Here is a 57,671-nt window from a genome sequence, read left to right as displayed (position 1 = left end):
GCTGAAACTTGTTTTTAACGAGTCTGGCTATTCTATTAAATAGACCAGTATAGAATATTAAAGGCCACGGTAAAAATACCCATAAGATGGTATGGAAAAAGAAAAAGTAATCTGGGCTGTCAGGTACATAGCCATGAGCAGTCATTCTATTAAAACTCTGATCCCACAAGATAAATTTAATTCCCGAAATATTGTTAACACCATTAATGGCTAATTCAGGATGTAAATCATATTGTACGTAAAAGGCATATAGAACTGGAGTAATAGTAGCTAAAAATACCATCACACCTATTAATAGTTTTGGGGTAAGTAAGGCTTTCCAAGTTCTTGTATATGCTAAATGCGATAGTAAACTTAAACCAATAACCACTAAGCCCAATAAACCTTTGCAGGAAAAAGCAATACCCATAGCAAAGGCACCAATAACAATCTCACTAGTCTTGTGAAAAGTTAAGAAACGGTATAATTGCCATAAAGATAATATTACAGTCCCTGTTAACACAGCATCTGTTCTTACATCATGGTTTGCTAAGAAAATTGCCTGAACCGTTAAGAATACTAATGACGCCCAATGCGCTTTTTCTTTATCCTTATACAAATCTTGGAATAATTTAAAACATGAAAAGGCTCCTATAGCAGTGAAGATTAAAGCAGGAATTCTATAAGCAAATTGATTTAAGCCGAAAATTTTATAGGATAGTGCTGCTAACCAAAAATGCATGTGTGGTTTATCTAAATATGGGTCAATGCCTCTATACAAATTCAAATAGTCGTTATATAAATGCATACGCATAGCCATGACCGCGTGTTGTGCAGAATCATTTTCTATAAGAGGGATAAAAGTACCTAAGGCGTAAACAAAAATTATGAGAATGTATAGTATGATATAGCTTTTGCTAAAAATGATATTTTTCATTCTGAGAAAGAAAGGATTAATATAAAGTTTGGTTTTTAAATAGGATGTAAAATTAGCTAAATTTTATGGGATGGTTTTATTAAAAGCTTCAAATGATTGGCTTAACAATTAGTTTTAATTCCTAAGCTATTTTTAAGATTCTTATAATCTAGTGTTTACTTTATTTTTTAGTGTCTAAGGTACCTTCGTAAAAACTCTTTTCTATGAAAGTATTTGTGTATAAAAAAATGATTCCGTTTTATGCTACTCTGCTTTTTTTAGCGCCATTTTTAGTCTTTCCAAAAGGTGCTGTTTTACTCTTTATCAATAGCCTGCATACTCCGTTTTGGGATTGGTTTTTTGCTAATTATACCAATTTAGGAGATGGTGCTTTTATACCATTAGTATTACTTATTCTGTTATTTACAAGTAAGTTTAAGTATACCTATCAGTTTGTTATTTCTGCACTTTTGCAAATAGGTGTTGTGTTGTTATTAAAAGAAGTTTTCTTTACACATTTATTTAGACCTTATTTTTATTTTAATGATGCTGTTAAGGCGTCTATTAACTTTGTTCCCGGAGTTAAGATTAGGTATACAGATACATTTCCATCTGGGCATACGGCAACCATCTTTTTTATTACTACTTATTTTTGTTTAATTACAAAACGGAAAAAAGGAAAGTTTTTGCCCTATGTATTGTGTTTTTTAGCTGTATTGGTAGCTATATCTAGAGTATACCTAGTACAACACTTTTTTATAGATGTTTATTTTGGAATGTTGTTTGGTATTGCATCTGCTATAACTGCACGTTATATAGTTAAAAAGTATCCTAAGAAATGGTATACTAGTAAGCTAGCAATAGTTTGGCCAGCTCAGGTTTCTTTATCTATACGGAAGGTATTAACTACCTTGAATTTGTTGTAGTTTTAAAGTTGGTTTTTTGAAATGATAATAGATTCCGAAAATAGAGATAAGTGCTGTTATTAATGTAAATAACGTACCAATGGTTACAGCTGTGTTTTCGTCTAAGCTAAAATGTACTGACATTTCAAAAAATAGAAATTCTCTAATGCCAATTCCTGCAAAAGATATTACTGAGAATACAGAGGATAACAAGAATACAAAAATATACAAGTAATACAGTTCTGTTGAAATGCCTAAAGCTAACGTAATAAATATTACAGATACAATTTGCATTAACTGGATAACAATTGAATATGCTAAGGTTGCATAAAATTGTTTTATAGCAACTTGAAAAATCTTTTTAGTAAGTATTTGTCCTACTACTAAAACTATAGGAAATAGAATTATAAACCAGTTATTATAGTTTTCAAAATTATTGATCAAGCTGCCTAAAATAGCCGGGTAAAAAGCTATGATTAAATATATAATACACGCTATGGCAGTAAGCCCTATAAGACGATCTATAAAAACTAATTTTAATACTTGCTTAGACTTCCAATTAAAATTTTTATTGAGTAGGTATACTTTAAAAGCGTCACCGCCAACACCACCAGGTACAAAGAAATTATAAAACATACCTAACAGATACAGTTTTAAATTACTTATTTGAGACAGCTTAAATGAATGACTGTGAAATAAGTAATTTAATCTGTACGAAGATATTATTTGAGAGATAACAAAAAATAATATTGCTAAAGATAAATACCCTAGGTTTGTACCTAATACAATATTAATAACACTATCTACATCTATTTTTTTATAAACCAGATAAAATAAAGAAAGACTAATACCTATTTTAAGTATTAGGAGTAGCGTCTTTTTTGTTTTCGGATTCATTTTGTAAACTGTTAAATACTCTTTTTACTCTGTATGGCTTTTTATCTTGAGATTCATAATAAGTTCTCATTAATAAATCGGCAAGAATACCCATAGTTAAAAACTGAATGCCAACCAATACCAATAATACACCTAATAATAATAAAGGTCTATCTCCAATTTCTTCTCCTAAGATAAACTTCACTACAATTAAGTATAGGTTAATAAGCATTCCTATAGAGAAAAAGGTAAGCCCTATATTACCAAAAAAGTACATTGGTTTTTGTAAATGCTTTCTTTTAAAAATAATAAGGAATAAATCGTTTATAACCTTAAAGGTACGCTCTAAACCATATTTAGATTTTCCGAATTTTCTAGGAAAGTGGTTTACACTAACTTCTTTAATAGCTGCTCCGTTTAAATATGCCATTAGGTTAATAAAACGGTGCATTTCTCCGTATAGGTTAATTTCTTTTGCTGTTTCGTTAGTAAACACCTTTAGCGCACAACCTTGGTCTCTAAGGTTAAGATTGGTAGCTTTTCTAATAATAAAGTTGGCAATTTTAGAAGGAATAGTTTTTAAGAAACTGTCTTTTCTTTTTTCTCTAAACCCGGTAACAACATCCCAATCTCCTTCTTCTGCTGTTTTTACCATTTTCATGATATCATGTGGGTCATTTTGCATATCACCATCCATGGTAACAATAAATTTACCCGTAGCAAATTCAATACCCGCTGCTAAAGCTAAACTTTGCCCGTAGTTTTTCTTTAGTTCTACTAAATACAAATGCGGGTGGTTCATTGCTTTAATTACCTTCTTCGTATTATCTGTAGAGAAATCATCAATATAAATAATTTGATATGATTCTCCCTGTAAAGCATCATCAATGGTTTTTGTAAGCAATTCTACATTTTCTTCCTCATTATAAACCGGTATGATAATAGAAAGATAATATTCTCTTTTAATCATGGTAAAGTGTTTAATCTATTTTTAGATAAAATTTAAATAGGAGGCAAATTTATGAATTTGAAGTCATTCTTAGGTTTCTTAATTACTAATAAATTAATTATTGTAATTACAGTAGTGAGTATAGTGCTATGTCTTTTTAATATTTATGGGTATCCTATTTATATTTTAGACGAGGCACGAAATGCAGAAGCAGCACGAGAAATGCTAGCTAAAGGAGATTTTATTGTACCTACTTTTAACAATGCATTGAGAACAGATAAGCCGCCTTTGCATTACTTTTTTATGATGTTGGGCTATAAAATTTTTGGTGTAAATGCCATGGGAGCACGTTTTTTTTCTGCCATATTTGGTGTTTTAACACTTATAAGTACATATTTGTTTGTTAGAAAACTAAAGGGAGAGCATATAGCTATTGTTACCTTATGTATTCTTTTTTCTGCCGTTTTCTTTATTCAAGAGTTTCATTTGTCTGTGCCAGACCCTTATTTAATCTTTTTCATTAATACGGCATTGTTTTCTTTTTTACTCTATTATAAAAAACAGCAGAGTTGGTTATTAGTAGTTGGTTATTTTGCCATGGCTATGGGGTTTTTAACAAAAGGACCTATTGCAATAGCTATTGTAGGAGCTTCTATATTTTTGTTTTTACTCTTAAGAAAAGATCTTTCATTTAAAACTGTCATTAGATTTCAACCGTTTTTGGGACTTCTTTTTGTAGTGGTATTAGTACTCCCTTGGTTTTATTGGGTTCATGAAGCTACAAACGGAGTATGGACAGAAGGTTTTTTTATCAATCATAATTTAAACCGGTTTGAAAATAAAATGGAAGGTCACGGAGGGCCCTTTATAGTTACTTGGGCATTTGTATTACTAGGCTTATTACCGTTTTCTGTATTTATTATTCAGGCCTTTGTTTTTGCTTTTAGAAAATATAAAACAGATACTTTTTTAGCCTTTGGTTTAAGTGTGTGTTTGGTGGTGATAGGTGTGTTTACAATATCTAATACCAAGTTACCTAATTACACCATGCCCTGTTATCCGTTTTTAGCAGCCATATTAGCAAGTTATTTAATAGATTTTAGAACTAAATTATCTAAGCGCAGAAAGTTGTATGCTCATATAAGTTTTGTTGTACTATTACTTATAGGTGTAATATTGCCTGTAGGAGGTTATATAGCTTTGTCTTTAGAACCAGAGCTTAACCATATTAAAGAATTGAGTTTTATATTAATTATAGCACCCATTGGTTTATTTATAGCTTATATGTTTTTTAGAGGAAATGCTTTTAGAAGAAGTTTTGCCATTGTTACTGCAACATGGGTGGTAATGGGAGTGTATTTATTTGGTATTATTTATCCTAAATTAATAGAGCAAAACCCTGTTTATGCTTCTAAAGAATTTTTACAGAACAATATACCAGTAGTGGTTTTTAAACGTATGGATAGTGCTTTTCCTTTTAATTATAACCGTACTTATGAAGTATTACATTCGGTAGATGAATTAAAAGAGTATTTAAGTAAACACCCTAAAGTATATGTTTTGAGTAATGATAGAAAGGTAAAAGATGATTTATTAGCTGTACAAGGATTGTCTTTACTGATGGAGCATAAGGCTTTGTTTGAAAACCATAAGACAGTGATTTATCAAACAGCTAATGAATTGGTGATTAATAAATAATGCAATATTTTCTTGTTATATACTTAAAAAAATAAAGCAAGGTTATTGATTTGATATAATTACAATGTAAAGTGTAAGCTTTTTGTTACAATGTTTAAATAATTTCTATTTTTGAAATTAACCAACTATTTATTACTTATGAAAAAGCTTAATTACTTGTTTGTATACATTATATGTATATCACTTGGGCTGTCTATTACTTCTTGTTCTAATGATGATGATGGGGCAGGAGAGGAACAACAGGAAGAAGAACCAACTACTCTAAATTATTTTCCGTTAACGTTAGATAATGAATGGAACTATGATTATACCGATGGAGAGGATACTCAGATTTTGTTTTATACCACATTAGATTATGAAGGGAATACTTTTTTAGTGACTGATTTTGTGAATCCTTTTGATGGAGGAGATATGACACAAGGTTTTAGATTATCGGGAAGTACGTACTATGGATATAATGGTGAAACGGTTATAGAATATAATTCTGGTATTGCTGCAATGGCAACTATAGACCCTGTTGAATATGTATTTTTTAAAGATGATATGGAAGTAGGAGAAACGTATACTACAGAGGTTGCCGCACCTACTGTTATTGAAAGTATTATAGATATTGAAACCACTACCGATTTTACTTTTGTAACTACCATTTTATCTAAAGAAGAGGAAATGATAGTGAATGGGGTAACTTATACTGATGTTATAGGTGTACAATTAGATGTAAACACCAGCCTTATGGATGTTGAGTTTGATGAAACCCTTATTTATTACTTTGCTAATGAGGTTGGACCTATTAAATTAGAAAGCTCTTTAGGAGATTATACAATATTAAATTATTCTTTAAACTAAGATTTCATACATAAACTTAATACGTATACTAAGTTTTAAATAAAATTAAATGCTATCTTGAGGCTGTTCTTTTTAGAACAGCTTTTTTTTTAAACCAATAATTATATGAGCAAACAACTACCAAAAGGAAGTAAGAAACTTTTGAATGCCTGGGCATTTTATGATTGGGCAAATTCGGTATATAGCTTGGTAATAGCATCTGCTGTATTTCCTATTTTTTACGGAGCACTATTTTCTAAATTAGGAGTTAATTATATTTCTTTTTTAGGTTTTTCAGTTAAAAATACGGCATTGATAAGTTTTGTAACAGCTTTAGCTTTTTTGGTGGTAGCTATTATTTCTCCTTTATTATCGGGTATAGCGGATTATCTAGGTAATAAGAAATTCTTTATGAAGTTCTTTTGCTATATGGGGGCTTTATCTTGTATAGGATTGTATTGGTTTAGCCTAGAGGAAATATATGTAAGTGTTGCTTTTTACTTTTTTGGCTTAGTAGGTTTTTGGGGTAGCTTAGTGTTTTATAATAGCTACTTACCAGATATAGCTTTTGTAGACCAACAAGACAAAATAAGTGCTAAGGGATATTCATTAGGGTATATAGGTAGTGTAATTTTATTGTTGTTTAATTTGGCAATGGTAATGTTTCCAGATGTTTTTGGTATCACAGATACGCCAGAAGAACCTGCAGCTGTGAAGGCTATGAGGTACTCTTTTATTAGTGTTGGTATTTGGTGGATTGTCTTTAGTCAGGTTACCTATTATTACTTACCTCAAGGAAACCATGAAAAACCTAAAATAACCAAGGATATAATTTTTAATGGTTACAAAGAGTTACGAAATGTTTGGAAACGATTGGGTGAAAATAAAAGGTTAAAAGCCTATTTGGGAGGCTTTTTTGTATATAGCATGGCAGTACAAACGGTAATGTTGGTAGCCACTTATTTTGGAGAGCAAGAAATTAATTGGGGAGGAGATGACCAAAAAACAATGGGGCTTATAGTAAGCATCTTGCTAATTCAAATTATTGCAGTATTAGGAGCAGTACTTACTTCTAGAGCATCTAAAAAGTTTGGTAACATACCTACTTTAATAGGTATTAATAGTGTTTGGGTGTTGCTTTGTATTACTGCGTATTTTGTAACCTTACCAATTCATTTTTATATTACTGCTGGTTTTGTTGGTTTGGTAATGGGGGGAATTCAGTCGTTATCTAGATCTACCTACTCAAAGTTTTTACCAGAAACAAAAGATACCACCTCTTTTTTTAGTTTTTATGATGTAGCAGAAAAAGTAGGTATTGTAATAGGAATGGCGCTATATGGTATTATAGACCAAATAACGGGTTCTATGAGAAACTCTATATTGTTTTTGGTGCTATTCTTTGTAATTGGGATTTTACTTTTGTTTAGAGTACCTAAGGTAGAAAAATAGGAATTAAAACAAAATTAAAGTGTTAATTTCTTACTTATAAAGGCTTTTTGTACGAAAATAAGTAAATTTAAGCTTCGCTACTTTCCTAAAATATTAAATCTAATTTTAGATAAAGTTTAAGTGATTTAAGAGGTTTTTCTTTTTTTAATAAAAATTTAACTTAGCTTTAAAAATACTTTCAGGTTTTAATAAATGCGCTATATTTGTGTTTTCGCAAAAAAAACAAACTAAATATGCTAATTAAAAATTTAATAAAAGGAACTATTGCTTTTGCTTTAGTCTTTTGTGTATTCTCATGTAGTGAAGATATTACTATAGATGAATGGTCAGACGTAACTCCAGCAACATTTAGTGCGGTAATAGATGGTACTGCTTTTGACGTTAGTGTTGTAGAAGAGTCAGATGATGATTCGGGTGACTCGGTTGACTTTGGAGGTTTGGGTGACTTAGGAGATTTTGACGAATTCGGAGATATGTTTGAGGATATGCTAGATGATTATGAAGATTTAGTTACTTCGGGTGGTGGAGTAATGGCTTACACTACTACTATTGAATATGATTTTAACGATGCTAATAACAATGTAACCGAAGAAGGAACTTATGATGCTATTAGAATTTTAGGTTCTGATACAACTACAAGTTTAGCATTAGTTTTTCCTAGTGATATTGTAGAAGGTACTTATAACTTTTCTAACACTCAAGGTTTTTATTTAGCAAACTATCTTCAAATAGGTGGTGAAGGTGGAACACAAACCAACCGTGGTAAAACCGGAACATTAACTATTACATTACATAATCAGGATTCAAATTATATTGAGGGTTATTTTGCTTTTGAAACCCTTGAAAATTCAATTACTGAAGGAGTTTTTAAAACTTTCTACACTGTAAATAATTAATGTACCCCCTGAATTTAAAGCTTATTCCAACAAAAATATTATTAATGAAAATTACCTATAAATCTTTATTATACATTTCAATTGTAGCTTCTACCGTATTGTATTCTTGTGATAACGAAACTGTAGATTTAGGACAAACAATGGAAGATGTTGAAACTGGTACTCCAGATACTACCGATTCTGATGGCGATGGTCTTAGTGATGTTGCTGAAAATGCAAGTATAGGGCAAGATACAGATGGAGATGGTATACCAGATTATTTAGATGATGATGATGATAATGATGGTGTACTTACCATAGATGAAAATCCTGATCCTAACGGAACTCATACTCCGATTGATGCTTGGGATTTAGATGGTGATGGTATACCTAATTATTTAGATCCAGACGACGATGGAGATGGTATTCCAACAGCAAATGAAGGGCCTTTATCTTTACTAGATTCAGATGAAGATGGGGTGTTAGATTATTTAGACCTGGATGATGATGATGATGGTGTTCCTACTTTAGAAGAGAATGGTGCTTCACTTCAGAATTCTGACAATGATGGAATTCCTGATTATTTAGATACTGACGATGATAATGATGGTATCTTAACTATGTATGAAGGATATGAAGAAGGTTTAGATACCGATGGTGATGGTATTCCTAACTACTTAGAGAATGATGATGATGGTGATGGTAAATTAACTGAATTTGAAAATGCAGATCCTGATGGTGATGGAAATCCGGCGGATGCTTACGATTCTGATGGAGATGGCATTCCTGATTATTTAGATATATATAACTATGATATATCTTCTTGCGATGGTTCAGATGGTACACCAGGCGATAACTTTGCAGTATTTGATTTAGATAGATACTACAATGAAGTGATGGTACCTAATTTACCAGCAGGAGCTTCTATTACAGTTTCGTTCCACGAAACTGAAAACGGGGCTTATTATAACAACAATACTGTAAGTAATGCATATATTAATAATGTACAGTTAGAAGATGTTATTTTTATGAGAATTACCGATGATTTAACAGGTACGTTTACTATTGAAGAGCTTTACTTGTTTGTAATTAATGGTGATGAAGCAGATACCTTTGGTGATTCTTGTAACTAGATTTGTTGCTAATTCAATTTTCAATAACTCAAAGAAAAACGCCTCTAAACAATATGTTTAGAGGCGTTTGTTATTTATAGAACTTTCTATAAAGTTTAGTTGTCCTTGTTTATATCACCTGATCCCGAAGTGCTTAAATCTCTTATTTCTGGATTTCCTTTATAATAAATATCGCCAGAACCAGATACGTAAGCTTTAAGATTGGCTTTGCAATATAAATGAATATCACCTGATCCTGTAACATCAGCTATTACATTAGAAGCTTTTAACTCGTATGCTGAAATATCTCCAGATCCTGTAACGGTACATTTAAAATCGGTAGTATCACCTTCTAAAAGTATATCACCAGAACCAGTAACATAAGAGTCTACTTTGTCTGCTTTTACTTTTAAAGCGATATCACCTGACCCAGTAACCGATGCAGTCATTTTGCTTGCAGAAATAACCGACTCACTTTTAATAGAGCCCGAACCGGTAAGTATTGCTTTATTAAGATTGCTAAAGCCAACAGTTATTTTAATACCTCTTGTACTGCGTAAAGAAAATCCATCTTTCGTATAAATGTGTAATACATTATTGGTGACTTCTGTAACAATGTAATCTATAATATTTTCTTCCGCGTTTATAGTTACTTTACCCTCATTACCTTTTTCAAGAGTAACGTGATAAGATCCTGCAACTTCTATACCATCAAAGCTACCCACATTTCTGGTGCTGGTGGTACTTCTGCCATTTCCTTCAATACCATTCCATGAGGCGTTGCATGAAGTGATAAATAAAATAGCAAAGGTTAGAATAGATAATTTAGTGATTGATTTCATAGTTTTTTGATTTTATCTTTTGTTTAGTGTAATACCTCCGTATTCACTTTTAATTACAATTTCTTTTCCTGTGTTTTTATTAGTATAATACCCTTGGTAATGCTTAGAGGTATAATCTGAATCCTTTAATAAAAAGGTTAAGTCATCACCGCCTGAAAGCCCTGCATAGTCAAGGTCAAAGTCAAAGTTAAAGTAGTAGCTGCTGTTGTAGCCAATTCGTATGCCAGTGTATTCTGCATTAATATGAACTTTACCTGCTTGCTCTGTTAACTCATCTATGCGTACAGATCCGTATTCAGAGTCAATATTTATATTCCCAAATACATTATCAATTTTTATGGTTAAGTAATCACCATTACCTTCCAAATTCATAATATCGCCAAGGGTAACACTTCCGTAATCACATCGGTAGTTTACATAATCTGCTTTTTCTATTTTACTTGTAGTATAATCAGCTTTTAAGGTAAGCGATTTTGTTTTTTCTACCGTAAAAGAAGAATAGTCTGCATTAATAGTTCCATTTTTTAGTATTCCAATTCTAGAGTTGGTGGTATAATCAAAATTTAGTTGATTGTTGTCTCCCCAAAGTTCTCCTATATCTAGCTTGCCATAATCACAGCTAATTTTAGCAGTATTGTTTAGCTTGTCAATAATAATGGCACCGTAGTCGTTAGACAAATCTGTTTTGTTAGTAACAGGTACTTTAATAGTGTAGTTAACCTCTACGTTTACATTATTATTGTTCCATCCCCAGCTCCATTTGTCTTCGTTAAAAACGGTTCTGGCGCTTACTAAATCTTCATTAGCGTCAAAAATGATATTAATTTCGCTTAGTTTTTCGGCTACCTTTTTCTCATTGTTACCACTGGTTTTAATATGTACTACAATAGCAGTTTTATTCTCGTTCCAGCTAGTAATATTAAGGTTACCATAAGAGTTATTAACTTTAAGTAAAGCATTAGGATTTACTATAAACTCACGCTTAACTGTTTTTTCTTTTGTGTATTTGCCTTTAGGTGCTCCGTTATCGTTTATAGCAAATGCAAACTGAAGCGTAAGTACAAATGCTAATAGTGTATTAAATAATTTCATGGGTCTCGGTTTTAAGGGTTTTAACATCGTCAATGGTTTGTAATACATGTTGTAAGAGTTCAATTCTTTTTTGCAGGTTGGTAATCATGGCATAGATTACCCTTTTGTCTGCACCATTTTCAAGTAGGTCTGCTTTTAATTTACTATAATCTTTTTCTAGTTTGTTAATCTGTTTTACGGCATCATTTACTATTTCCTTGGTTTCAGGAGAGGTGTCTTCTTTTTGAAGCTTTTCCAATTCCTGATTAATTATACCTGTAAAATAGGTTTGTGATTGGTATAACTCTGGGGCTACGGTTGCTAATTCATCTTTTTGTTTCGTAGTACCATTAAAAACACCAATGGATACAGCAATAACAATAAGAATAGAAGCCGCTACGTACCACCATCTTCTATTTTTAATAGTTGAGTTTTTAGCAGTAGACTTAGTAGACTGTTTTGCTAACATGGCCTCAAAATTTTTCATATGATTTTGAGAAGGTTCATGTACATCAAACGAGCCTTGTAAATCATCAAATAGGGTGTCTATATTATCTTTGTCTAAACGCATTGGGTTACTAATTTTTTTCTTAAACTTTCTTTAGCGCGCGATATAGTTGTTCTGCAATTGGCAGGGGTTATTTGCATTATTTCACATATTTCATCATAATCAAATCCTTCAATTAAGAATAAGGTTAAAGCAATTCTGTAATTGTCTTTAAGCGTTTTCATGATTTCCAATACTTTTTGAGCCTTCACATTGGTAAATTCATAATCAGCTTCAATTCCGTCATTGTCTTCAACCTTATATAGAACATTGTCAATAGCTACAGATTGAGTTTTTTCATTCTTACGGTATTGTTGAATACTGTTATTAATTACAATTCGTTTTAACCAAGCTCCAAAGGTTACTTCGCCCTTGTAAGAATCTAATTTGGTAAATGCACTTAAAAAAGATTCTTGCATAATGTCTTCTGCTTCAAAGGAGTCTTTTACAATTCTTAAAGCTGTGTTATACATAGCCTTGAAATACAAATTGTAAATTTCCAACTGCGCACTTTGGTTTCCTTTTTTACACAGGGCAATAAGTTCTTTGGTATGTTGGTTATCGTGGCTCAAAAAGTTATTCTTTGTAGTAAAGATGGTTTGTTATTGTTTTTGTTACACTTTTGTAAAAATAATTAGGTTATTTATTTTGTTGGTGCACCTTGTATAGTGAAATGGCATAACTATTGCCTTTAATAGTATGTAATATACTTAAATAGAGTGTATTTTTGTGATTTAGAAAGATTTATTAAGTAAAGTTAATAGTTGCAATAGCTTACTTTAAAAAGTAGATGTGACAATTTGACTTAAAACCAAGATATGAAGAAATTGAAATTTTCAAATATTGACAGCATGTCACTTCATGGTATCGATGAAGATTCGGAGTTAATACCTTTAATGACCCCAGAAGATGAAGAGGAAATTCAGAAAGAGGAACTGCCTGAATCGTTACCAATATTACCTTTAAGAAATACCGTACTTTTTCCTGGTGTTGTAATTCCTATTTCAGCAGGTAGAGATGCTTCTATTAAGCTGATAAACGACGCTAATAATGGAAGTAAAGTAATAGGGGTAGTATCTCAGAAGGATGAAAGTGTAGAAACTCCGGCTTTAGAAGATATAAATACAATTGGTACAGTAGCCCGAATTTTAAGAGTGCTAAAAATGCCCGATGGTAACGTTACAGTTATCATTCAAGGTAAAAAGCGTTTTAAAATTGATTCTATTGTAGATAATGATCCGTATTTAAAAGCAAATATCTCTGAAGTACCAGAGATAAAACCAGAAGCAGAAGATAAAGAGTTTAGTGCTATTATAGAATCGGTTAAAGATTTATCGCTTCAAATTATAAAGGATAGCCCTAACATTCCTACTGAGGCATCGTTTGCTATTAGGAATATAGAGAGTAATTCGTTTTTAGTAAACTTTGTTTCTTCTAACATGAATTTGAATGTTGGCGAGAAACAAGAGTTGTTGGAAATAAACGATTTGAAAGAACGTGCCTTAGCTACACTGAAGTTTATGAATGTTGAATTTCAGAAACTAGCGTTGCGCAATGATATTCAATCGAAAGTTAGACACGATTTAGATCAGCAACAACGTGAGTATTTCTTGCATCAGCAAATGAAAACCATTCAAGAAGAGTTGGGTGGTGTTTCTTATGAAGCAGAGGTAGAAGAAATGCGCGAGCGTGCCAAAACCAAAAAGTGGGATGATAAAATAAAAGAACACTTTGAGAAAGAGTTGGCAAAAATGCAACGTATGAACCCTCAGGTGGCAGAGTATTCTATTCAAAGAAATTACTTAGATTTATTTTTAGACTTGCCTTGGGATGAGTTTTCTAAAGACAATTTTGATTTGAAGAGAGCACAAAAAGTGCTAGACAAAGATCATTATGGGTTAGAAGATGTTAAGAGAAGAATTATAGAATATCTAGCGGTACTAAAACTGCGTAACGATATGAAGTCGCCTATTTTATGTTTATACGGACCTCCAGGGGTTGGTAAAACATCTTTAGGAAAATCGATTGCATCTGCTTTAGGTAGAGAGTATGTACGTATTTCTTTAGGTGGTTTAAGAGATGAAGCAGAAATACGCGGACATAGAAAAACTTATATTGGTGCTATGCCTGGTAGAATTATTCAATCTTTAAAAAAGGCAGGTACTTCTAATCCGGTATTTGTGTTAGACGAGATTGATAAATTATCTATGGGACATAACGGAGATCCGTCTTCAGCTATGTTAGAGGTATTAGACCCAGAACAAAATACAGAGTTTTACGATAACTTCTTAGAAATGGGTTACGACCTTTCTAAGGTTATGTTTATTGCTACTGCCAATAGTTTAAATACCATTCAGCCTGCATTAAGAGACCGTATGGAAATTATTAATGTAACGGGGTATACTATTGAAGAAAAAGTAGAAATAGCAAAACGCCACTTATTGCCTAAACAATTAAAAGAACACGGTTTAACTAAAGACCATTTAGTATTAGGTAAGCGTGAACTAGAAAAAATTGTAGAAGGTTATACCAGAGAATCAGGAGTTAGGGGTTTAGAAAAGCAAATTGCCAAAATGGTACGTTACGCTGCTAAGTCTGTAGCAATGGAAGAGGAGTATAATGTAAAAGCTACTACAGAAGATGTAGAAAAAGTGTTGGGGCCTGCAAGGTTAGAACGCGATAAATATGAGAATAATGATGTAGCAGGTGTTGTAACCGGTTTGGCTTGGACCAGTGTTGGTGGAGATATCTTGTTTATAGAGTCTATACTTTCTAAAGGTAAAGGAAGTATGAGTATTACCGGTAACCTTGGTAATGTAATGAAAGAGTCTGCTACTATTGCTTTACAATATATTAAGTCTAATGCAGAAGATTTAAACATTAACCCTGAGATATTTGATAAGTACAATGTGCACATTCACGTACCAGAAGGGGCTACACCTAAAGACGGACCTAGTGCTGGGGTTACTATGTTAACTTCGCTAGTGTCTTTATTTACCCAACGTAAAGTGAAAAAGAGCTTGGCTATGACTGGTGAAATTACATTACGTGGTAAAGTATTGCCTGTGGGTGGTATTAAAGAAAAAATATTAGCTGCAAAACGTGCTAGAATTAAAGAAATTATTCTTTGCGAAGATAACCGTAAAGATATCGAAGAAATTAAAGAGAGCTACGTAAAAGGTTTAACCTTCCATTTTGTGAAAGAAATGAGTGAGGTAATAGATATAGCTATAACCGACCAAAAGGTTAAAAAAGCAAAAGATTTATAATAATGAAGCCCCGATTTAATCGGGGCTTTTTTATATAAGATAGGGCTTTATCTAAAAAACGTTACATTTAAAAGAGTCTTCTTAAAATAATATAAAATACAAAGCGTTCTTTAAGCAAGATTTATTTATTTTGCGCCCATGCAAAAAGCCCTGCTAACATTTTTTTTAGTATTTAGTACACTTATCCTTAACGCACAAATGGGGGGTAGGTATACCTATCAGTTTCTAAATTTAGTGGCTAACCCACGTCAGGCGGCTTTGGGGGGGAAGGTTATTACCAATTATGATAATGATGTACTGCAGGCACTTACCAATCCGGCTAGTGTAAATAACGATATGAGTCACCAACTGGCGCTTAGTTATGTAAACTATTTAGGTGATGTTGGTTATGGTTCTGCAGCTTATGCTTACCAAATAGACCGTTATACCAATACTATACAAGGCGGACTTACCTATGTGAATTATGGTAGTTTTATGGGAAGAGATGAATTTGGTAATGAAACCGGAGAATTCTCAGGGAGCGAAACAGCCCTTTCTGTAGGCTGGGCATATAAAATTCCTAGAATAGATTTACATATAGGGTTTAATACAAAACTGATATACTCTACCTTAGAAAGTTATAACTCTTTTGGTGGTGCTTTTGATGTAGGGTTAATGTATATAAACGATAAGATAGATTTTAATGCAGCAATTGTGGTGCGTAACATTGGGGCGCAGTTTACCACTTATGCGGGTATACAAGAGCCATTGCCTTTAGAAATAGATGCAGGTTTGTCTCAGTTATTAGAGCACGTACCTATTAGATGGCACCTTACTTTTGAAGATTTGCAGTACTGGAATGTATCTTTTGCGAACCCGGTAAATGCTGAAGAATCTTTAGATGGAACGGTAGAAGAAGAGAAAGATAATATTTTTAAAGAGGCGTTTAGGCATATGGTAATAGGAGCGGAAGTGTTTCCTGAGGGCGATTTTAATATTCGTTTAGGATACAATTTTAGAAGAGCTGCCGAAATGAGAATTGCTGAGTACAGAACCTTCTCTGGTTTTTCTGGAGGTTTTGCACTTAAAATAAGAAAAACAAAAGTAAGCTATACCTTTGCAAGGTATACCAACGCATCTCATAGTAGTTTGCTAGGGTTGCAGTTTGATTTAAAGTAATAGTAAATACACAATGAACAATAAGATAATAATAGCTATAGATGGGTTTTCTTCTACGGGAAAAAGTACCATTGCCAAACAATTGGCAAAACAATTAGGGTATATCTATGTAGATACAGGAGCCATGTATAGAGCGGTTACCTTATATGCAATGGAGCAGGGGCTGGTTACTACTGAAGTTACCAATATCAACGGATTAATAGAAAGCTTACCAAAAGTACGCTTAACTTTTACGTTTAATGAGGCGCTTGGTTTTGCAGAAATGTATTTAAACGGAAGAAATGTAGAAAGAGAGATTAGAACCCTTGAAGTATCTAATTTAGTAAGTACCGTTGCTGCAGTGCCAGAGGTACGCCAGAAATTGGTGGAAGAGCAACGCGAAATGGGAAAGGAAAAAGGTATTGTAATGGATGGCCGTGATATTGGTACGGTTGTTTTTCCTGATGCTGAGGTAAAATTGTTTATGACAGCTTCTGCGCAAGTCCGTGCAGAGCGTAGATATAAAGAACTTATAGAAAAAGGAGACGATGTTGCTTTTGATGCGGTGTTAGCCAACATAGAGCAGCGCGACCATATAGATTCTACACGTGAAGATTCTCCTTTAGTAAAAGCCGATGATGCTATAGAAATAGATAATTCTAACCTAAGTAGAGCGGCACAATTTGATCAAATTTTAGAAATAGTTTCAAAATTTAGCTAAAAAGGTTGTTTTTTTCTTTATAAGTGCTTGTTAATCAAAATAGAAGTTTGTAATTTTGCACTCCTTTTTAACACCTAGAGGAAAGGAAGAGGAATTATTAAACTAATTTATATTAATAACTTCTGTTTTGTAGTGTTTAACTTTCTTATATAAAGCAGGATACAAATTTTTAATCAGCACATGGCTGAAGAACAAGTAAAAACAGAAACTAAAAATCCAGAAGAATTTTTAGCTAATTTCAACTGGCACAACTACGAAGAAGGTATTGATCAGGTTGAAGATGACAAACTAAAAGAATTTGAAAATTTAGTTGAGCAAAACTTTGTAGATACTGCAGATGAAGAAGTAGTAGAAGGAGAAGTAATTCACATTACAGATCGTGAAGCTATTATTGATATTAACGCTAAATCTGAAGGTGTTGTTTCATTAAACGAATTCCGTTACAATCCTAACTTAGCTGTTGGTGATAAAGTAGAGGTATTGATTGACGTTAGAGAAGATAAGTCTGGTCAGTTAGTATTATCTCACCGTAAAGCTAGAACTATCAAAGCATGGGATAGAGTAAATGCTGCGCATGATAGTGGTGAAGTAGTTAACGGTTACGTTAAGTGTAGAACTAAAGGTGGTATGATTGTAGATGTTTTCGGAATCGAAGCTTTCTTACCTGGTTCTCAAATTGATGTTAAACCAATTCGTGATTACGATCAGTACGTAAATAAAACTATGGAATTCAAAGTGGTTAAAATTAACCATGAGTTCAAAAACGTAGTTGTATCTCATAAAGCGCTTATCGAGGCTGATATCGAAGAGCAGAAGAAAGAAATTATTGGTCAATTAGAAAAAGGACAAGTATTAGAAGGTGTTGTTAAAAACATTACTTCTTACGGTGTGTTTATTGACCTTGGTGGTGTAGATGGATTAATCCACATTACTGATCTTTCTTGGTCTCGTATCAACCACCCTAACGAGGTTGTTGAATTAGACCAAAAATTAAACGTAGTAATCTTAGACTTTGATGATAACAAGTCTAGAATTCAATTAGGTCTTAAGCAATTACAGAAACACCCATGGGAAGCTTTAGGTGAAGATGTAAAAGTTGGTGATAAAGTTAAAGGTAAAGTAGTTGTTATTGCAGACTACGGTGCATTTATTGAAGTTGCTGACGGTGTTGAAGGTCTTATCCACGTTTCTGAAATGTCTTGGTCTACTCACTTACGTTCTGCTCAAGATTTCGTAAATGTTGGTGACGAGGTTGAAGCTGTTGTTTTAACTTTAGACAGAGAAGAGCGTAAAATGTCTCTAGGTATTAAGCAATTAACTCCAGATCCATGGACAGACATTACTGCTAAATACCCTGTAGGTTCTAAGCACACTGGTACAGTACGTAACTTTACTAACTTTGGTGTATTTGTTGAATTAGAAGAAGGAATTGACGGATTAATCTATATCTCTGATCTTTCTTGGACTAAGAAAATTAAGCACCCATCTGAGTTTGTAAATGTTGGAGATCAATTAGAAGTTGTTGTTCTTGAATTAGATGTTGACGGACGTAAACTTTCTTTAGGTCACAAACAAACTACTGCTAACCCTTGGGATAAATACGAAGAAGAATTTGGTTTAGGTACTACCCATACTGCTGCTATTGACGAAATGGTAGACAAAGGTGCTACAATCACTTTTAACGAAGATATCGTTGCTTTCATTCCTTCTCGTCACTTAGAGAAAGAAGATGGTAGCAAACTTAAGAAAGGTGAAACTGCTGAATTCAAAATCATTGAGTTTAATAAAGAGTTCAAAAGAGTAGTTGCTTCTCATACAGCTATCTTTAAAGATGAAGAGAAGAAAAACGTGAAGGCTGCTACAGCTAAATCTAACAACGCTACTGAGAAAACTACTTTAGGAGACTTAGATGCATTACAAGAATTAAAAGACAAAATGGAAGGAAAATAATTTCCGGAAACTTTATAATTCATAAAATAAACCTCTGAGAAATCAGAGGTTTATTTGTTTTTAAAGCACTGGTTTTCAGTAGTCTTAAAAAATAATTGATTTTTTTGGTAACAATTTTCGTAGTTCTGTATCAAAAGGGAAACTTTTAAATAATTAGAATTATGAAAACAATATCATTTTTACTTTTAGCCTTCTTAGTTAGTATAGTAGCTAACGCACAATATTCTTTTAACGTTCAAGTTTCTGGTAAAGGAGCACCAGTACTTCTTATTCCTGGTTATTCATGTAGTGGTGAGGTTTGGAATGAAACTGTAGACCATTTAAAGGACTCTTATGAGTGTCATGTTTTAACACTTCCTGGCTATGCAGGTGTAGCACCTATAGAGTCTTCTAATATTTTAGAAACGGTTAAAAACGATATCTTAACCTACGTAAGCGATAAAAAATTAAATAAGCCAATGCTTATTGGGCATAGTTTAGGTGCTTTTATGAGTATGTGGTTGTCTAGTGAAGCACCCGATACGTTTGGTAAAGTGGTGTGTGTAGATGGTGTACCATTTATTAGTGCAATGACCAACCCAATGGTGACCGAGGAAAGTATTAAAAATAATCCTATGTTTGATAAAGCAACTATTATTGAGCGTTATAAGCAAACACCAGATGAAGGGTATGTAGAAAATATGACTACTGCTATGTTACAACAAGTTTCTGATAGTGTTCATGCTAAACAAGTAGCTATATGGAGTTTTAAAAGCGATAGAGCTACGTTGGGTAGTACCATGGTGGAAATGTCTCTAACTGATTTAAGAGATGATATAGTCAAGGTAAAACAACCGGTATTAATTTTAGCTAGTACTTTTATGACCAAAGAGAACAGCCTACGAATATACAATGAGCAGTACAAACTATTACCTAATAAAAGAATTGAAGTGGCAGATAGCAAACACTTTATTATGTATGATGCTACCACTTGGTTTTTCAATCAGATAGATGCTTTTTTAAATGAATAAACAGAAAACTACTTTGGAAAAATACAATTTTGATGAGCTTTATAGGCAGCACGCGCCTAAGGTACAGAAGTTATGTTTAGGGTATAGTGGAGATTCAGATGTGGCTAACGATTTGGTACAAGAGGTGTTTATAAGTGTTTGGCAGCATTTAGACTCTTTTAGAGGTGCTTCTAAAATAAGTACTTGGATTTATAGAATAACCGTTAATACTTGTTTAGGATATTTAAGATCTGAAAAAAAGAAACCTGCTCAAGTAACCGATAGGCTTTTGGAAACCGTAGCAGACGCTACTACACAAGACCCAAGAATACAACAATTATATGCCGCTATTGCTACCTTAAAGGAAGCAGATAGAATATTAATAACCATGGTGTTGGAAGATATTTCTTATGAAGAAATAGCAATTGCTTTAGAAGTTTCAGAAGCAACGCTTAGAGTACGTATTCATAGAATTAAAAAACAACTAACCGAAATTTTTGAGAAGAATGGACAATTTTAAAGAGTTACAAGATATATGGAAATCTGGTGGGAGTAAACAGTTACCAGATGTAAAATCTATTATAAGCAAGGCTAAGAAAGATCAAAAGAGTTTGGTGTCGCAATTTTTAATAGCTGTAGCATGTATGTTACTTTCTATTTTTGTAATTGTATGGGTAGGCATAACCTACGATTTTGAAATGATAACTACCTACATTGGTATTGTATTAGTGCTAATAACAGTGGTTGGGTATAGTGCAATTATGGCTTACCAAACCTATAAATTAAAACGAATTGATATGTCTGCTTCACCAGAAAAGGTAATACCGTTATTAGAAGAGCGTTTTCAGTTTGCACAATTGCTAGCCACTAAGGGTATGGTTTCTTATTACCTTTTGTTAAATATAGCCTTGATCCTGTATTTTTTAGAGGTAATGGCGCCGATGAAACCCATGTTAAAAACCATTTGTATTAGCGTTTATGTAGCATGGATGTTTATAGCGTATTTTGTGTTAGGTAAAAGACAACGGGAAAAGCAATATGCTAAATACAACAGAATGTTAGATGGGCTAAAACAAATGCAACAGTTGTACACAGAAGAAAAACATTAAAGTAAGAGGACTAAAAACTAGTCCTCTTCTTGTTTAAATGGTGGAGTTAATTGGTGTTTGTAAGAAAACAATACCAATCCTACTTTAGATTTTATATCGTACCTGTCAAACAAAGCGGCGCGGTAAGCCTCAATAGATTTTACAGAGAGTCCCATAATATCGGCTATTTGCTCATAGGTATATTCTTGCTCTTGGCATACTAAGGTTAAAAATTCCATTTCGCGGTGCGATAAGGTAATGCTGTTACCACTGGTAGGTTTATCTTCATAGGTACGTACACGTTTTAGTATTTCGGCAACGTTGCTGTAACCAAAGTTGATAATATTTTCTAAGGTGGTTTTTAGCTCTTGTGCGGTACAATTTTTATGTAAAAAACCACGGGCACCATTAAAGTATGCTTGGTCTATAACATCTTCGTCATAGTTTTGTGTAAGTAGCAATACCTTCATGTCGGTATCCTCTGTTTTTAAGTCTTTTAATACTTCAATACCATTTTTAAAGGGCATAGAGTAATCTAAAATATACAAATCGGGCTCTGGTGAAAGCGGTAAGGAGTTTATAAAATTAACGCCACTTTCAAATTCATGGGTTACTTCATAGGTTCCCATACGGTCTAAAAGTCCTTTTAGGCCTTGTCTAACAATCTTATGATCGTCAATTAAGCAAACTTTAGTTTTGTTCATGTTCTAGGTTTTTGGAGATGGTTATGGTGGTACCTTTATTAGGTAGGGTGTCTATGTTAGCAATAAAATTGATAGCCTTAGCTCGGCTCTCTATATTTTTAAGCCCCAAGCTACTGCTGTCTTTAGCTTTAAGGTAATTAAATCCTTTTCCGTTGTCACTGATGTGCATTTTAAATATAGGCTCAGTATTAATAATAATATCTACTTTGCTAGCTTCAGAATGCTTAAAAATGTTGTTCATTATTTCCTGAAAAATACGGTAAACAACTATGGTTTCGTTAGTACTATATTGCTTTTGCATAGAGCCATTAAGTGTAAAATAAATGGCTATGCTTGTATTTTTTTGTAAGCGTTGTACTTCTTTATCAATGGCTTTTAATAAACTATCTTGTAATAGTAACTGGTTGTTTAACGAGTGGCTAATATTACGTATAGAATGTGATAATTGGTTAAGTGATTGCGATACGGGCTCTAATTGTTCTGAAAAATCAGGATAATCTAATTTTAAATTTTCTAACTGAAAATTAATATATGTAAGTTGTTGCCCGGCATCATCATGTAAATCTTGCGAAATGTTATTAAGGGTTTGTTCTTGTGTTTCTACAACCGTTTCATTCAATGTTTTCTGAAAATTCAAGTCCTTCTCATAAATAACCTTGGTATAGTTTTTTACCTTTTGTATGTATAGTTTAATAATCAATGCACAAAACAGCACAATTAGGCATATAAATAAAAAACCAATAATAATTCCAAATGCTATATTTTTAAGCGGCATGTTTTAGTTGTTTTCGTTCTTTGTGAATATAAAGGTTAATGAGTAGGTAATATGCTGTGTTAGAAAAGTATATTAGTAATTTGTACAGTGTTAAATGGTCTGTAATTTTAAAATAAATGATGGGGTTACTTTGAAATGCAAATAAAAAACTAGTACTTAAAAGTAATATTATTGGAGCTGAGATTAATAAAAAAAAAGAATCTTGAAAAAAGTATAATCTTTCACTTTTAAGCATTTTGAAACTGAGTAATAAAAAGATAATGATGTAAATAAATGAACCGACAATACCTGTGAAGTTATTGAAATTGTTCATTCCTTCTATATAAGTGAAATTAATTATGGAAAATGATATAAAAAAAGTTAAAGTACTTAGGAAAATAGTCTTGTGTATTTTACTTTTTCTTAAAATCAAAAAAATCCATAAAAAATGATGTATAAAAATACCTAATGTGTTTACAAGGTCTCTTTTTAGGTTGTTAATATGAAAGTAGAGGTTAGTCATCTCTGTGAGTAGGCATACCAGTAGTATTAAGAGAAGAATATAAAATTCTTCTCTTTTTGTTTTGAAATTAAATAGTAAGTGCATTATAGATAATAGTATAACTAGATGTACAAAATTTAACTCTGATGCTATGCTGGTAAAATTTATTTTATAGGGCATCACTATATATTGGGTGGATGCTTGGTTCATATGTGAAGTCAAAAATAAATGTACTAAATTCACCTTGGTTTACTGTTAATATAACTGTTTCAAAAGTCGTTTCATCAGGTCTGGTAATTATAACTTTTTTGAAATTGAATTCAAATTCTTCATCTTCTTCACCATGGTTTTCATAAATAGCGTCTAACAGAGGTATAGAAAAACAATATTTATTAGAATCAAAAAGTGTTATTGAAGCTAAATCTAAGGTGTTATTTTGTAAATCAATTAAGATGTATTTATCAAAATAGGTAGCTCCATTCAGTACCGTTTGAATTTCTGTCCAAGTATGAGATATGGTTGCTACATTTGTATCAATTGAAATTGAATAATCAGTTGTATCAACTTGATGTGTATCATAGGCAAAATCTTTGAGTGTTTGATAGTCACAAAAATTATTAGCATTATCTCTCAAATATTTGGCTCTTTCTGGGATTGTTTTTAATTGGTTATAAGCAGTCATGTTAGAAATGCATGCTATTTCTTTTTTTTCAAGATTTTTCATAATTAAAAATTTGTGTTAGTAATATCAATTGGTTTTGCTAAAATATAAAGCTTTAAAAGTAGTTGATTGGGTTAAACAACTACTGTTAAGAAAGGGGTATCCCTTTCCTTAATTAGGGGTTTCCCTATTTAATAAATTGAAATGGTTATTTACATAGTGTTGGGTCATCTGTATAATCGTACGTTAATACATCTGTTCCTCTTGAAATTTGTATGTATATACTTGAACCTTGTTCTGTAAATAAAATATTTTGTGAGCTATGCTCGTCAATTTGATTAACGCTTAATAAACTTTTTAATAAGGCAACAGAATAGCATGAACTGTATGGGTAATATGAGCTTTGTTGTAGGTTTAGTTGGTTGTTAGCTATTGAAAATGAAATGTAATAATTATAAGTATCATTTATTTCTGCTACTTCTTTAGTGCCTAACGTAGTATTTAAGATTGTATAAAAATCATGTACAGTCATTAATACCTGATTATTTTGTTGCGGATACCAAGAAGTTTGACTCTCTACGGTATGTACATCTTCAATTAATGTATAAGAAGCGTCAAAGTCAATGTAGTAATCATTTGCATTTAACCAATTAGATACGGCGGTATCACAACTACCAGAGCAATTATTATAAACTGCATCTAAATCTACCGTATAGGTAGTGGCAGTGCTATCTACAATAAAATTAGAATTATTAGTAACCCAACTGCTTGTAACGGTAGCCGCATCTATGATGATAAAGTTATCTTTTCCGTTGACTTTTTGCAGCGTACTTTCTGTTAGGTTGTTAATTACGTTGTTTTCTTGAGTTATTATTTCATTGTCTGAAGCGCAAGAAATAATACTACCACTTATTGATAAGAACAGTAGTCCTAGGTTTAAAAATTTTTTCATAGGTGAAGAGGTTAGTTGTTAGGTGTGTTAAATATAGTTAAAAAATATCGGTTGAGATTAAAAAAAAATATTGTAAACGTAGAGTTTACAATAACTTAAAGTGTTTGTAGGTGAAAACCGGTTACTTTATCATAAAAACAATTGAGTAATTTAACTGGTGGTTTAAAAAAATGGTTGAGCAGACCTAAAGCCTATTATCTTAGATTTAAGCATAAGGGTTTTAAAAGATTTTGGAGGGAAGATATAATTGCTAGTAACGACAGTCCTGCCAAAAAAGCGTGGTCTATTGCTTTGGGTGTGTTTATTGGTTTTACACCTTTGTATGGCATTCAAACTGTTATTGTATTGGTACTTGCTGGGGCGTTACGGTTAAATAAGGTTATAGCCCTGTTTTTTACGTACATAAGTCTGCCTCCTTTTATTCCATTTATAATGTATGGTAGTTTACAACTTGGCGCTTGGATATTAAACGCCCAAGAAAATTTTAGTTGGAAGCTGGTTCAAAAAGATTTTGATGTGCTGGCACATTTAAAATATTATGTTGTGGGTAGTCTAATACTTAGTGCAGTGCTAAGTACAGTATTTGCAGTAGTGGGCTATTGGTGGTTTAGTTATAAAGCACAAAAAACAACTACTATTTATGAACCCTAAAGCTACCGGTGGTTTGGTCAAAATGAATCAAATCTTTAGGAAAAAGGTCATTAAAACTGCCCTTACTAATTAAATTACAAGGTTGATCTACAGTAAAGTTATCCTTAGTAAGTATCATCATTTGATCGCACAGCTGAATGGCCAAATCAATTTCATGGGTAGAGAATAAAATAGTTTTTTGTGTGGTGTGCGCTACCTCTTTCAGTAATTTTAAAATATAGGCTTTGTGGTAAATATCTAAATGAGTAGTAGGTTCATCTAACACAATTACCGAGGTGTCTTGTGCCAAGGCTCTTCCTAACAGTACTTTTTGTAATTGCCCGTCACTAAGCTCATAACTCTTTTTATGTTTTAATGAAGATAGCTTTAATAGGTCAATTACCTCAATAACTTTGGCTTTGTCTTGTTTAGATAAAGACCCTATCCAGTTGGTGTAAGGTTGTCTACCCAGGGCTATAATTTCCGATACGGTTAAATTACTAGGGGGGATAGCACCGGTAAGTACAATACTTAATTCTTTAGCTAAATTTTGTTCGGTATAATTTTTTAGTTGTTTTCCATTGAAAGTAACCACTCCGCCAAGAGATGGTATCATACCACAAAGAGTTTTAAGTAGGGTAGATTTTCCCATGCCATTGGCTCCTACAAGTCCTATCAATTCGCCTTTTTGTAATTGAAACGATAAGTTTTCTGCAATGGTAGTAATCTCATTTTTATGAGTATACCCAATACTAAGAGCATTGGCTTCTAAGGTGTATGTAGTGGTAGTACTCATAGCTTACAACAATATTTTGCGTTTACGTAAAAGTAACCAAATTACCATTGGTGCCCCAATAATAGAGGTAATGGCATTTATGGGCAACGTTAATTGACTACCAGGTAATTGGGCTACGGTATCGCAAAATAACATTACAATACCACCAATAAGCATGGTAGCGGGTATTAATATAAAATGATTAGAGCTTTTAAGCAGCATACGGGTTATATGTGGCACAGCTAAACCAATAAAAGCTATTGGACCAACAAAAGCAGTAATACTACCCGCCAAAAGGCTAGTAGCAATCATAATAATGTAACGTAGTTTTTTTACAGAAACTCCCATACTAATAGCATATTGCTCTCCTAACAATAAGGCATTAAGTCCTTTTACCGAAAATAGGGTACACAACAGCCCAATAAATATAATACTCACAAATAAGGCTACTTGTGGCCAACTTAGGTTACCAAGGCTTCCTAAGTTCCAAAAAACATATTGCTGTAGTTTTTCCATAGAAGCAAAGTACGAGAGTATGTTTACCACTGCCGCAGTTAAGCTACCAAACATAAGCCCTATAATAAGTATAGCCATGGTATCTCTAATGTTTCTTGCTACCAATAAAATGGCAAGTAATACTATAAAACTACCCAAACTAGCCGCAATGGCTAAAGAGAAAGAGCTGTTAAAAATGCCTACCCCTAATAAAGAACCTCCCATAACTAAGAGTGCCACTCCTAACCCAGCACCAGAGCTAATACCCAATACAAACGGCCCAGCTAACGGGTTTCTAAAAAGCGTTTGCATTAATAGGCCTGATACTGATAAACCGAAACCGGTAAGTATAGCCGTAATAGCTTTAGGCAAGCGGTATTGTATTATAATATGTGCCCAGGTATGTTTACTAGCTTCTTGTCCGGTTAAAATTTTTAAAACCTCTTGAAACGGAATATGTACTGAGCCTAAACTAATGTTTACTACCATGCCTAACACTATAATAAGTGCTAAGCCTACAAAAATGGTTTTATATGAAAATGATTTTGGCACTTATTCTAATGGTTTAAAAAACTGTGGGGTATAATTGGTTAATACATTTGGGTGTGTAAAATAAATAAGATCTTTAAGCACCAAATCGGGTCTTGATGGAGCAAGCTCATAATACAACAAGCCTCCAGTAGCTCCTTTGGTGTTGCTAAAGGTATAAATGTTTTTGTTTTTAAATGCCTTAAAGTTTTTATAAGATGCACTTTCGTCTAATAACTGGCTGTAGGCTGTAAATTGTCCTGGCGCTAACCAAAAATCAGCATTAATTGCTTTGTCATAAACAGTTTCAAAGTTTAAAGATAAGCTTCCGGTATCGTTGTTATCACTCCATAGATATTGAGTGTTTGCATCAGCAAGAAATTGAGCCATCCAGCTTCTACCTCCCGGTAGGTACCAAACATCTCGGTACATAGCCCCACTTACTACAGTAGGTTTAGTGTTGCTTGCAGCAGCAAGCTGTTTTGCATTATTGTATTCTGTTACAATATGAGAAAAGATGCTATCGGCTTCTTTTTCTTTATTAAAAAAGGGTGCAAAAAATTTAATCCATTCTGCTTTACCCAGCGGAGTTTCTTCTGCCCAGTCTCCGTTGTATACTACAGGAATGCCCGTTTTTTGTAACGTAGCGTATGTTTTATTTTGGTTGTTAATAGAAAAACCAATAACCACATCAGGGTCTAAATCTATAACGGTTTCTGTATTTATAGATTCATTAATACCTAGTTCTTTAACCAATCCATTATCTATACGTGCTCTGGTTTTTGGCGAAGAAACATATTGGGTATCAGGAAAACCAACCAAGGTGTTTTCTACCGCTAAAGCTTCTAAAGAAGGAATATGCGTTGTTGAGGTAACTACTAAATTTTCAACAGGAGTCTGCACTACAGCATCAAATTCACCTGTTGGAGTAGGAGTTCCTTTTGGTATTAAGGCATAGGTGAAAGTTCGGTCGGCGTTGGGCCAAGGCTTGGTTACGGTAATTAGCGTATAGGTGTCTTTATTCTCTACAGTAAATCCTTTAGCATACGTAACTTCAATAGTTTGAGATACTGCTGGGGTAACTTCTTTTTTTGTTTTTTCTGAACACGAAACGGTAAGAAAAAGCAGCGATAAAGCAATGCTTACCGACAAAAAGGTGGCCTTGATATTTTTCATAAAGTCAAAGGTATTTAATTTTGTTTTGCTAACAAAAGTCATTTTATGTGGGTACTACTTGTTTTAATTTTAATAAAATTTAGGCGACATGGACTCAAATAATACAACGTTGTATATACTTGCAACCGTCATAACACTTCATTTTTTAATAGGTTTTATTTGGTTAATCGTAAAGTTTTCCAAAAAAAATGATTTTGAAAGATGAATTTTGTTAGGTTTTAAATAAAAATATTTGTGTAGTTTTGTTTACAGAATATTGGTTTTGTTAGTTACATTAATGTCATTAACAATTAAAGGGAATTCGGTTAAATTCCGGAGCTGTTCCCGCAACTGTAAGCTTAGTTTAGTAAACGGTAGCTACTTCTTCAAAATACCACTGGGCGTTTAGTCTGGGAAGGTTGTAGTTATACGCAAGCCAGGAGACCTGCCATATTCATAACATAATTTAATGCCTTCGGGATAAAGGTGTGTATGAGTATGAAACAAAACTATCTTATATTATTTCTTTTTTTAATAGCATCATTTGAAGTGTATTCTCAAGATGTCCCTGTGGTGCCATTAGATGAGGTTGAGGTGTCTGATACCCAACTAAAAAGATATTCTAATACCCAGCAAACAAGGGTGTTGACAGATAGTGTGTTAACTAATAACAGTGCTTCATTAACTACCGTTTTAAATTTTACAACCCCTATTTATTTTAAAGAGAATGGTTTGGGTATGGTTTCTTCGCCATCGTTTAGGGGTACTACAGCTCAGCAAACAGCCGTACTTTGGAATGGTATTAATATAAATTCACAATTAAATGGGCAAACCGATTTTAATACGGTTAACAGTCGCACGTTTGATGCTATAGAGGTGAGAAGTGGCGGTGGTAGTGTGTTGTTTGGTAGTGGTGCTATCGGGGGCTCTGTTCACTTAAATAATTACATACAATTTGATAAAGGATTAAGTGCTTCTGCGCTTTTAAAATACGGTAGTTTTAATACCTTAGATGCCACTGCCAAAGCAACTCTTTCTAAAAAAGATTATAGCTTACAAGTAGGAGTAAGTAGGTTAAGCTCTGATAACGATTTTGATTTTGTGCAAACCGATGGTAGCAATTCTAACGGACAATTCTATAATACAACCGTAAACCTAAACGGAGGCTATAAAATTAATGACAAAAACTTGCTAAAATATTACAGTTATTGGTATGATGGAGAACGCCATTTTTCTGTGATTAATCCTACCGATGTTAAAACCAAGTATGGTGACTATAATACCAGAAACTTATTGGAGTGGGATGGGTTTTATGGTAAATGGATTTCTAAGTTAAAATTAGCCTATATAACCGAAGTGTATAAATATTATGCCAATATAGATAATGATACCCATACCAATGGTAAAGCTAAAAGTATGATTGGTAGGTATGATTTGGCTTACAAGGTTTCTCCTAAATTGCTATTAAATTCGGTTATAGATATTACTAGTACCACAGGGGAAGGGAGTAGTATCCCTGAAACTAACAGAACCATTACAGCTTTTAATGTAATGGCAAAGCATCAGCTAACCGATAAGTTGTTGTATGAAGTTACTGCACGAAAAGAATTTACAGACGCTTATGAGAGTCCGTTTTTATATAGTTTAGGAATTAATTACAACCTTACTAAACACTATGCTATTAGTGCCAACGGGTCTAAAAACTTTAGAATTCCTACTTATAACGACTTGTATTGGGCAGGTAGTGGAAATCCTGATTTAAAACCGGAAACTTCCACACAATATGAAATTAGTAATACGTATTCCTCCAAATACATTACACTTGAAGCTACCGGTTTCTATAGTGATATTGAAGATATGATTCAATGGATACCGACAGGTTCACTATGGGCACCGGTAAATATTCAAAGAGTTAAAAATTATGGTGTTGAAGGTCAAATGAAAGCCTCTCTAAAACTAAATGAACATAGTAGAGTAGTTTTTCAAGCAAATTATGCTTACACTGTTTCTAAGGATCGGGAAACAGATAAGCAATTGGTGTATGTTCCTTATCATAAAGGAGGGGCTTCATTGACTTATTCTTTCAACCAGTTTTCTTTTGTGTATCAAAGCCTGTATGTGGGTGAGGTGTTCTTACTTGCAGACAACAACCCAAGGTATGTGTTAGATGGTTATTCGGTAGCCAACGCAGGGGTAGATTATACTTTTGGAAAACAAAAGACCTATACGTTAGGAGTTAAATTTAATAACATTTGGAATAAGGCATACCAAGCTATGGCGAACAGGTATATGCCAGGAACTAATTTTAATATTTATTTACATTTTAAATTATGAAAATGAGGGATTTATTTAAGGGTGTCGCGTTATTTTTTGCTGCGGCAATAGTATTTACATCATGTAATGATAATGATGATAATATAGTGCAAACAGAACCACTAGGAGACTATGAAGAAGGTATTTTTGTAACCTCTGAAGGAGGCTCTATCTCTGGATCTGTAGATTTTATAGCAAGCGATTTTTCGGTTTCAGAAAACTCTATATATGCTAACGTAAACAATGAAGAGCTAGGTACTTATTTTCAATCGGCTTATTTTGATGGAGATTATGCGTATTTAGTAGTAGATAATGCAAATACAATTACTGTTGTTAACAGATACACTTTTGAAAAAGTAGGTACTATAACAGGGTTACTAATGCCAATTTACATGACTGTAGCAGATGGTAAAGGATATGTAACTAACTGGGGAGATCCTTTTAACGCAACAGATGATTTTATAGCTGTAGTAAATTTAGAGAATTTTGCAGTAGAAAGTACTATTTCTGTTGGTGAAGGGCCACAGCAATTAGTTGCTACAGACGGTCAGTTATTTGTTACACACCTAGGAGGATACTCTTCAAATAACATAGTTTCTGTTATAGATTTAGCAGATAATACAGTAAGTACTATAACAGTTGAGGATAATCCAGACGATATTGTAGTAAACAATGCGGGTGAAGTTGTGGTATTATCTCAAGGAGCTACTTTGTACGATGCTAACTGGAATCCGATTGGTGATACAGTGGGGTCTATTTCTTTTATTAATACAAGTACATTAGCTGTAGATAACAGTTTTGCTTTTGCAGAAGGGAACCACCCAAGTTTAATGGCATATAATAATGGTGTTTTATACTATGTGCTTAATGGTAGCGTTTATAGTATGACAGATGCTGCTACTGAATTACCAACATCAGCAGATTTAACACTAGATGCTAGTGTGTATGCTTATGGTATGGCAGTAGATAATAACAATTTATATATACTAAATGCTAGTTTTACTGAATTAAGTGATCTTTTAGTATATGACCTAGGAACCTTTACAGAAACTTATTCTTTTGAAGTAGGACTAGGAGCTTCTCACGTATATTTTAATTAATATTTCTATAATCCTTAGTTTTAGTTGCTACTGGTTTAAGTAGTTAACCAAACATTTAAAAAGAGCTTTTTCACAGAAAAGGCTCTTTTTTTTATTTTTAAACACTTTCTTAAAATAATGTGAAATTAGCTTTATTTAAGCTTCCTTATCATAGATATAAGACATTTTTTTTGTTAAATTTGATGCTAATAGTAACCCTAAATCTTAATTGATAACTATGGAAAAAAAGAAACCATCAAGAAAGATAATGGCAATTATTTTGCTGTTAATCTTGCTTTCGGCAGTGATTCTCTTTTGGCCTTCTGGAGAAAAAGGACCTCCTGATGCAAAGGTGAAAACCAAAGAAAAAGAACAAGAGATAGTCCATCAACCAAACGAAGAAACTGTTACAGAAGAGAAGGAAGAAGTATATGTAGAGCCCCAAACCCCAAAGTATACTTTAACTGAAGAAGAAAAAGCAGAACGTGCTAGATTAGCTAAGGAACGTGAAGCAAGATTAAAATTAGCAGAAGAACAATACCAGAAAGCGTTAGTTCTTTTAGAGGAGAATGACAATGCAGAGGCTTTTAACCTACTGAAAGAAGCTGCAGAGAATGGCCATAAAGAAGCGCAACGTTTGGTTGGTGAAATGTACATGAATGGTGATGGTGTTAGTAAGGATGTTAACTTAGCGGTAGAATGGCTTTTAAAAGCCGCCAAACAAGGTGATGAACAAGCTCAGAAAACTTTGGGCTTTGTGTATGCTAGTGGTTTTGGTGTAACGCAAGATTATAAAGAGTCTTTTTATTGGTATAAAAAAGCAGCAGCTCAAGGCAATGTATTTAGCGAGGCTGAGCTAGGTAATGCCTATATGAATGGTTATGGTGTAACAAAAGACGCTGAAAAAGCAGTTGAGTGGTATAACAAAGCTGCAGAAGAAGGTGATGTTAGTGCACAATATAATTTGGGTAGAGCTTATGAAAAAGGTACTGGTGTAGCTAAAAATATTGAAACAGCTAAAACTTGGTACCAGAAAGCAGCTGTTAAAGGCTATGGGAATGCTCAAAAGGCATTGAATAGACTTAATTAACTATTTATAATTCTATAAAAAATTCAAAGAGGTGATTTTATCACCTCTTTTTTTGTGCTTAAAGGTGTTAGTTGTTTCTACATAATTATTATTGAATTGTTCTAGGACTATAGCAAGAGGTTATTTTTTCTGATGTATGTTTTAAGAAAAATTAGATTTTTATTCGGTGATGTTTTTAATTGGTTGAGAATAATGGATATAAAAAACACATTTCTTTAATTTTATGTTAAAAATTAATATATTTACTAAAACATCAACTTAACTAATATCCCATGACCAAGGAAGAAGCACTGGAAAAACTGGAGTTACCAAAAGGTACCGATTTACAGGAAATCAGGAAACGGTTTGCTGAAATGCATAACGATTATCGCATGCGTATTGAAAATGCTCCAACACCTAGATTACGCCAAACTTTTGAGAAAAACCTAGAAATGATTAAAGAAGCTTATGCTTTTTTAAATGAGAGTGAAAGCATTGATGATAGTGGTAGTTTACCTAGAACCTCAGAAGTTGTAAATACACCTGTAGTAGAGGAAGCTATTCCAGACGTGGCACCTAGTGAACCAGAGAAAGAAGAGAAGTTATCTTTAGAGGCCTCTCTGGCTTTATTAAATGTTACTGAAAAAGATGCTGATGCCACCATTCAAGGTAGCTATCTTGAACATACGCAAAAACTGCGCATGCAGTTAAAAGCCTCTGAGTTAGAAGAGGTGAAGAATATCTACAAAAAAGAATTGGTAAAAGCAGAAGCTGCCTGGAGTGTTATTAGTGATTGGTTATTAGAAAGAGAAGCTCCAGATACACTTAAAGAAACTGTTGTACCCCCTGCAGAAACAGCTAATGTGCCTGAAGAATTATCTGAACCAGAGGAGAAAGAAACTATTTCAGAAGAATCAGATGTTGAAGAAGCAGTACAGACAAAGGAACCTGAAGAAGAAGTACTCTCGGTAGAAGCGGATGTAGAAGAGCCACCAAAGGTAGAAGAGGAACCAATGGTTGCAGAGAAGCAAGAGGATGTAACAAAGCCAGTACAAGAAACCTCAGAACCTGTTGAGGAAGCTCGAATGGCAGCAGAACCACCTGCAGAACCAGCAGAAGATATTGTTGAAGAGCCCTTGAAGAAAGAACCAAAGGCAACTGAATCTCCAGTAAGTACAAGTGCTGTAAAAGAAAAATCGGGTAATAAGGGTGTCTTGGTAGCCTTGTTATTGATAGCGGTTGCTGCGATTGCAGGCGGTGCTTATTGGTTTTTAGGAAATAATAACGGCAAAGACGACCCTACGATAACCAAAAACCCTGATACAGATTTAGGAAATGGAGTGGTTTTAAATGATACTATAGCTACAGATACTATAGCAAGTGCGGCTATAGATACAACAAGTATTACTATTCCTACAGAGCCACAGATAGAAGAGGAGCCTGAAACTACAACCACTACTACAACAGATACTCCGTATCCTGGAATGACCGCTGAGCAAGTGTTTCAAAAAGGATATGCTTATGCACAAAAACAAAATTACAAAGCGGCACTACCTTACTTTAAATATGCTTCAGAAAGCGGAAATGCTAAGGCAAATTATTATATGGGATTCCTATATAAAAATGGAAAAGCTGTAAGTAGAAGTACTTCTAAATCTAATACATATTTTAAAACAGCTTATAAAACATTACCTCCTTTGGCTAAAAAAGGAGATGTATTAGCACTACGATATTTAGGACACTGTAATTATTTTGGTTACGGAACATCTCAAGATTTGAACAATGCTTTTAAGTATTATAGCAAGGCGGCACTTAAAGGAGATAAGGCAGCTCAGAGTAACTTGGGGCTTATGTATGAAAGTGGTCATGGTATTAACAGAGATTACGCAGAGGCTAAATATTGGTATGAGAAGTCATATAACCAAGGAGAAAAATTTGCGGCCTTTAATTTAGGGAAAATGTATAAAGATGGAAGAGGAGTAAATCAGAGTTATGCTAAAGCTTTTGAATATTTCAAATTTGCGGCAGATAAAGGTCATAACGAAGCGCAATATGAAACAGGAATGGCATATGAACTTGGTGATGGAGTTTCCAAGAGTTATGCTAATGCAAAAGATTATTACCTAAAAGCAGCTAATGGTGGACATGCCGAGGCTCAAAACGAATTAGGAGAATTATATGCTAAAGGTAGGGGGGTAAATGAAAATAAAACGACTGCAGTTACATGGTATACTAAGGCAGCAAAAGGAGGTTCTGTTAACGGTAAAAACAATCTTGCAGAGTGTTATTACCATGGATGGGGGACCGATATAAATTATAAAAAGAGTTTTGATTTATATATGGAGGCTGCACGAGCTGGAGATAAAATAGGACAGAATAATGTTGGTTTCCTTTATGAAATGGGTAAAGGGGTTAGTCAAAACTATTCGGAAGCTATCTATTGGTATCGTAAATCGGTAGCACAAAATTTTGATCAGGCACAACGTAACTTAGGATATTGCTACGAAAACGGAAATGGTGTACCACGTGATACTGATGAAGCTATTAGATTATATAAACTAGCAGCAGCACAAAATGATAACTTTGCTATTAAAAGATTAAAAGCACTTGGGGTATCAGGCTATTAGAGCTATTATTTAATTTTTTAGTTTGTAGAAGGTTATATTAACGGTATGTAGATACATTCTAATCGTTGATAGGGGTTTTCCTATTGAATAGTATAGGAGATATTGTAAATTTAAAGAATAGAAATTTGATGGTGTTTTTAAGTACTGTGAAATAGTCTTTTCTTTTTATGTGAACGTAAATCAAATAGTTAGTATGAGCTTGCCAATTATAAACCGTCTGCCCGATACGAGTATTTTTAAAATACTGAATCTGGAAATGTCTTCTAAGTTTTCTCAGGTGAAAAAGGCTTACAAAATAAAAGTAGGTATTTTGGAAACTGCTATTAATACCGCAGATGAAGTATCTAAACAAGAATTGAAAGTTGAGCTAGAGAAGTTGAACGGAGCTTACCAAGAGTTTGCTGATAAGGTGGTAGATGCTAATAAAACCTATTTTAAAACTGTAAATGCACTTCAGGATGTTGGGTGTAAACCATCTGATGATTGGGCAGAGGTAGAGAAAAAGTATGAAGATTTACCTGTTGAAGAGAAAGAAACTATCAGCAGTTCTTATGAATATTTGAAAGATAATAAGCAAGTAATCACTAAAAGAGGAAGTTTACATACCACTCTAATAGGATCAGCTGCGGTTTTAGCAGCAGCCGGAGTTTCTTTAACTGTGTTTCATTATTTAGACATTGAAGAGATAGATAATACACTGCAAGAAGTAAAGGAAAATCCTGAAATATTACAACCCGTTACTACGCCAGAAGAATTTATAGAGCCAGAAGAGCCGATAAAAGAAAATGAAGAAGTTCCTGTTGTAGAAGAATTAGAGGAACCTCCCATTATAGAAAATGAAATTGAACTGCCTGAAGAGGGAGTTTTAAGTGACGATTTTCAGATAGATACTGAAATTGATGTGGATACTTTGCTTGATGAAGAAACAGTGCAGAGCATTATAGAAGAGAATTTAGTTGTGGAAGAAGAGGTGCTTGAGATTGTTAGTTTAAATCCAGATCCAGAAATTGCTTTATCTCTACAATATAAATTACAAGTGTTTGCCAGTATGGTTTCGGCTATTTAACTATTTACCCTTTAACTTTTAAAACTTTTTACAATGGATTATTCAAATGATGAAATACCAACAAATGATTCCCTTAATGGTACTACCGATTTAAATGATGTATTTGCAAATGCTAGTAGTTCTTTAGATGAGCTTATAGATAAAGCATCTAATGCACAAGGAATTACAGAAGAGTTGCAACAGTATCATCAGAGTGCAACGGAAAATGTAAACCTTATAGAGAACCTCAAGGATACTGCACAAGAAACAAATGAGCAAATTGAGAATGTATTAGCACATTTAGAAAGTTCTAAAGAAGAGGTTAATGCCATGCACGAAGAAGTAACAGGACTCAAAGAAGAGTCGTTTCATTTAAAGGAGGAAATAATTGGCTTACGTGAAGAAAGTACAGCTCTTAAAGAAGAAACCTTTAGTTTAAAAGAAGAAATAGAAGCATTAAAGCAGGAGGCTGAAATTTTAAAGGCAGATTTAGAAACTGAAAAACAAAATGCTGAACAGGTATTAGCAGAATTAGAAAGTTTTAAATCGGAAGCACAAGGAATTTTGTCTGAAATAGAGAGTATTCGCTCATCAGCATCTAATGAGGATGGTGGTAACGGCTTTATGTTTTAAAAGAAAAAAATATTTAGGAGCAAGTCCTAGAAGTATATAGTCTTAATGATTAAAGAACACTAACCTAATCATAAATTGTTTTGATTACCGTACCAAAAGTTTTTTATAACAGATATGTTAAAGCTGTTGATAGCCTGTATGATTTAATGAAAAATTATCCAGGTATACAGATGGGGCATCATCTTATTACACATCTGGAAGAAATGAGAAGAAGGGTAGTTTCTCCAGACGCACTTCCTGCTGAAATTATATTTTTAGACACTCCATCTTTCGATGATTTAAAAAAGATTGTTAAGTTTTTAGGTGTCAATGAAGTTTTAGTTGAAGATATTCAGATAGCTATTACGAATGCTAAAACTCGTTACTCATATGAAACCCTAGTTAATTTTACCGGGGTTAACCTTCGGTTAAAGTTTTATAATTCTGCTCACTTGCCTATACGTAGTACAGCAGCCATACAACCCGTATTTAAATTAGCATTTTGGCTTTCGGATGAAGCTCCTGGTTCTGGTGAGTTTGAGACGATAGCACTACGCCTGCAATCTGAGGGAGGGATCTTATTTTTTATAAATACTTCAGAGAATCAATTTCTTAAAACCTCTGGAGAGTTAAAAGTACTTCCTACTAGTTATAAGAATATGCCTGAAAGCATAGAGGTGTTACTGGCGTCTAAAGGTATAACCAGTATGTTGCCTATTTTTTATGGAGCACGATTGTTACAAGGCTTAGAGAAAATAAGTGATGCTTTTTATCAATATGTAGTTCAGCAAGAAAAAGATATTAAAACTAAAAAATTTAATGCCCAACAAGATATTAACCAAGTAAAGCAAGATGAACAACTAAATTTTAGAGAGCTTTATCAAGGGATTAAAAAGAATTTACAAAGAGATTTCTCAGAGTTTGAAAGAGGTGTAAATGATGCTGTTATAAAAATGAATCAATCCAGACAAGAAAACTCTTTAATGTATAAAGTAAGTACTGAAATTGATGAGATAGCTACTCTGGAAGAACAGGTTATAGCAGGAAAATTAAAAATGAGTTTACCAGAGGAAAAACTTACCCATGTATCGCAGATGATTGCTACAGGAATTAGAAATCAAATGGATCAGGATGTTTTTTCGTTGAAAGAATTTTTGAATCAAGAAATTGAAGATTGTAAAAAGAAATTAGAGCAATATCACATTGAATTTTCATATAGCCCAAATATTCAATTTAATCTATCTAGAGTAGAAGCTAACATAGTAGAGTACAATCAGTTTGTGCAACGCTATGAGACCGATAAGAAAAACCTAGAAACGGGTGATTATATAAGGGCTGCTTTGAAGCCATTTATGACGGTGTTTTCATTAATGATGATTTTACGTTTTGTTCCTTCTTTACGTAAGTCTGTAGGTGAGTATATACCCTATATAGGACTGGCTTTGGCACCTTTTGCTATTTATACCTTTTATAAATTTTTAAAACACACCAAAGAACAAAAGGAGCTTGATTATAAAAATGAATTAAATAGAATGAGAGATACTCTTTATAAGGAGAGTAAAAGCATTGTAAAAAAGTTGGGAGACGAATGGTTACGAGAATTGGTAAGTACTTTACGAGATGAATTGAATGAATTTATAGGTGAATTAGAACATACTTTTTCTGTAGCTTCAGATGAGCATAAAACAAAAATACAAGATAGTCAGCGTGCCGTACAACGCCGTATTCAAGGGTTAGAACAAAGAGACCGAGCACACCAATCAACACTGAAAGGAAAAGATTCTTTTGATAAACTGCTAGCACAATTTAAAGGAGAGTTGATTCAACAATATCATGAAACCATAAGTAAACTATGATAATAGGCATAGATTTAGGTACCACATATTCTTTAGGAGCTACCTTAAATTTAGATCATCAACCGGTATTATTACCAGATAATTCCGATAAAAATGTATTGTATACACCAAGTATACTGCATATAAACGGAAACAATGCTTTTGTGGGGTTGTCTGTGCTACATATGTTAGAACAGAACCCAGATTTAAATGTAATACGTTTTTTTAAACGCTATTTAGGAGATAATAAAGAACTCTATATGGATATGAAAAATGGAGACATTTGGTATCCGGAGTCTGTGGCTGCATTGGTATTGAAAAAAATAAAGTATGATGCAGAAATTTATGCTTCTAATACCGTAGAAGGTGCCGTAATTACGGTACCTGCTCACTTTAACGATGCACAACGAAAAGCTGTTATTAATGCAGCAGCTATGATAGACTTACCTGTATTAGGCTTGGTAGAAGAACCTGTTGCAGCCGCTATGCATTATGGACTGTCACAAAAAGCTAACGACCAAAATATATTGGTGTATGATTTAGGAGGGGGTACGTTTGATGCTACGGTGCTTAATATGAACGAGCAAGGTTTTTATGTTGTAAGTAAAGACGGTTTAACCGACTTGGGAGGTAAGGAGTTTGATGAGGCTATAGCCGAAATTATACACAACCAGTTTGAAGCGGCTACTGGGAAACCTATCAATTTTACCGGTAGAAAATTACAACAGCTTCGAACGTTTTCTGAAGAGGTGAAAATTGAATTATCTAGTCCGGGTATTCAATATGTAAATAGAGTGTGTTTAATAGGGAACGATAGTATTGATGTTTTTATATCTAGAAAAGAATTTGAAGACGCTATTAGACCTGATGTAGAACGTACTATTAAAATATTAAAACGTTGTGTTTCTTCGGCTGGGTTAACTGATGAAGATATTGATGTATTGCTGCTGGTTGGGGGGTCTTCTATGGTGCCTTTCATTAAAAAGTATCTAGCTGAAAAGCTACCATTACTGGCTAATAAAATTCGGTTTCATGACCCTATGAAAGCCGTCGTGTTTGGGGCTTCAGTATATGCAAGAATGCTTACGGGTAACGGAGGTGCTGATATGGATATGCCGTCTGAACTAAAAGGGGTTACCGGATATAATTTAGCAGTAAGAGCGGTAGATACTGAAAGCGGTAGAACCATATTAGATATTATCATTAAAAAAAACAGGCCTGTACCGCTAAAAGCAAAGAAAACGTATTACACAGCACCTAACAACAATGGTAAAATGCGCATAGAATTGGTGCAGTTTATTGAAGAGAATGATATAAAAACTTTAGGGGTTTTAAATGTTGGACCTCTACCTAGTAATCAGGCAAATTATCCTATAGACATTACCCTAGAATATACAGAAGACAATACGATTATTTTACAAGCTTATGACCCACAGACAGGAAGGGAATTGGAAAAAACTTTCGGAAAGGAAGGAATGGGGGCTAACTATTTAGCAACCCAGAAAGTACTGGTTCAAAAATCGTTTATAAATAATGTTGTTTAAATTTTAATAGCATAGCCATGACTAAAGAAGAAGCATTTCGAATTTTAGGAGTACCATCTGAAGCAGATATGGAAACCATTAGAGCTAAATTTTCTTTTTGGTACACCGTATGTGATGAACAATGTGACCTTTGTTTAACAGAGGGAATGAAGCACTTGCATGAGGTACACTTGAAACAGTTAGAAGATGCTTATAAAGTGTTAACCGATAGTGAAGTGATTTCTGATATGGGAGCACTTTTGTCTATGGGAAAAGGCTATATTGAAGAAGGAGATGTTATTGGTAGAGAACAACGAATATTACCCGAAGAGGCATTAGCTTTTTTTGCAGCTTTTCCATTTGATAATGAAGCTGTAATAGAAGAGCGTTTTAAATTCTATACAGGTGAGCTAGATACTAAAATAGAGGCTACAGCTTTAGAGGCTTCTAAGCAACCCTTTAGAAAGGAAAAGGAAAGAGCAGAGCTGTATTTTCAGGTAGCACTAAATTATGTGTTGGCTAAAGTAAAGAAAAGAATTTTACAAAAACAGGAAGTAGCAGAAAAGCAACTAGCTAATAAAACAGTAGACGCCACTGCTATACATGAAGAAGTGGAACCTGCTAAATCAGTAACTGAATCTACTGTTGAAACTAAAAAAGATGGTTATGGTAAGTTAATTTTAATAGGGTTGGTGCTTATAGTAGGTTTACTAATAGTTAGTTATGTATTATTTAGTAAAGAAGAAAAAATAATTAATAGTAATGATATTGAAGTTGTAACGCCTGATAGAGAAGAAGCCCCTACATCAGAACCAGATAGGGAACAGATGATTGCAAGTCCTTCAGGTACTGTGAATGATACCCCAGAAGAAGTTGAGGTAGAAATAGCTAATGAAGTACCCAAGCCACTGAGTGAGTTTTATGCAGATAGTATTGCACTGCTAAAATTGATTAATACTTATAAACCTACCGATTTTGTGTTAGGTACTTTAAATAAAAGTGGTTTTTACATCAGTAATAAAAAATCGAAAGTGTTGTACCTACTACCATTTAAAAGTATTGCCTCTATTAATGAAAACGGACAATTTATAAGTTATAAAACAAAATACTTTCAAATAGACTCAAAGCAGGCCTTTACATCTCAAGATTTTGTTTTGAAAGGTATGAATAGCAAAGATAAATCACGTTTATTAGCACTTATAAAAAAGTATGGTGTAACAGTTAATGAAGTACCTGATAGAATAGAGAAAATTGAAGAAAATGAAGGTGGAGGATCGTCAGAATCTACTGTTAAGGAAGAAGCGGTACAGCCAGTTCAAACACCTAGTGAGGATGAACCTGTGAAAGATTCTTTAGAATTGAAAGAAGAATTGAATACAACACCATCTGAAACACCAGTAGAGGTAAACCCTGATAAAGAGGAAAAGGTGAATGAAAAGCAAGAACCTAATGAGGAAACGGAAGAGGTAGAAGAAAATTAACGCATGCCATTGTATAGATAAAAATTAAAAAGGAGTATCTAATTGATACTCCTTTTTAATTTTTAATCATTTGGGAATGAAATATCTGAAATATGAATATCAGGAGTTTTTTCTACATACATGTTGTTAAAAGGTTTTATGTAGCTTTTAGAATTTGCGAACTCCTTTAATGAGATTTTGATTGGTTGATATGCTTTTCTGGCGCTACCAGTAATTTGTGCAATAGCTTCTGCTAAAAAAGGTTCTGTTTCATTACCTAAAATGCCCATGTTGGTTAGGTCTTCTGCCATCTGAGTATCTGGTATAAAACCAGTGTCAGCATAATCATAAAAACCTGCGGCATTAGCATTTCTGCCTACTAAGGGCTGCATACCCCAGCTATTGTTAGTGTTTATGTAATTAATTCGGTTATCACTATAGATATAAGAGTTCCCCGGATCGTCTACCAGTGTAATTGAAAATTCATTTTTCCCTCTTGTGCTAGCTCCAATTTGGTGTACAGTAATATAGGGGTCTAAGGCATTTATAACCAACTCACTTGCCGATGCTGTTTGGTACGTAGTTAAAACATATACCTCTGAAAGTTGTAAACTGTTTAAGCTTGCTCCGTCAGAATTTGTATTGGTAAAATAATCACTTAGTTCAGCATCTGATAATTGTGATTGAATTTTATCATTCCAACGTTGTTTAATATATAAGTCTCCGGTAAACTGGCCTGTAATTAGGCTAGATAATATTCTGGAAGTATTTACACTTCCACCACCATTATAGCGGAAGTCTATTACTAAATCGGTTACATTAGCACCTTTCAGTTGTGCAAATGCATTATTTAATTCGGTATTAAAATCAGCGGTAAAACCATTATACATTAAATAGCCAATAGTGTGTCCGGCATTAGAAAAGGTTGCTACTTTAAAAACAGGATTTTCAGTATACGATTCTTTAGTTAAATCTACTGTCACACCATTTTCACTAATAGCAGCTCTTTGCGGATGAAAGTCTGTAACCAAAGAGGCGTTTACAATAGAAGCCATGTTTAACGTGTAGCTGGTATTTCCGTATAGTAAATCATTGTAGTTATCAAGGGTTAGTTGTATACCATTCACTCCTGTAAATATATCTCCTCTATGTATGTTTTTAGTAGAAGCGTTTGAATTAGTCATAATGTATTTTACAAATCCATAGATGTCGTTGCTATCAGAAAATTGAGCTAAACCAAATTCTACTCCATTGGTAGTGTACGATCCGCTTAAGGAATTCACTAATGAGGTATAATCATCGGTTATGTAACTAAAGCGGTCAATAGTATTAGCATCATCATAAATAGCGGTATGTTGATTACATAAATTGTAAAACAACATATCAGGACTGGCAAAAGATGTAATAAAATTAGAGTACTCCTGACTAGAAGCAAATCTGTTATCATCTAAATCTTCTACTTCTGCCTGCCAGAAATACCAAAAATTAAGTCCTTTCCAAATAAAATCTTCTACAGATGCAGATGAGGTATAGGTTTGTATATTATCATCTCTGTCATTACAGCTTACAAAAAGAAAACTGATACCTAGTATACTAAAGAAAAACTGTCTCATATTAAATATCTTAACCATAGCTTATAAAACATTAAATTTATGCAGTTTATTATAATTTGAAAATTTTTGTAACAAAATATTATTTGGGTCGTCTCCCTTATATATCAACCAAATGAATTGTTTAAGATGGATGCATCTTCGTTTTTAAATACTGTAACGCCCTTTAAGGATAAGATGTTTAGATTGGCAAAAAGATTGCTAGTATCTAAAGAAGAGGCGGAAGATGCTACCCAGGAAGTTTTATTAAAACTTTGGAAGAGTAGTGAACGTATAGAGACTTATAAGAGTGTAGAAGCTTTTGCTATGACCATGACAAAGAATTATTGCTTAGACCGATTAAAATCTAAACAAGCAGGTCATTTAAAGTTAGTGCACAGTAATTATCAAGATGAATCCGTTTCATTACAAAGAAAGGTTGAGAATGTAGATAGTTTAGAATGGATGCAACGTATTTTAACAACGTTACCCGAGCAACAACGTATGATTTTACAGTTAAGAGATATTGAACAATATGAGTTTGAAGAAATAGCTGAAATGATGGATATGAACCAAAGTGCTATAAGAACAGCACTTTCTAGAGCAAGAAAAACAGTTAGAGAATCATTGATTAAAACACACAATTATGGAATTCAACAAAGTTAAGTATATAGAACAGTTATTAGAGAAGTATTTGGAGGCTACCACAACGGTAGCTGAAGAACAAGAGTTACAACAATACTTTACTCAAGACAATGTGGCGCCTCATTTGGAAGAGTATAGAATGATGTTCTCCTTTTTTGCTGTAGCCAAAGAAGAACGGTTTACCAAAAACGTTCCATTAACACCTGAGAAACGAAACGTAAATTATCGAAAATGGATTTCAGTTGCAGCCGTGGCCGTTATGATTTTTGGAGCTTATTTTGGAGTGAATTCATATCAGCAGTATCAGCAGAAAAGAGAGGCAGAGATAGCCTATGCTGAAACCAAGCAAGCATTTGAACTTTTAGCTATGAATTTACAAAAAAGCAAAGTGCAGATGGGATACTTAAATGAAATAGACGAAACAACACAGAAAATTTTTAAACCCGTAAACAAGTAAAAAATGAAAAAAATAGTTTTATTAATAGCATTAGTTGCCTTACCATTTTTATCAAAGGCACAATCAGATTTTGATAAATTTGAGGATATGGACGATGTAACTACGGTGGTTGTAAACCAACGTATGTTTGAAATGTTTGTACACATAGATTCTGATGATCCGGAAGCAAAAAGTTTAATGGATATGGTAAAAAGTCTTAAAGGCTTAAGATTATTTACTACCGAAAGTGAAGCCGTTTCTAAGGATATGACTGCTACCGTTAATAAGTATATTAAGTCTGGTGGATTAGAAGAATTAATGCGAGTAAAAGATAAAGATGCTAATGTGAAAATTTACATTAGAGAAGGGAAAGATAAAGACCATGTTAAAGAGCTTCTAATGTTTATCCAAGGTATTAGTGATGTAAATATTGAGGGAAGAAAAGTAGAAAGTGTTTTGCTTTCTATAGTAGGAGACATTGATTTAAACCAAATAGGAGAACTTACTAAGTCAATGAACTTGCCATCTCAATTAAACAACGCTCAAAAGAAATAGTATTAATGTTTTAAAGGTGTAGCTAACTGTAGTTACACCTTTTTTTTAAATTGAAAATTATGGAAGTAATAGCAAAATACTTAGTAAAATTACTGTTTATAATAATGCTGTTAGTATTTTCAGTTTCTTGTGATGTGAAAGGCGGAGAGCTACAAGAGTATTTGGTAGACAAATCAGCACAGCCTGAATTTCTTTCTTTAGATGTGGCCACATCAATTTTTGATGTTTCTAAAACAGAATTAACACCAGAAGAAAAAGAAATCTATAAATCGTTGAGAAAACTTAACATAGTTATGTTGCGTGCAAACCAACCTAACTTTACAGAAGAGAAAGAAACGGTGAGTGATATTTTAAAGGGAGAAGACTTTGAAGAGTTAATGAGCTTTAATAGCAATGATATGAAAGGGAAACTTTATTATATAGGTGATGAAGACTCTATTGATGAGGTAGTTATTTATGGCTATAATAAAGAAGATGGTTTTGCCTTGGTGCGTATTTTAGGAGATAATTTTAAAATTGAGAATATGGGGAAACTAGTGCAAATTTTACAGAGTTCACAGGTAAATGGTAATCCTTTGAAACCCCTACAAGACTTTTTTGGAGAGAAAAAAGATTCAATACCTCAATAATTAATTGAAAATTTTTTAAAAAGTGTTTGCAAATTTTAAAAACAGAATTATATTTGCACCCGCAATGCCGATGTAGCTCAGCTGGCTAGAGCAGCTGATTTGTAATCAGCAGGTCGTGGGTTCGAGTCCCTCTATCGGCTCTTAAAAAAAGCTTCCATTTAGGAAGCTTTTTTTATTTATAATAAGTTGTTGTTAATTCTTTTTCTTACGTTTCTTTTCTTTCTCGTACGGAAACTTTCTAGCTGCTTTTTTCATCATGTCTGTAATGATTTCATAAGTGTCTTTACCAGATTTTTTGGTTATTTTGTTTTCGTACTTCCATAATAACTTACTCGTTTTTCCGTCAGCAATCTTAATAGCTATTCTACCGTAGCCACTATCACCTAACAAATAATCAAAAATGTCAAAGTCTGTAGAAACGCCTTCAGATATTAAAGCTTTAAGTGTTAAGTTACCACTAATAATACCGTCAACACCTAATAAATTGGCAAGCTTTTTAGAGGTGTATACGTCTAAGTTGTCTAAGCTGATATTATTTTTTGCTAAAAGGTCGTTAGTAATTTGAATGTTCTGAAACGTTACTTCAAATTTCTTTTTAGATTTTTGTTTCAAGAAATAGGTTTCAAGAGCACTTTGTACTACATATCCTTCTTTTTCTGCTAATTTTTTTAAATTTTCATCGGTAATGTCTTTAGAGTTTTCTAAGTGTAAAGTAGCGTAAAAGGGTAGTATAGCTAGTACCTTGTGGTCTTTACTTAACTCGTCAAAACTTTCACTTGTGTATATATTGCCTTGTGCATTAGCTTTTACAATACAAATAAATAGAACAAGTAGGGTTGCAATTTTTTTCATTAGAAATTATAATTTCATATTTACTTTAAGATTAAACACTCTTCCCGTCATGTAGTTAGGTATACCATATTGTCTTTTAGTATACACATCTCTAACCCATGTATTAGTAATGGAATTTAAGTTTTCAAAAATATTGAAAATTTCAAAGCCTAGCGTTAATTCTTTAAACGGATGTAACCAATGACCTTTTTCGTGGGTTTTATTAGCGTCAGCCAATACATAAGAAACACCCATATCTGCTCTTCTATAATCACTTAAGCGTGTTTGATAAATATAAGGATCTGCATAACTAGGAGAGCCGCCTGGTACACCTGTGTTGTATACCATATTTAAGTACATTTTTAAATCTGGTATGTTAGGTACGTAGTCTTGAAATAACATTCCGAATTTTAAACGTTGGTCTGTAGGTCTGGCAATATATCCTCGGTCATTAATATTTTCCTCTGTTTTTAAGTAACCAAAGCTAATCCAGCTTTCGGTACCCGGTACAAACTCACCGTTCAATTGTAAATCTAAACCATAGGCATACGCTACAGCATCATTATCGGCACTGTAACGTATTCTCACGTTTTCTAAGGTATATGTATTTACATCGGTTAAATGCTTATAGTAGGCTTCTGATTTTAATTTAAACGGACGATTCCATAATAGGAAACTATACTCGTTACCGGCCACAATATGAATAGATTTTTGCGCTTTTACATCAGGAATTACCATTCCTATTGAATCTCTGAGCTCTCTGTACATTGGAGGTTGGTAGTATAGTCCTCCTGAAAGTCTAAAAATCATGTCTTTTTCCCAATTAGGTTTTAATCCTATTTGTGCTCTTGGGCTCACTACCGTTTGGGTACTACTGGTAATATTATCTCCGCTTACCGTCCAATTATGCGCGCGAACACCTGCATTTAAGAATAGTTCTGCCTCAGAAGCTAAGGTAGTTTTATAACTCCATTGTCCGTAAGCTGAGAAACGGTCTATGTTGGTATAGTTGGTAGCTCTTACGTTTTGGTAGGGTACTATCGGCCCTTCGTAGGGGTTGTAAGGTTGGTCATTGGCAAGCTCAAAAAATGGACGAATAGAAAAACCTGCTGAATCTATCACTTCCCATTCTACTAAACGGTCTCTTATATCTTCATGTGTATATTTTAGTCCCCATTCTATTAAATGATCTTCTTTTTTAAAACTACCCTTGTGCTCTAAATTGAAAATTAAAGCATCTAAGTTGTTACGTGCATGGTTAAGTTGAGAGCCAATACCTTCTGAATATTCTACATCTCCTAAATCTTCATCGCCAATAGAAGAGTTTACTTCTCCTAGTCTGTACTGACCTAAAATATCAAAATATTCTTGCTCTGTAGCATGGTAGGCAGATCCAATAAGTTTTAGGTTTACGTTATCATTTAATAGGTAATTAGCTTTAAAAGCTCCGAAGGTGGTTAGGTATTCATCTTCTTCTTGCCCTTCATAGAAAATCAATAAAGCCACCGGATCATCAATAGTACCAAAATTGGTTTGGCGAGTAAGTGGAGTGTAGTTGTATTGATTCATTGAAAAGTTACCCAAAAAGTTAAGTATAAGTTTATTGGTAGCTTTATAGGTAATATACGTTTGAAAATCTGCAAAAACAGGGTCGTAATTAGTTTCTGTTTGCTGAGAATTTACAAATAAGCTGTTGTTTCTGTATCTAATGCCAGAAATAGTAGCTAATTTTCCGTTTTTAGATAGTGTTCCTACAGAGGCAGCAGCTCCTAGAAAACTAGCATTTAAGGTAGCCTCAAATTCTGTTGGTACTTTATAGGTAATGTCTAGTACCGAAGAAAGTTTATCACCGTATTTTGCTTGAAAACCTCCTGCAGAGAAATCTAAATTTTGAATTAAGTCAGAGTTTAAAAAACTTAGTCCTTCTTGTTGCCCGCTGCGTATTAAGAAAGGTCTGTATATTTCTATTTCGTTTACATACACCAAGTTTTCATCGTAATTACCTCCACGTACCGAGTATTGAGAACTAAGCTCATTGTTAGAAGTACTACCCATTAATGATTTTACTAAATTTTCTACACCACCGCTGGCACTAGGCATATTTTTAATAATAGAAGGACTCACGGTTTGTATACCTATAAACGATTTCTTTTTACTTGAAGAAACCTCTACAACTCCAATTTGCTCAATGTTTAATTTTAAAACCGGGTTTACTATAAAGTTTTCGGCATTGGCAAGTGTTGCTGTAAATTCATATTTTTTAAAAGTAATATGAGTGTAGGTAACGGTAATTTTTTTTAGTGCCGGAACTTCTAATTTATAAAAACCGTTATCGTTACTTATGGCGTAAAACTCTTCACAAGTAACACTAACCCCTGGAATGGGCTGATTGTTTTCGTCAAGTATTACTCCTTGTATGGTAGCCTTTTGTGCCTGCATAGCAGTTACAGAAAGGGTACAAAATAGGAGCGCGAAAAGAATTTTTTTGAGCATGTTGGTTGTTTAATATTTCCTGAAAAATGTACGTGTAAAAGTAGTACTATTTCCCACATTATCGGTTACTGTCAACTCTAATTTATGTTTAGACCCTTCAAAAGTTAGGTCTTCACAGTTAAAAGTTAACGTGTTATTTTTGTATTCATATTCAGTTAAAATCCATTTCCCGTCTATGGTAGCTCTGTATGATTTTATACCGCTTAGGGCGTCTGAAATTTTAAAGGTCAGGTAGTTGTAATTAGAAATCCATTGATTGTCTGCAAAGTTTACTGCCTGAGCAGTAGGAGGGGTGTTATCTTTTAAAATAACAAACGCTCCTAAGTTTTTGGTTCTTGTGCTTAGCGTATTACCTTTTAAACGTGTGTTTTCATATCTGGGAGAACCATTGGTATATAAACTAGCAATAAAATATTGCGATATATCTAAGCTATCTTTTATGTGACTAATATCAAAAGTAAGGTTGTAATAATCTTGAAGTGGTACTTCGGTATTGTGTACCCATAATACTTCATCTTCTTTTTTAATATCTAGGTATTCATTTTTGTAAAAGGTGTTTGCCGGAAAAAAAATAGAAGCATTATCTACTTCATAATAATTATCTCTGTTAGCAATAAGGTAAAAGTTGGTTTTGGTGTCTGGGTATGGTTTAGAAATAGGTTTATCTTCTCCATGAATAGGAACGTATATTTTGGTGGTATTACCTTCAATATCTTTTAAAAGAATGGTAACCGTATAGTCTTGTCCTGGTTCTATAGCGAGTTTTCCTTGGTTAGTTTTTAAATTGTAAATACTTAGCTGATTACCTTCATCTATAAATGTTTTCTGAAAACGCTGATGTTTATTAATATATCTAGGGTAATCTATATAAGTGTTAATTTGTTTGCTTTCATCAAACGAAAAAGTTTCAAAATCTAAATTAAGATAGGGGGTTCCGTTTAGTTGCATTTCAATCTCATAGATACCATTATGATTGTAAGAACCATCTTGACTATCATATCCTTTTACAGCAAACCCCAAAATACCAGAAGCATTAATTTTATTGGTTAAGTAAGTGCCGTCATTCTGTCTTGAAAAATTAAGTTGGTAGGTGCCCTGCTGTCCGTTAATTTGCGAAGTAGCATCTAAGGTGTATCCTAAAATGTTTTGAAAAACCGGAGCCTTAGAATCTTTTACATCCATACCAAAAAGTATAGGGTTTATAATGTGTTCTGTTTCGGTATCTCTAAACTCAAAATGTAAATGAGGTCCGCCACTTCCTCCTGTATTACCAGAGTAAGCAACTACATCTCCTTGTTTTACTTGTAAATCATTTATAGTGGGGAAAAGTTCAATTTCGTAAGATTCGTCTTCGTATTGCTTTTTCACTACATACTCTTGAATTTCTTTACTAAACTTTTTAAGGTGACCATACACAGTGGTATACCCATTGGGGTGGGTAATATAAAGTGCTTTACCATATCCGTAGTGCGATACTTTAATTCGTGATACATAGCCATCGGCTACACTTAAAACCTTTAATCCTTCTTTTTGTTGGGTTTTAATATCAATACCAGCATGATAGTGGTTGCTTCTTAACTCGCCAAAATTACCGGCTAATCTTAAAGGGATGTTTAAGGGGGCTATAAAATCATTTTTAGGATATTCTTTCTGTGCAGTAAGCAGGTTAATTGAGAATAAAAATAAAGAACAAACTAAAAAAAGGTACTTCATAAATAGTTTTTTTTGCATTTTATAATGATAACTCTGGCAAAAGTACAACATCTAAAAATTATTTTTATTGTATAACAACAACTTAGAAGTGTACTTTTAAAGATTTAGCAAAAAAAGTTGTAAACAAGCATTAGGAATGTTAAATTTGTAGTTCGTATTGAATTATGTAATATGATGGATTCTATTGCTGAAGTTGTTAATTCTCTTGAAAAAAAGATACTTCTGTTGGTACAGAAATTAGATGAGGTGTCTGAGGAAAACAAACAGCTGGCTATAGAAATAGAAACAGCAAAAAAGGAACACCATCAATTACAAAAAGCAATAGGCGAGTGGGAGGAAAAGTTTAATACTCTGCAAATTGCAAATTCAATGCTTGGCAGTACAACAGATAAAAATGAAGCTAAGCTTAAAATAAATACTTTAATTCGGGAGATTGACCAATGTATAGTGCAACTCTCTGAATAATGTTCTTAAACATCTGTTTATGAGTGATAAGCTAAAAATAAAATTGTCTATTGCAGACCGTATGTATCCGTTAACTATAAATCCGGAGCAAGAAGAAGGGCTAAGAAAGGCTGCAAAGAAAATAGATGGGCTTATTAAAGAGTTTGAACAGAATTATGCAGTTAGGGATAAACAAGATGTTTTAGCAATGTGTGCATTGCAATTTGCAAGCTTTGTAGAACAAAAAAGTATAGATAAAGAATATATGCTAAAAGATGTTGAAGATAAATTAGTATCTTTAGATAATCTTTTACAAGAAAAACTTAGTTAGAACGTTCTTTAAATACGTAAGATACTGCCTATATTGGTTTTATTTTTTTGATAAACTCAACGCTAATTTATTTAAAAAGGGTGAGTTTAGGTTGTAAAAGCACGCCGTTTTAAACGGATTCTTGAGCAATCTGGTAGCCCTAAACCTGTTTTTTACGAGTTTATACAAAACTCTAACCAGTATAGGCTTTTTTTATTAAAATAATTAAAATGAGTGAGATAGCATTACATGTTTTGTTTGGGATCATAGGTCTTTTTGCCGGTTATATGGTAGCCAAGTTTTTTGAGAAAAAAGGGGCTAGCGCTATTATAAAAGGCGCCCATAAAGAGGCTAACACCATCCTGAAAGAGGCTAAGGTAGAGGCAGACACCTTGAAGAAAGAAGGTGAGAATATAAAAAAGGATAAGATTTATCAGGCTAAAGAGAAGTTTCTTGAATTGAAGGAAGCGCATGAGAAAGTGATTCTTGATAAAGACAAGAAAATGGCGGATGTTGAAAAACGTATTCGCGATAAGGAGTCTCAAGTTTCTAATGAACTTTCTAAGAACAAGAAAACTAGTCAAGAGCTTGACGAAAAAATGAAAGATTACAATTACAGGCTTGAATACATTGAGAAAAAGCAAGCTGAGATTGAAAAACTTCATAAGAGTCAGGTAAATCAATTAGAGGTAATTTCCGGATTGTCTGCAGATGAAGCTAAAACTGAGTTGGTAGAATCTTTAAAAGAGGAAGCTAAAGTAGATGCTATGGCGTTTATACAAAACACCATGGAAGAAGCTAAAATGACTGCTCAGCAAGAAGCTAAAAAGATTATTATTAACACTATTCAGCGTATAGGAACAGAAGAAGCAGTAGAAAACTGTGTGTCTGTTTTTAACTTAGAGTCTGATGATGTTAAAGGTAGAATTATTGGTAGAGAGGGTAGAAATATCCGTGCTTTAGAAGCGGCTACTGGGGTAGAGATTATTGTAGATGATACTCCAGAGGCAATTATTTTATCTTGTTTTGATTCGGTTAGAAGAGAGGTGGCAAGATTGTCTTTACACCGTTTAGTTACCGATGGTAGAATTCACCCTGCTAGAATTGAAGAGGTGGTTCAAAAAACAACTAAACAAATTGAAGAAGAGATAATAGATGTTGGTAAGCGTACTGTAATTGATCTTGGTATTCACGGGTTGCACCCAGAATTAATTAAGGCAATTGGTAGAATGAAGTATCGTTCTTCTTACGGTCAAAACCTTTTACAACACTCTAGAGAGGTAGCTAAGCTTTGTGGTATTATGGCTGCTGAATTAGGATTAAATCCTAAATTAGCTAAGCGTGCTGGTTTGTTACACGATATAGGTAAGGTGCCAGAAACTGAAACAGAAGTACCTCACGCTATTTTAGGTATGGAGTGGGCAGAACGTTATGGAGAGAAACCAGAAGTGTGTAACGCTATTGGAGCTCACCACGACGAAATTGAAATGAAGTTTTTAATATCTCCAATAGTTCAAGTTTGTGATGCTATTAGTGGTGCAAGACCAGGAGCTAGACGTCAGGTGTTAGATTCGTACATTCAACGTTTGAAAGATTTAGAAGATACTGCATTCTCTTTTAACGGAGTTAAGAAGGCTTACGCTATTCAAGCGGGTAGAGAGCTTCGTGTAATTGTTGAAAGTGAAAAAGTAACTGATGAAAAGGCTGCTGAATTATCTTTTAATATTTCACAAAAAATTCAAACGGATATGACATATCCTGGACAGGTTAAGATTACAGTTATTAGAGAAACAAGAGCTGTAAACGTAGCGAAATAGAAGATTTAAATATATAATTTGCGTAAAAGGCGGAACTTGTAATGAGTTCCGCTTTTTTTATTTAATATCTATTTCCATTAATATAACCTGGGTAAGCTGATTGGCAAAACTATTAAAGTTATTGTCTGAAATAAGTAATAGTGATTGTTTGCCATTGGGTAGTACAGGACCAAAACACATACCTTCTATATTGTCTATAATTTCATCTGTTAGTTGTTCTTTGATATCCTTAAAATCAAATACTAGCTTTTTGGTTGCTGGGGTGAATTTAGTTCCTCTTAATTTCTGAATATCTAAAGTATTGCTGGCTTTTGAGGCATCTACCTCAAATATTTTTACGGTATTACTATAGGAGCCATGTCCTGCGGAAAAGGCTCTTTCTAGTACTAGAAAATGATCTTTTTTGTACTCTAGTAATTCAGTAACTCCATTTACAGCAAAGTATAACCATGGAATTTTAGAAATACCATCTAGCTTATAAGCAAACTGTTTAGTAGGTTGTTTTGTTTGTTGGTTATAGTGTGTAATACGGGTATAAGATTTTGTAGGGTAGAGTTTTGGTTTGGCGCCATCTTTCTGTAATGGTAGCTCCATAGCTACCCAAATTCCTTTTTGGTTATAAGATTCAGCTAAACCTTCAAAAACTCCGTTTTGGCGTGGGTGTTGTTTACCAGTTGCGCTGAAGTACTGTGGTATTGCGTAGTTGTTTTTAAAGTTGCCTAAGCTGTCTAATGTAAAAATAGAAGGGTCTTTTCCGTTTTTAATGCTTCCTTCGCTAGTAATAACAACTTCGTTAGTACTTTTAATGTAGCGTATAGCTTCTGGGTCTAAAGTATGTTTTTTAATAAAGGGGGTTTCTTTATCTATAAAAACTGTTTTTTTAAAAGATACGGTATCTATTTTGTTATTCTTAATTGTAATATCTGCAATGTAATATCTAGCATCTTTTTGGGTGTCTACTATAAAATAATACTGGTTGTTTTTATAATCGATACCAGATAAACCACCTACCAGTGTATTATCAACTTTTAAGTCTTTTGGTATTACATATTCATCTAAAAAAGTAATGGTTACTGCGTCATTTTTTATGCTGTTAGTAGTAGCGCAAGAAGTGACTAGTAGTAGCGGTAGAGTGTATTTTAATATCTTTTTCATTTATCCTGTTTTTAAAGTATCAAAACTATTGTTTAAAATGTCTAAACAGATAAAATTACCGTTAAAAAAAGGAGCTCTATTGAGCTCCTTAGTGTTATGATTTAATAATCTTTTGTTCAAATGTGTGTCCGTTTTCAAACCTACATTTTAGAATATAGATTCCAGATTCTACCGTTTGCAGGTTTATATGTGTACTATTGTTTTCTAATATTAATCGCCCTTTCATATCATACAATTCTGCTGAGTATAGTTGATAAGGTGTGTCAACGTGAATATATTCGGCGGTAGGATTCGGAAAGACGTGAATATTATTTTCTTCAAAAGCTGTGGTTTTTAAAGAAGTGTTGTCTATAACATAATTTTGAGCATATTGTCTTATTTCGCCTACGCTCGGTCTTGTTTCAAACCAAGTAGCTACACTTTGGTTATTGATATTTTTAGTAAAATATACATCAGATTTAAAAGTGCTACTGGTGGCTATATCTTCAGTTTCATTGCTCCAAACAAAATCTCCGTTATTGTTTAGCAGGGTTACAGCTAAATTAATTGTACTAGCCGAGTCATAATATCCTTTAGATAGTAAAAAAAAAGGATGATCATTCACTACTTGTAGTTTTCCATGGTGGATGTAAAAGTTGGCATCTAAAGGAAATATTTGTTTTGCGTTATCTGTGAAGAGTCTGGCGCCGGTGTCTTTGTCAAATTTCTGAATGTATTCACCATAAGTACTTTGATAAGAGTCTGTTATTTGTGCAATAGCGTAGATGTATTGTGAATTATCTTCATGAGCAATACTAGTGGTCATTTCGTAATTCACCGATGCATCTGTTCTAAAATCTGAACCATTAATGCCCCACGGAAGTGTGCCATCTTCATTTATTCTTTGTAAAAAAGAATCATATCTGTAATTGGTTGCTGCGCTGTACGCAATATAGGCTACATCGCCAATACTAAAGGCTTCGTAGCGGGTGTTGTAACTTGTGTATTTGTTAGATATTTGAATAGGAGAGTTCCATGCAGCTGTACCTGTTGCGGTATAGCGTTGTGCCCATAAGTTAGAATTGATGCTATTGCTGGTGGTTCTACCATGTATAAACGTAATGAAAGAACCATCTGATAACTCTACAAGTTCTCCAATACTACTGTAGTTATTTGTACCAGGAGGGGTTATGCTAATAGGGGCGCTCCATACGGCATTACCAGTGGTGTCATACATGTTAATAAAAGAAGTGTAAGAGGCATCTAACCAGCTTACTACTAAATTACCATTAGCTAATGGGAGTAGTTTAATATCAAAAGCGGTACCTAGGTTTATACCGTTGCTTCCAAATAATTGAGTACCTGTGCTGGTAATTTTGTTTATATAGCCATTGTAAGTACTGGTGGCTGTAAATCCTATAAATAAATTACCTGTATTATCAACGGCTTGGTCTCGGGTTAACGTATAACTGCCCATTTGTGCACTAGTATTTACGGCTATACCGTTAGCGCCAAATTGGGTGTTTCCTGAAGCATCTAATAGCTGAACTCTTAGTTCCGATCCGGTAGTATATATAGTGTAGGTTAATCCGGTGTCAGTTCCTATAGTTTGGCTATCTAGTACGGGAGTATCTGCAACTAAAGTATTGCTGTTGATGTTTGTTGTCCATTGACTGTATGTGGTGTTTAAAATACAAAAAAGTAACAGTGTTGTAATTTTCTTCATGTAGCGGGAACTTTTTAGGGATTCACAATTTATTAAAAGTATTATAAAATGTAAGGATTTTAACATCTAACTTATTGCTTTTTATTGGTTTAATGTATTCATAATGTGATTTTTAAAAAATGTGTAAGATTGTAGTGCAGATTTTTAAAATTTAAAAATGTTTGTTAAAGTTCTATGATGTAAGCTTTTCTCGTAGATTCTAGTTGTATTTTTACCAGTAAACAACAAACTATGTTTCTTAATATTTTTTTCCTACTTGCAGGTTTTACATTTCTGATACTTGGAGGTAATTGGCTGCTTAAGGCTGCTGTAGCCCTTTCTCTTCGTTTACAAATTCCAAAAATTATTATAGGTATGACAGTGGTCTCGTTGGCTACTTCTGCCCCTGAACTTATCGTGAGTGTAAATGCAGCTTTAAAAGGAACTCCTATTTTAGCTATGGGGAATGTGATAGGTTCTAATATTGCTAACTTAGGGTTGGTGTTGTCTATTACTATTCTATTAGGAAGAATAGATGTAGAAAAGGATTTTTACCAGATAAATTGGCCTGTTTTAATGGTGTCTTCTTTAGTGTTGTTTGGTGTTATTTATTTTGATGGTATTTTATCTTCGTATGAAGGGCTGATAATGGTATTGTTACTTATTTTCTTTTTAGTGTATTTAGTGCGGTTTCAAAAGCCAGCTGTAGTAGACGAGGCACCGGAAGATGATATGCCTTTACCTGTAACTAAAACAGTTTTATATCTTATAGTTGGTGGTGTTGGATTGTGGGGAGGTTCTGAGTTATTAATAAAAGGAGCAGTTGCTTTAGCAGAAGATTTTAATGTGAGCCAGAAAATAATTGCTTTAACAGTTATTGCTATTGGTACTAGTATACCAGAATTGGCTGCTTCTGTAACAGCGGTGTTAAAGAAAGAAAAGGCTATTTCTTTAGGTAATTTACTTGGGTCTAATATATTTAATATTCTTGCTGTTTTAGGAATAACGTCTACTATTACACCTATACAAGTAGGAAAGGAGTTTAACGATGATTTATTTTGGATGATAGGAATATCTGCTTTATTACTTCCGTTAGTTTTCTTTCCTAAGAATATGCGATTAAGCTTTTTAGAAGGTATTGTACTTTTAATTGTATATGGTTTGTTTGTGTACTTTACGGTATTAAGCTAATCAAGAAATTAGATTTAACTATATAAAAAAAGCGTTCGATATATGATACCGAACGCTTTTTGCAGTTGACATTGTATTTTAAATACTAAAAATTAAATTTTAGCAGATTTAACAGTTTTAATAATTCTAGCTGCAATCTTGTATGGGTCACCGTTAGAAGCAGGTCTTCTATCTTCTAACCAACCTTTCCATCCTTTTTGAACAGTCATAATAGGAATACGGATAGAAGCACCTCTATCAGAAACTCCGAAAGAGAATT

The 57,671-nt window shown here is 33.5% G+C and carries 52 protein-coding genes, 1 tRNA gene, 1 other RNA gene and 1 riboswitch (2 of these 55 cut by a window edge); of the genes, 33 read left to right on the top strand and 21 right to left on the bottom strand.

Annotated features, from left to right (window positions below):
- Positions 1-916, bottom strand: the 5' portion of a protein-coding gene (locus Y10_RS12305) for an ArnT family glycosyltransferase (RefSeq protein WP_281765687.1). The gene continues 785 nt to the left of window position 1, outside the view; the window shows 916 of its 1,701 coding nt (coding positions 1-916); its start codon is at positions 914-916; its stop codon lies off the left edge, out of view.
- 203 nt (positions 917-1,119) lie between these two features.
- Here Y10_RS12305 and Y10_RS12300 point away from each other — a divergent pair, with 203 nt between their 5' ends.
- Positions 1,120-1,821: a phosphatase PAP2 family protein gene (locus tag Y10_RS12300; protein ID WP_281765686.1), complete on the top strand. Its 702-nt coding sequence runs from the start codon at positions 1,120-1,122 to the stop codon at positions 1,819-1,821.
- Here the strand turns inward: Y10_RS12300 and Y10_RS12295 are convergent.
- Both Y10_RS12295 and Y10_RS12290 read right to left on the bottom strand, forming a co-directional pair.
- Entirely contained in the window at positions 1,798-2,697 is a 900-nt protein-coding gene (locus Y10_RS12295; protein ID WP_281765685.1) for a lysylphosphatidylglycerol synthase transmembrane domain-containing protein, read from the bottom strand. The two genes, Y10_RS12300 and Y10_RS12295, sit on opposite strands and share 24 nt — an antisense overlap.
- The gene (locus Y10_RS12290) at positions 2,657-3,646 is read right to left on the bottom strand and encodes a glycosyltransferase family 2 protein (RefSeq protein ID WP_281765684.1); all 990 of its coding nucleotides are present in this window, start codon (positions 3,644-3,646) and stop codon (positions 2,657-2,659) included. The genes Y10_RS12295 and Y10_RS12290 overlap by 41 nt, the downstream gene beginning before the upstream one ends.
- 51 nt (positions 3,647-3,697) lie before the next feature.
- On the opposite strand from Y10_RS12290, the gene Y10_RS12285 reads away from it, so the two are divergent.
- The 5 genes from Y10_RS12285 (at position 3,698) to Y10_RS12265 (ending at position 9,608) form a co-directional block, all read left to right on the top strand.
- The gene (locus Y10_RS12285; protein ID WP_281765683.1) at positions 3,698-5,323 is read left to right on the top strand and encodes an ArnT family glycosyltransferase; all 1,626 of its coding nucleotides are present in this window, start codon (positions 3,698-3,700) and stop codon (positions 5,321-5,323) included.
- Positions 5,324-5,461: 138 nt separating this feature from the next.
- Positions 5,462-6,169, top strand: a complete 708-nt coding sequence (locus Y10_RS12280; RefSeq protein WP_281765682.1) for a hypothetical protein — start codon at positions 5,462-5,464, stop codon at positions 6,167-6,169.
- 105 nt (positions 6,170-6,274) lie between these two features.
- Positions 6,275-7,600, top strand: a complete 1,326-nt coding sequence (locus Y10_RS12275; protein ID WP_281765681.1) for an MFS transporter — start codon at positions 6,275-6,277, stop codon at positions 7,598-7,600.
- A gap of 233 nt (positions 7,601-7,833) precedes the next feature.
- Entirely contained in the window at positions 7,834-8,496 is a 663-nt protein-coding gene (locus Y10_RS12270) for a hypothetical protein (protein ID WP_281765680.1), read from the top strand.
- A 44-nt stretch (positions 8,497-8,540) separates the two neighbouring features.
- Positions 8,541-9,608 carry a hypothetical protein gene (locus tag Y10_RS12265; protein WP_281765679.1) on the top strand — a complete coding sequence of 356 codons (1,068 nt, stop codon included), beginning with the start codon at positions 8,541-8,543 and terminating at the stop codon, positions 9,606-9,608.
- Positions 9,609-9,703: 95 nt separating this feature from the next.
- On the opposite strand, the gene Y10_RS12260 is transcribed toward Y10_RS12265, so the two are convergent.
- The 4 genes from Y10_RS12260 to Y10_RS12245 are packed head-to-tail and all read right to left on the bottom strand — an operon-like array spanning position 9,704 to position 12,619.
- Positions 9,704-10,429 carry a head GIN domain-containing protein gene (locus tag Y10_RS12260; RefSeq protein WP_281765678.1) on the bottom strand — a complete coding sequence of 242 codons (726 nt, stop codon included), beginning with the start codon at positions 10,427-10,429 and terminating at the stop codon, positions 9,704-9,706.
- Positions 10,430-10,441: 12 nt separating this feature from the next.
- A complete protein-coding gene (locus Y10_RS12255) occupies positions 10,442-11,521 on the bottom strand; it encodes a hypothetical protein (RefSeq protein WP_281765677.1) in 1,080 nt (359 codons plus the stop codon).
- Positions 11,508-12,071, bottom strand: coding sequence for a hypothetical protein (locus Y10_RS12250; protein WP_281765676.1), 564 nt, complete (start codon positions 12,069-12,071; stop codon positions 11,508-11,510). Before Y10_RS12250 ends, Y10_RS12255 begins: the two co-directional genes overlap by 14 nt.
- Positions 12,062-12,619, bottom strand: coding sequence for an RNA polymerase sigma factor (locus Y10_RS12245; protein WP_281765675.1), 558 nt, complete (start codon positions 12,617-12,619; stop codon positions 12,062-12,064). The genes Y10_RS12250 and Y10_RS12245 overlap by 10 nt, the downstream gene beginning before the upstream one ends.
- Before the next feature lie 246 nt (positions 12,620-12,865).
- On the opposite strand from Y10_RS12245, the gene lon reads away from it, so the two are divergent.
- From lon to Y10_RS12210, 7 genes are all read left to right on the top strand, one after another.
- Positions 12,866-15,316 (top strand): endopeptidase La, encoded by a 2,451-nt coding sequence (lon, locus tag Y10_RS12240; protein WP_281765674.1) that lies wholly within the window; start codon positions 12,866-12,868, stop codon positions 15,314-15,316.
- A gap of 138 nt (positions 15,317-15,454) precedes the next feature.
- Positions 15,455-16,474, top strand: a complete 1,020-nt coding sequence (gene porQ / locus Y10_RS12235; RefSeq protein WP_281765673.1) for a type IX secretion system protein PorQ — start codon at positions 15,455-15,457, stop codon at positions 16,472-16,474.
- Between the two features lie 13 nt (positions 16,475-16,487).
- On the top strand, positions 16,488-17,174 hold the full coding sequence (gene cmk / locus Y10_RS12230) for a (d)CMP kinase (protein WP_281765672.1): 687 nt from the start codon (positions 16,488-16,490) through the stop codon (positions 17,172-17,174).
- Between the two features lie 180 nt (positions 17,175-17,354).
- On the top strand, positions 17,355-19,124 hold the full coding sequence (rpsA, locus tag Y10_RS12225) for a 30S ribosomal protein S1 (protein ID WP_281765671.1): 1,770 nt from the start codon (positions 17,355-17,357) through the stop codon (positions 19,122-19,124).
- 161 nt (positions 19,125-19,285) lie between these two features.
- Complete coding sequence (locus tag Y10_RS12220; RefSeq protein ID WP_281765670.1) at positions 19,286-20,134, top strand: alpha/beta fold hydrolase; 849 nt, start codon at positions 19,286-19,288, stop codon at positions 20,132-20,134.
- Positions 20,127-20,633 (top strand): RNA polymerase sigma factor, encoded by a 507-nt coding sequence (locus Y10_RS12215; RefSeq protein WP_281765669.1) that lies wholly within the window; start codon positions 20,127-20,129, stop codon positions 20,631-20,633. Before Y10_RS12220 ends, Y10_RS12215 begins: the two co-directional genes overlap by 8 nt.
- Positions 20,620-21,222 (top strand): hypothetical protein, encoded by a 603-nt coding sequence (locus Y10_RS12210; RefSeq protein ID WP_281765668.1) that lies wholly within the window; start codon positions 20,620-20,622, stop codon positions 21,220-21,222. Before Y10_RS12215 ends, Y10_RS12210 begins: the two co-directional genes overlap by 14 nt.
- Before the next feature lie 17 nt (positions 21,223-21,239).
- Here the strand turns inward: Y10_RS12210 and Y10_RS12205 are convergent, their stop codons facing one another.
- The 4 genes from Y10_RS12205 to Y10_RS12190 form a co-directional block, all read right to left on the bottom strand.
- Positions 21,240-21,905, bottom strand: coding sequence for a response regulator transcription factor (locus tag Y10_RS12205; protein ID WP_281765667.1), 666 nt, complete (start codon positions 21,903-21,905; stop codon positions 21,240-21,242).
- Positions 21,892-22,680 carry a sensor histidine kinase gene (locus Y10_RS12200; protein ID WP_281765666.1) on the bottom strand — a complete coding sequence of 263 codons (789 nt, stop codon included), beginning with the start codon at positions 22,678-22,680 and terminating at the stop codon, positions 21,892-21,894. Before Y10_RS12200 ends, Y10_RS12205 begins: the two co-directional genes overlap by 14 nt.
- Before the next feature lie 650 nt (positions 22,681-23,330).
- Entirely contained in the window at positions 23,331-23,885 is a 555-nt protein-coding gene (locus Y10_RS12195) for a hypothetical protein (protein WP_281765665.1), read from the bottom strand.
- A gap of 145 nt (positions 23,886-24,030) precedes the next feature.
- Positions 24,031-24,774 carry a hypothetical protein gene (locus Y10_RS12190; RefSeq protein WP_281765664.1) on the bottom strand — a complete coding sequence of 248 codons (744 nt, stop codon included), beginning with the start codon at positions 24,772-24,774 and terminating at the stop codon, positions 24,031-24,033.
- Between the two features lie 141 nt (positions 24,775-24,915).
- On the opposite strand from Y10_RS12190, the gene Y10_RS12185 reads away from it, so the two are divergent.
- Entirely contained in the window at positions 24,916-25,425 is a 510-nt protein-coding gene (locus Y10_RS12185) for a DUF2062 domain-containing protein (RefSeq protein WP_281765663.1), read from the top strand.
- Here the strand turns inward: Y10_RS12185 and Y10_RS12180 are convergent.
- Genes Y10_RS12180 through Y10_RS12170 form a run of 3 tightly spaced genes read right to left on the bottom strand, consistent with a single transcriptional unit; the run spans position 25,409 to position 28,378 of the window.
- Positions 25,409-26,200, bottom strand: coding sequence for an ABC transporter ATP-binding protein (locus tag Y10_RS12180; protein WP_281765662.1), 792 nt, complete (start codon positions 26,198-26,200; stop codon positions 25,409-25,411). The genes Y10_RS12185 and Y10_RS12180 overlap by 17 nt on opposite strands.
- Before the next feature lie 3 nt (positions 26,201-26,203).
- On the bottom strand, positions 26,204-27,226 hold the full coding sequence (locus Y10_RS12175) for an iron ABC transporter permease (RefSeq protein WP_281765661.1): 1,023 nt from the start codon (positions 27,224-27,226) through the stop codon (positions 26,204-26,206).
- A complete protein-coding gene (locus Y10_RS12170; RefSeq protein WP_281765660.1) occupies positions 27,227-28,378 on the bottom strand; it encodes an ABC transporter substrate-binding protein in 1,152 nt (383 codons plus the stop codon). It lies immediately after the preceding gene.
- A gap of 240 nt (positions 28,379-28,618) precedes the next feature.
- Positions 28,619-28,824, top strand: a riboswitch (cobalamin riboswitch).
- A 31-nt stretch (positions 28,825-28,855) separates the two neighbouring features.
- Here Y10_RS12170 and Y10_RS12165 point away from each other — a divergent pair.
- The 9 genes from Y10_RS12165 to Y10_RS12125 all read left to right on the top strand — a co-directional run bounded on the left by Y10_RS12165 (position 28,856) and on the right by Y10_RS12125 (position 41,941).
- Positions 28,856-30,691 carry a TonB-dependent receptor plug domain-containing protein gene (locus Y10_RS12165; protein ID WP_281765659.1) on the top strand — a complete coding sequence of 612 codons (1,836 nt, stop codon included), beginning with the start codon at positions 28,856-28,858 and terminating at the stop codon, positions 30,689-30,691.
- Positions 30,692-30,693: 2 nt separating this feature from the next.
- Entirely contained in the window at positions 30,694-31,770 is a 1,077-nt protein-coding gene (locus Y10_RS12160) for a YncE family protein (RefSeq protein WP_281765658.1), read from the top strand.
- 217 nt (positions 31,771-31,987) lie between these two features.
- Positions 31,988-32,839: a tetratricopeptide repeat protein gene (locus Y10_RS12155; protein WP_281765657.1), complete on the top strand. Its 852-nt coding sequence runs from the start codon at positions 31,988-31,990 to the stop codon at positions 32,837-32,839.
- Between the two features lie 272 nt (positions 32,840-33,111).
- A complete protein-coding gene (locus Y10_RS12150) occupies positions 33,112-35,445 on the top strand; it encodes an SEL1-like repeat protein (RefSeq protein WP_281765656.1) in 2,334 nt (777 codons plus the stop codon).
- Between the two features lie 193 nt (positions 35,446-35,638).
- On the top strand, positions 35,639-36,511 hold the full coding sequence (locus tag Y10_RS12145; RefSeq protein ID WP_281765655.1) for a hypothetical protein: 873 nt from the start codon (positions 35,639-35,641) through the stop codon (positions 36,509-36,511).
- 33 nt (positions 36,512-36,544) lie between these two features.
- Positions 36,545-37,123, top strand: coding sequence for a hypothetical protein (locus Y10_RS12140; protein ID WP_281765654.1), 579 nt, complete (start codon positions 36,545-36,547; stop codon positions 37,121-37,123).
- A gap of 146 nt (positions 37,124-37,269) precedes the next feature.
- Positions 37,270-38,958, top strand: coding sequence for a hypothetical protein (locus Y10_RS12135; RefSeq protein ID WP_281765653.1), 1,689 nt, complete (start codon positions 37,270-37,272; stop codon positions 38,956-38,958).
- Positions 38,955-40,481 (top strand): Hsp70 family protein, encoded by a 1,527-nt coding sequence (locus Y10_RS12130; RefSeq protein ID WP_281765652.1) that lies wholly within the window; start codon positions 38,955-38,957, stop codon positions 40,479-40,481. The genes Y10_RS12135 and Y10_RS12130 overlap by 4 nt, the downstream gene beginning before the upstream one ends.
- Before the next feature lie 17 nt (positions 40,482-40,498).
- Positions 40,499-41,941, top strand: a complete 1,443-nt coding sequence (locus Y10_RS12125; RefSeq protein ID WP_281765651.1) for a hypothetical protein — start codon at positions 40,499-40,501, stop codon at positions 41,939-41,941.
- Between the two features lie 62 nt (positions 41,942-42,003).
- On the opposite strand, the gene Y10_RS12120 is transcribed toward Y10_RS12125, so the two are convergent.
- On the bottom strand, positions 42,004-43,533 hold the full coding sequence (locus tag Y10_RS12120) for a S41 family peptidase (protein WP_281765650.1): 1,530 nt from the start codon (positions 43,531-43,533) through the stop codon (positions 42,004-42,006).
- 126 nt (positions 43,534-43,659) lie between these two features.
- Here Y10_RS12120 and Y10_RS12115 point away from each other — a divergent pair, with 126 nt between their 5' ends.
- The 5 genes from Y10_RS12115 to Y10_RS12095 all read left to right on the top strand — a co-directional run bounded on the left by Y10_RS12115 (position 43,660) and on the right by Y10_RS12095 (position 45,914).
- Complete coding sequence (locus Y10_RS12115; protein ID WP_281765649.1) at positions 43,660-44,175, top strand: RNA polymerase sigma factor; 516 nt, start codon at positions 43,660-43,662, stop codon at positions 44,173-44,175.
- Positions 44,156-44,611 carry a hypothetical protein gene (locus Y10_RS12110; RefSeq protein ID WP_281765648.1) on the top strand — a complete coding sequence of 152 codons (456 nt, stop codon included), beginning with the start codon at positions 44,156-44,158 and terminating at the stop codon, positions 44,609-44,611. Before Y10_RS12115 ends, Y10_RS12110 begins: the two co-directional genes overlap by 20 nt.
- Before the next feature lie 3 nt (positions 44,612-44,614).
- Positions 44,615-45,145: a DUF4252 domain-containing protein gene (locus Y10_RS12105; RefSeq protein ID WP_281765647.1), complete on the top strand. Its 531-nt coding sequence runs from the start codon at positions 44,615-44,617 to the stop codon at positions 45,143-45,145.
- Positions 45,146-45,204: 59 nt separating this feature from the next.
- On the top strand, positions 45,205-45,774 hold the full coding sequence (locus tag Y10_RS12100; protein ID WP_281765646.1) for a DUF4252 domain-containing protein: 570 nt from the start codon (positions 45,205-45,207) through the stop codon (positions 45,772-45,774).
- 66 nt (positions 45,775-45,840) lie between these two features.
- Positions 45,841-45,914: transfer RNA gene (locus Y10_RS12095), tRNA-Thr, on the top strand.
- A 52-nt stretch (positions 45,915-45,966) separates the two neighbouring features.
- Here the strand turns inward: Y10_RS12095 and Y10_RS12090 are convergent.
- The 3 genes from Y10_RS12090 to Y10_RS12080 are packed head-to-tail and all read right to left on the bottom strand — an operon-like array spanning position 45,967 to position 50,811.
- Entirely contained in the window at positions 45,967-46,626 is a 660-nt protein-coding gene (locus tag Y10_RS12090; RefSeq protein WP_281765645.1) for a hypothetical protein, read from the bottom strand.
- A gap of 6 nt (positions 46,627-46,632) precedes the next feature.
- On the bottom strand, positions 46,633-49,098 hold the full coding sequence (locus Y10_RS12085) for a TonB-dependent receptor (protein ID WP_281765644.1): 2,466 nt from the start codon (positions 49,096-49,098) through the stop codon (positions 46,633-46,635).
- Between the two features lie 9 nt (positions 49,099-49,107).
- Positions 49,108-50,811, bottom strand: coding sequence for a M23 family metallopeptidase (locus Y10_RS12080; RefSeq protein ID WP_281765643.1), 1,704 nt, complete (start codon positions 50,809-50,811; stop codon positions 49,108-49,110).
- Positions 50,812-50,982: 171 nt separating this feature from the next.
- Here Y10_RS12080 and Y10_RS12075 point away from each other — a divergent pair, with 171 nt between their 5' ends.
- From Y10_RS12075 to rny, 4 genes are all read left to right on the top strand, one after another.
- Positions 50,983-51,276, top strand: coding sequence for a hypothetical protein (locus tag Y10_RS12075; protein WP_309297832.1), 294 nt, complete (start codon positions 50,983-50,985; stop codon positions 51,274-51,276).
- Between the two features lie 19 nt (positions 51,277-51,295).
- Complete coding sequence (locus Y10_RS12070) at positions 51,296-51,586, top strand: cell division protein ZapA (RefSeq protein ID WP_281765642.1); 291 nt, start codon at positions 51,296-51,298, stop codon at positions 51,584-51,586.
- Positions 51,587-51,640: 54 nt separating this feature from the next.
- A non-coding RNA gene (gene ssrS / locus Y10_RS12065) (6S RNA) lies at positions 51,641-51,748 on the top strand.
- Positions 51,749-51,795: 47 nt separating this feature from the next.
- On the top strand, positions 51,796-53,382 hold the full coding sequence (gene rny / locus Y10_RS12060; RefSeq protein WP_281765641.1) for a ribonuclease Y: 1,587 nt from the start codon (positions 51,796-51,798) through the stop codon (positions 53,380-53,382).
- A gap of 57 nt (positions 53,383-53,439) precedes the next feature.
- Here the strand turns inward: rny and Y10_RS12055 are convergent, their stop codons facing one another.
- Together Y10_RS12055 and Y10_RS12050 are read right to left on the bottom strand one after the other, a co-directional pair.
- A complete protein-coding gene (locus Y10_RS12055; RefSeq protein WP_281765640.1) occupies positions 53,440-54,537 on the bottom strand; it encodes an esterase-like activity of phytase family protein in 1,098 nt (365 codons plus the stop codon).
- Positions 54,538-54,631: 94 nt separating this feature from the next.
- Positions 54,632-56,242 carry a T9SS type A sorting domain-containing protein gene (locus tag Y10_RS12050; RefSeq protein ID WP_281765639.1) on the bottom strand — a complete coding sequence of 537 codons (1,611 nt, stop codon included), beginning with the start codon at positions 56,240-56,242 and terminating at the stop codon, positions 54,632-54,634.
- 231 nt (positions 56,243-56,473) lie between these two features.
- On the opposite strand from Y10_RS12050, the gene Y10_RS12045 reads away from it, so the two are divergent.
- A complete protein-coding gene (locus Y10_RS12045) occupies positions 56,474-57,412 on the top strand; it encodes a calcium/sodium antiporter (RefSeq protein WP_281765638.1) in 939 nt (312 codons plus the stop codon).
- Positions 57,413-57,504: 92 nt separating this feature from the next.
- Here Y10_RS12045 and Y10_RS12040 read toward each other — a convergent pair whose 3' ends face one another.
- A protein-coding gene (locus Y10_RS12040; RefSeq protein ID WP_281765637.1) for a glutamine synthetase beta-grasp domain-containing protein crosses the window boundary here: on the bottom strand, positions 57,505-57,671 show its 3' portion. Its footprint extends 841 nt past the window's final position; only the last 167 of its 1,008 coding nucleotides appear in the window; its start codon lies off the right edge, out of view; it ends in the stop codon at positions 57,505-57,507.

This window comes from Neptunitalea lumnitzerae (assembly GCF_027924185.1).
Lineage (GTDB): Bacteria > Bacteroidota > Bacteroidia > Flavobacteriales > Flavobacteriaceae > Neptunitalea > Neptunitalea lumnitzerae.
The sequence above is the reverse complement of the archived record's forward strand: the minus strand, read 5'-3'. Positions and strand labels throughout refer to the sequence as shown.

Coding starts and splice junctions, on each gene's coding strand:
- Y10_RS12300 (WP_281765686.1), top strand. CDS start 1,120: ATGAAAGTATTTGTGTATAAAAAAATGATTCCGTTTTATGCTACTCTG.
- Y10_RS12295 (WP_281765685.1), bottom strand. CDS start 2,697: ATGAATCCGAAAACAAAAAAGACGCTACTCCTAATACTTAAAATAGGT.
- Y10_RS12290 (WP_281765684.1), bottom strand. CDS start 3,646: ATGATTAAAAGAGAATATTATCTTTCTATTATCATACCGGTTTATAAT.
- Y10_RS12285 (WP_281765683.1), top strand. CDS start 3,698: ATGAATTTGAAGTCATTCTTAGGTTTCTTAATTACTAATAAATTAATT.
- Y10_RS12280 (WP_281765682.1), top strand. CDS start 5,462: ATGAAAAAGCTTAATTACTTGTTTGTATACATTATATGTATATCACTT.
- Y10_RS12275 (WP_281765681.1), top strand. CDS start 6,275: ATGAGCAAACAACTACCAAAAGGAAGTAAGAAACTTTTGAATGCCTGG.
- Y10_RS12270 (WP_281765680.1), top strand. CDS start 7,834: ATGCTAATTAAAAATTTAATAAAAGGAACTATTGCTTTTGCTTTAGTC.
- Y10_RS12265 (WP_281765679.1), top strand. CDS start 8,541: ATGAAAATTACCTATAAATCTTTATTATACATTTCAATTGTAGCTTCT.
- Y10_RS12260 (WP_281765678.1), bottom strand. CDS start 10,429: ATGAAATCAATCACTAAATTATCTATTCTAACCTTTGCTATTTTATTT.
- Y10_RS12255 (WP_281765677.1), bottom strand. CDS start 11,521: ATGAAATTATTTAATACACTATTAGCATTTGTACTTACGCTTCAGTTT.
- Y10_RS12250 (WP_281765676.1), bottom strand. CDS start 12,071: ATGCGTTTAGACAAAGATAATATAGACACCCTATTTGATGATTTACAA.
- lon (WP_281765674.1), top strand. CDS start 12,866: ATGAAGAAATTGAAATTTTCAAATATTGACAGCATGTCACTTCATGGT.
- porQ (WP_281765673.1), top strand. CDS start 15,455: ATGCAAAAAGCCCTGCTAACATTTTTTTTAGTATTTAGTACACTTATC.
- cmk (WP_281765672.1), top strand. CDS start 16,488: ATGAACAATAAGATAATAATAGCTATAGATGGGTTTTCTTCTACGGGA.
- rpsA (WP_281765671.1), top strand. CDS start 17,355: ATGGCTGAAGAACAAGTAAAAACAGAAACTAAAAATCCAGAAGAATTT.
- Y10_RS12220 (WP_281765670.1), top strand. CDS start 19,286: ATGAAAACAATATCATTTTTACTTTTAGCCTTCTTAGTTAGTATAGTA.
- Y10_RS12215 (WP_281765669.1), top strand. CDS start 20,127: ATGAATAAACAGAAAACTACTTTGGAAAAATACAATTTTGATGAGCTT.
- Y10_RS12210 (WP_281765668.1), top strand. CDS start 20,620: ATGGACAATTTTAAAGAGTTACAAGATATATGGAAATCTGGTGGGAGT.
- Y10_RS12205 (WP_281765667.1), bottom strand. CDS start 21,905: ATGAACAAAACTAAAGTTTGCTTAATTGACGATCATAAGATTGTTAGA.
- Y10_RS12200 (WP_281765666.1), bottom strand. CDS start 22,680: ATGCCGCTTAAAAATATAGCATTTGGAATTATTATTGGTTTTTTATTT.
- Y10_RS12195 (WP_281765665.1), bottom strand. CDS start 23,885: ATGAAAAATCTTGAAAAAAAAGAAATAGCATGCATTTCTAACATGACT.
- Y10_RS12190 (WP_281765664.1), bottom strand. CDS start 24,774: ATGAAAAAATTTTTAAACCTAGGACTACTGTTCTTATCAATAAGTGGT.
- Y10_RS12180 (WP_281765662.1), bottom strand. CDS start 26,200: ATGAGTACTACCACTACATACACCTTAGAAGCCAATGCTCTTAGTATT.
- Y10_RS12170 (WP_281765660.1), bottom strand. CDS start 28,378: ATGAAAAATATCAAGGCCACCTTTTTGTCGGTAAGCATTGCTTTATCG.
- Y10_RS12165 (WP_281765659.1), top strand. CDS start 28,856: ATGAAACAAAACTATCTTATATTATTTCTTTTTTTAATAGCATCATTT.
- Y10_RS12160 (WP_281765658.1), top strand. CDS start 30,694: ATGAGGGATTTATTTAAGGGTGTCGCGTTATTTTTTGCTGCGGCAATA.
- Y10_RS12155 (WP_281765657.1), top strand. CDS start 31,988: ATGGAAAAAAAGAAACCATCAAGAAAGATAATGGCAATTATTTTGCTG.
- Y10_RS12150 (WP_281765656.1), top strand. CDS start 33,112: ATGACCAAGGAAGAAGCACTGGAAAAACTGGAGTTACCAAAAGGTACC.
- Y10_RS12145 (WP_281765655.1), top strand. CDS start 35,639: ATGAGCTTGCCAATTATAAACCGTCTGCCCGATACGAGTATTTTTAAA.
- Y10_RS12140 (WP_281765654.1), top strand. CDS start 36,545: ATGGATTATTCAAATGATGAAATACCAACAAATGATTCCCTTAATGGT.
- Y10_RS12135 (WP_281765653.1), top strand. CDS start 37,270: ATGAAAAATTATCCAGGTATACAGATGGGGCATCATCTTATTACACAT.
- Y10_RS12130 (WP_281765652.1), top strand. CDS start 38,955: ATGATAATAGGCATAGATTTAGGTACCACATATTCTTTAGGAGCTACC.
- Y10_RS12125 (WP_281765651.1), top strand. CDS start 40,499: ATGACTAAAGAAGAAGCATTTCGAATTTTAGGAGTACCATCTGAAGCA.
- Y10_RS12120 (WP_281765650.1), bottom strand. CDS start 43,533: ATGAGACAGTTTTTCTTTAGTATACTAGGTATCAGTTTTCTTTTTGTA.
- Y10_RS12115 (WP_281765649.1), top strand. CDS start 43,660: ATGGATGCATCTTCGTTTTTAAATACTGTAACGCCCTTTAAGGATAAG.
- Y10_RS12110 (WP_281765648.1), top strand. CDS start 44,156: ATGGAATTCAACAAAGTTAAGTATATAGAACAGTTATTAGAGAAGTAT.
- Y10_RS12105 (WP_281765647.1), top strand. CDS start 44,615: ATGAAAAAAATAGTTTTATTAATAGCATTAGTTGCCTTACCATTTTTA.
- Y10_RS12100 (WP_281765646.1), top strand. CDS start 45,205: ATGGAAGTAATAGCAAAATACTTAGTAAAATTACTGTTTATAATAATG.
- Y10_RS12090 (WP_281765645.1), bottom strand. CDS start 46,626: ATGAAAAAAATTGCAACCCTACTTGTTCTATTTATTTGTATTGTAAAA.
- Y10_RS12085 (WP_281765644.1), bottom strand. CDS start 49,098: ATGCTCAAAAAAATTCTTTTCGCGCTCCTATTTTGTACCCTTTCTGTA.
- Y10_RS12080 (WP_281765643.1), bottom strand. CDS start 50,811: ATGAAGTACCTTTTTTTAGTTTGTTCTTTATTTTTATTCTCAATTAAC.
- Y10_RS12075 (WP_309297832.1), top strand. CDS start 50,983: ATGATGGATTCTATTGCTGAAGTTGTTAATTCTCTTGAAAAAAAGATA.
- Y10_RS12070 (WP_281765642.1), top strand. CDS start 51,296: ATGAGTGATAAGCTAAAAATAAAATTGTCTATTGCAGACCGTATGTAT.
- rny (WP_281765641.1), top strand. CDS start 51,796: ATGAGTGAGATAGCATTACATGTTTTGTTTGGGATCATAGGTCTTTTT.
- Y10_RS12055 (WP_281765640.1), bottom strand. CDS start 54,537: ATGAAAAAGATATTAAAATACACTCTACCGCTACTACTAGTCACTTCT.
- Y10_RS12050 (WP_281765639.1), bottom strand. CDS start 56,242: ATGAAGAAAATTACAACACTGTTACTTTTTTGTATTTTAAACACCACA.
- Y10_RS12045 (WP_281765638.1), top strand. CDS start 56,474: ATGTTTCTTAATATTTTTTTCCTACTTGCAGGTTTTACATTTCTGATA.